Source organism: Paractinoplanes maris (assembly GCF_023544465.1).
Taxonomy (GTDB): Bacteria; Actinomycetota; Actinomycetes; order Mycobacteriales; family Micromonosporaceae; genus Actinoplanes; species Actinoplanes maris.
In genome coordinates, this window is the sequence record NZ_JALPVL010000009.1 from 396,998 (window position 1) to 453,344 (window position 56,347).

Genomic DNA, 56,347 nt, shown 5'->3' on the forward strand with positions numbered 1-56,347 from the left:
CTCCCCGGACCGGGCCGGGCTATCCAGGTACCGGCGCTCCCTGGCTCAGCCCGGCCGGCCCGGCCACTCTCGGGGCATGACAAATCTGCTGCAGGACAAGGTCGCCTTCGTCAGCGGTGCCGGTCGCGGCATCGGGGCCGCGGCGGCGCGGTTCTTCGCTCGCGAGGGCGCCCAGGTGCTCCTGACGGCGAGGAGCGAGGACCAGCTCGAGGCGGTGACCGAGGAGATCCGGGCGGCGGGTGGCCGCGCGGAGTTCGTGCCGGCCGACCTGGCCGACCCGGCGAGTGTGCGGGCGGCCGTCGACCGGGCGGTCGCGGCCTTCGGGCGGCTCGACGTGGCCTTCAACAACGGGGCCACCATCTCGCCGCCCGGGCCGCTGGGCGAGGTCGAGCTGGACGATTTCGACCGGCTCTACGAGGTCAACCTGAGGGGCGTCTGGCTGGCCATGTCGGCCCAGGTGGCGGCCATCCGGGCCACCGCCGGGCGCGGCGCGATCGTCAACAACTCCAGCGTGGGCAGTCTGCGCGGCAACCCCCAGCTGCCGGCGTACGGGGCGATGAAGCGCGCGGTCAACAGCCTCACCGAGTCGGCCGCCATCACCTACGGGCCCGAGGGCATCCGAGTCAACGCTGTCGCCCCCGGCAACACCCGCACCGAGATGATCGAGGCCTGGCAGGCGAGCTCACCCGGGCTGGTCGAGCGGCTGGTGGCGGCCACCCCACTGCGCAGGCAGGCCGAGCCGGACGAGATCGCCCAGGCCGCAGGGTGGCTGCTCAGCGATCGCGCGTCTTTTGTGACCGGCACGGTCCTGCGCGTGGACGGCGGCGCCGGCACCTGATTAGCTCGGAGGCATGGTGGATCCGCTGCCCCAGTTCCCGGACGGATTTCTCTTCGGCTGCTCGACGGCCTCTTATCAGATCGAGGGGGCGGTGCACGAGGACGGGCGCGGGCCCTCCATCTGGGACACGTTCTCGCACACCGGCGGCAAGACGCTCAACGGTGACACCGGCGACGTGGCGTGCGACCACTACCACCGCTATCCCGAGGACATCGCTCTGCTCGGCGACTTGGGCGTCGGGGCCTACCGGTTCTCGATCGCCTGGCCGCGGGTGCAGCCGACCGGGTCGGGGCGGCCCGACAAGGCGGGTCTGGACTTCTACGACCGGTTGGTCGACGCGCTGCTCGAGCGGGGCATCGTGCCCCTGCCGACGCTGTTCCACTGGGATCTGCCGCAGGCGCTGGAGGACAAGGGCGGCTGGCTGGCGCGGGACACCGCCTCCTACTTCGCGGACTACACGTCGCACGTGGTGACCCGGCTCGGTGACCGCGTCCGGCGGTGGATCACGCTGAACGAGCCCGTGGTGCACATGGCGCAGGGGTATGCCTACGGCACGCATGCCCCGGGCCGCACCCTGCTGCTCGACGCCCTGCCGGTCGCCCATCACCAGTTGCTGGCGCACGGCCTGGCCACCCGCGCGTTGCGGGCCGCGGGCGCGACCGAGGTGATGATCACCAACAACTGCACACCGGTCTGGCCGGCCGGCGAGGACGCGGGTGACGTCACCGCCGCCGCCGTCTACGACGCCTTCCACAACCGGCTCTTCAACGACCCGGTGCTGCTCGGCTCCTACCCCGACTTCCTGGCCGGAGCTCTGGGCGACGTGGTCCGTGACGGCGACCTCGAGACGATCAGCACGCCGCTCGACGCGCTGGGCATCAACTATTACAACCCCACGCAGGTCGGCGCCCCGTCCGGCGACTCGCCGCTGCCGTTCGAGCTGCGGGAGATCGAGGGCTACCCGACCACGTCCTTCGGCTGGCCCGTCGTCCCGGCCGGCCTGACCGACCTGCTGACCGGGCTGCGGGAGATCTACGGCGACGCGCTGCCGCCGGTCTACATCACCGAGAACGGCTGCTCCACCGAGGCCGGCATCCAGGATCAGTTCCGCATCGACTACCTCGACGCCCACCTGCGCGCGGTGCACGACGCCATCACCGCCGGCGTCGACGTGCGCGGGTATTTCGTCTGGTCCCTGCTCGACAACTTCGAGTGGGCCGAGGGTTACAGCCAGCGCTTCGGCCTGGTCCACGTCGATTTCCAAGACCTTTCCCGTACGCCGAGGGCGTCCTACCACTGGCTGCGCGCCGCCCTGACAGGTTCCTGACGTCGTGTCGTGAGGCTGACCGCTCGGCCCGGGACCGTCCTGGGGCGGGGAGGGAACCTCATGCGCGGAGAAGTGCTGGCGGCCACCGTGATCGCGTCGATCGCGCTGTCCGGATGCGGATCGCCGGCGAAACGGGAGGGCTCCAGGGTGGCCACGCTGGTCAGCACGGCACCCTCGTCCTCGCCGTCGAAGGTCTCGCAGCGACCGCGGGAACGCCTCGACACCACGCCCGAGGAGTTCGAGGCCATGCTCGAGCCGTACAACAAATGCATGGAAGACCAGGGCGGCTACACCAAGGGCGGCGCCGCGGGCAGCCGGCCCAAACCGGCGTCGAAGGCCGACAGCGCGAAGACCGAGGCGGCCAACCGGATCTGCGAGCCGCAGTTCATGCCGCTGCCGCCCTGGGAGAAGGACCCGGCCAACCCGGAGGCGCGGGACTTCGCCCGGGATGTGGTCGCCTGTCTCAAAAAACGCGGCATCAGGTTCGTGGCGGTCTCCGACGACGGCCTGAGCGTGGCCCTGGGCGGCGACCAGAACGACTCCCGGTCGATCACCCGGGGTATGGAACTGGCCCCCGAGTGCGAACGCGAGGTGGCCGCCCGCCGCTGACAGCCCGGTCTGACACGTTCCTGACGTCGGCTCGCCAGGCTGACCGCTCGGCCCGGGACAGTCCCGGGCCGGGACAGGAGGACGGGATCGTGCGCAGAAGCCACGTTCTATTGGCCACCACCATCGCCCTGACGGTGTTGCCGGGTTGCGGGTCACCGGCGAAGGAGGGCGCGAAAGTCGCCACTCTGGCCAGTGCTGCCGCGTCACCGTCGGCGAAAGCGAAGCCCGACCGTCCCCGCGAGCGGCTCGACACCACGCCCGAGGAGTTCGAAGCGTTGCTCACGGCGTACTACAAATGCATGGACGACAAGGGCGTCCTCGCCGTGCGGGTGGCCACCGGCGGCCGGAAGAAGGCCATGACGCCCGAGGACATCGCCCAGGGGGAGGCGGCCGACCGGATCTGCGAGCCGCTTCATTACCCGCTGCCGCCGTGGGAGAAGGACCCGGCCAACCCGGAGGCCGTCGACTTCACCCGCGCCGTCGTGAAATGCCTGAAGGGCAAGGGCATCAAGAACGCGACGGTCGGCGACGACGGCGTCAGCGTGTCGCTGGGCTCCGACGACCAGAACCTGCCGGTGGTCCGCAAGTTCCTCGACCTCACCCCGGACTGCGAGCGCGAGGCCGCAGCCGCGAAATAGCGGCGGTTCAGACGGCGGCCAGGGCTTGGGTGGGGGTCAGGCGGGCGGCCCGTACGCAGGGGTAGACGCCGGCCAGGACGCCGATGACCACGGCGCCGGCCACCCCGGCCAGGGCCGCCTCGGCCGGCACGACCAGCGGCCAGCTCTGCCAGCGGGCGTAGCCGACCGTGGCCAGCAGGCCCAGCGTCGTACCGCCCAGGCCGCCGATCGTCGCGAGCACGACCGACTCGGTGAGGAACTGGCCGCGGATCTGCCCGCGGGTGGCCCCCAGCGCACGGCGCAGGCCGATCTCCGAGCGGCGCTCCAGCACCGAGACGACCATCGTGTTGGCCACCCCGATGCCGCCGACCACCAGGGCCACCCCGGCCAGCGCCAGGAACAGCACCGAGAAGCTGCTCTCGGTGGCCCGCTTGGCCGCCAGCGCGTCCGAGGGCCGGGTCACCACCACCGCGCCCGGCCGTTCCGGGGACACCGTCTCGGCCAGGACCGCCCGCACCGCCTCGATCTGCGGCTCGTCGGCCCGGACATAGAGGACGGTGGGGCCGCCGTCGAAGCCCAGCTGAGCTTGGGCGACCGGCCAGCCGATCAGCACCGAACGGTCGACGTCGGGCGACAGCGGGGTGGTGGCCAGGATCCCGACCACGGCGAACCGCCGGTCGGCGATCATCACCTGCGGTGTCGGGCCGCCCGGCGGCAGGTCGGTCAGGCCCAGGCGGGTGGCGGCGACCGACCCGAGCACCACCGCCGGGAAGCGCTCGGTGGCCGGGGTCAGCCACCGGCCCGCCCGGACCCGGGCGTCGATCGTGGGCAGCAGGTCGAGGCGGCTGGCCAGGACGGTCAGGCCCAGGCCGTCGTCCGGGGCGGTGTGGTCGTTGCGGCGTACGAGGGCATGGGTGTTGCCCACCGCGCTGGCCGCCGTGACCGGGCCGATCCGGCGGGCCATGGCCGCCGCCGACTCGGGCAGCCGGGCCGGCGGCTCGACGTCCTGCCGGGCCACCGCCTGCAACGAGTTCGTGCCCAGCGCGCTCAGCTCGTCGACCAGCGCCGCCTGGCTGGACGCCGGAATGCCGGTCACCACCAGCATCGTGGCGATCCCGATGGCGATTCCCAGCCCGGACAGCGCCGCCCGCCCCGGCCGGGTCCGCAACCCGATCACGCCCAGCCCGAGCAGATCCAGCACCCTCACCGCCGCACCTCCGCGATCTCGTCCCGGACCAGGCGACCGTCGCGGATCTCGATCCGGCGCGGCATCGAGGCGGCGATGTCCCGGTCGTGGGTGATCAGCGCGATGGTGGTGCCCTCCTCGTTGAGGCGGCGCAGCAGATCCAGGACCGCGTGGCCGGTGGCGGTGTCGAGCGCGCCGGTGGGTTCGTCGGCCAGCACCAGGGACGGGCGGTTGACCAGCGCCCGGGCGATCGCCACCCGCTGGCGCTCGCCGCCGGAGAGCTGCTGCGGGCGGTGGGACGCGCGGTGGGCCAGGCCGACCCGGTCGAGCGCGTGCCGGGCCCGCTCCCGGCGGTGGCGGCGCGGGACCCCGGCGTACAGCAGGCCGGTGGCCACGTTGTCGGCGGCGCTCAGCCCGTCGGTCAGGTGGAACTGCTGGAACACGAAGCCGATCTCGCGGGCCCGCAGGGACGACAGGTGACGATCGCGCATCGTGGCGACGTCCCGGCCGGAGATCAGGACCGTGCCCGAGGTGGGCTTGTCGAGCGTGCCGACGATGTGCAGCAGCGTCGACTTGCCCGACCCGGACGGCCCGACGATGGCCACCAGCTCGCCCGCCGCGATGTCCAGGCTCACCCGGTCCAGCGCGGTCACCCCGCCCGGATAGACCATGCTCGCGTCCCGGACCGACAGCACCGGCGCCGTCACGAGACCACCCCGCCGCCGCAGCGCCGAAGCACACCGCCGCAGCGCCGAAGCACACCGCCGCAGCTCCGAAGCGCGCCGCCGCAGCTCCGAAGCCCGGCGCCGATCATGAGGCCACCACCACGTCCAGGCCCTCGGCCAGCCCGTCACCGGTGACCTGGACCCATCCCTCGGCGAACATTCCGGTCTTGACGGCGACCAGCCCGGCCGGCCCCTGCACGGCATAACCGCCCTCCGTCAGCGCGACCAGTGCCTCGATCGGCGCGGCGAGAACCTTTTTCACCGTACGGCCGGGGAAGTTGACCTTGACCTCGGCCGAGTCGAGCCGGGCGATGCTCGCCGGGTTGCCCACGGCCACCGAGACCGTCAGCCGCTGCTCCTCGCCCTCGCCCGCCGCGGCCAGGGTGCGGCCGACCGCGCTGACCCGGGCCGGGACGGTCTTGTCGCCGGGCAGCGTGACGGTCACCCGGAGCCCCTTCGTGATCTTCGCCGCGTCGGCCGGCTCGGCCGGCACGGTGATCACCTTGCGGGTCGAGGTGACCGACATCAGCGGCGCGTCGGCCGTCGCGCCGGGCTGCACGGCCAGCGACTCCACCCGCACCGCGCCCGGCAGCACCTCGAGGTCGCCCACGGCGATCCCCCCGGTGACCGGGCGGCCGAGGTCGCGCTGCCACCGCTTGATCGCCGCGACCAGGCCCGGGGTGAGCACGCTCTCGCCGGCCGGGGTGTTCGCGGGCCGGCGGCCGACCCGGTATCCCAGCGCCCGCAGGTTGTCGGCGACGATCCGCACGTCCCGCCCGGACAGGCCGGCCGTGGCGATCGGCCGGTAGAGCGGCATCCCGCCGTAGAACAGCACGACCGGCTCGTCGTCGGCCCGGAACAACTGACGCCCGCGCCGGACCGTGCTGCCCACCGCGGGCAGCCACGTCACCGTGGCCGTGGTGTGGCCGGCCAGGGGACGGGCCGAGCCGTAGCCGATCTGCCCCGGCAGCGAGGTCGTGGTCGACAGGTCCCGGCGCTCGAGCTTCACGGTGGCGGCCTGGGGCGTCTCCTCGACCGCCACCGGCTTCGCGGCGGGCCGCCACTCGTGGGTCAGGACGAGAGCCGCCGCGGCCGCCAGGACGACGACGAGCACGGCACCCATGGTGGTTTTGCGGGGCATGGTCGAGCAGCGTGTCCGTTGATCGTCAGGATCCTGTCAGGTCTGGCGGCATCGGAGCCCGGCCTTTCCCGGCCCGCCTATCATCGCCGCCATGTGTGCGAAGGTCCTGGTTGCCGAGGACGACCCCCGCCAGGCCGAGGTGGTGCGGCGCTACCTGGCCGCCGAGGGGCACGAGACGGTGGTCGTGCACGACGGGCGGACCGCGCTCGACGAGGCCCGGCGGTGGCAGCCCGGCCTGATCGTCCTCGACGTGATGATGCCGGGCCTGGACGGTCTGCGGGTGTGCCGGACGCTGCGGGAGGAGTCGGACGTGCTGGTGCTGATGCTGACCGCCCGGGCCACCGAGGACGACCTGCTGCTCGGGCTGGAGCTCGGCGCGGACGACTACCTGACCAAGCCGTACAGCCCGCGGGAGCTGATGGCCCGGGTCCGGACGCTGCTGCGGCGCTCCACCCGGGCCGCGCCCGAGCCCGGCCCCCGCCCGGTCGGCCGGCTGCTGATCGACCCGGTCCGTCACCGGCTGAGCGTCGACGGGGTGCCGGTCGAGTGCACCCGCGGCGAGTTCGCGATCCTGGCCGCCATGGCCGGTCAGCCGGAACGGGTGTTCACCCGGGCCCAGCTGCTGCACCACACCCGCGGCATCGACCGCAGCTCGACCGAGCGGACCATCGACATGCACGTGGTCAACCTGCGCCGCAAGATCGAGACCGACCCGCAGCGGCCGAGCCAGCTGGTCACCGTCTACGGGGTGGGCTACAAGCTCTCCGCCGGCACGCCGTGAGCGCGGCCCGGGTGCCGCTGCGGCACAGCCTGGTGACCCGGCTGCTGGTCACCTCGGTGCTGATCGCGGTGGCCGCCATCGCCGCGACCGCCTGGCTGGCCACCCGGACGGCCACCCGGGCGATCACCCAGGAGCAGGGCCGGTCGCTGACCGAGGAGAAGGGCGTCTACGACCTGCTGGTGGGCTACGCGGCCATGCACGGCGACTGGTCCGGCGCCACCACCCTGATCGACGCTCGAGCGGCCAAGCTGGGTCGCCGGATCACGCTGATGACCCAGGACCGGACGGTGATCGCCGACTCCGGGGGTGGGCCCTCCCTGCGTACGGCTCGCCCGTCCGCCCTGATCGACCCGCTCAACCTGGATCTCGGCCTGGTCGGGGGCGACGAACGGATCGACCCGCGGGCGGCCGGACCGTTCCGGGTGCCGGCGGCCGAACGCCCGCTGCTGCAGAGAGCGGCGGCCGATGTACTGTCCTGTGTCCGCAAGACCGGCGCGCAGGGCACCGTCGAGCAGTTGCCGAGCGGCCGGCCCACGGTCAGGCTCAGCAGCGCCGCCCCGGAGGCAGCCGGCTGCCTCTACCGCTTGAACGACCTGAGGACGGCCTCCGAGGCGAAAGCCCTGCGCACGTTGAGCCGGTCGACGACGCGCTGCCTCACGATGCCGTCGACCTTCGAGGTGCTGGTCGCCCCCGACTTCTCCTTCGTGCTGGGCAAGACCGGCGTCGCCGAGGAACGGGTCAGTGAGCAGGTCACCCCCATGCTGGCCCTGTTCGAGCCGACCAACGTCGCGGGGGCCGTCCGCGTCCGCGGCTGCGTCGAGAAGTCGCGCCGGGCCATGCTTCAGGAGTACGTCGCCCCGCCCGCCCTGCTCTTCGTCACCGACCCGAGGCTGGGGGCCGACGAGACCCGCTTCACGCTGTCCCGCGAGAACACGACCCGGATCGCGACCACCACGGGCGCGGTGCTGCTGGTCACCATCGTCGTCACCGTGCTCGTCGGGCGGCGCCTGGTCCGCCCGTTGCGCGCGCTCACCGAGGCGGCCGACCGGCAGACCCCGGCGCCGGTGTCGGGCCACGACGAGATCGGCCGCCTGGCCCGGGCCCTCAACGACTCGGCCGAGCGCCGCGAGCAAGCGGAGACCCAGCGGCGGGCGATGGTCAGCGACGTGGCGCACGAGCTGCGCACCCCACTGACCAATATCCGGAGCTGGCTGGAAGCGGCCCAGGACGACCTGGCTCCGACCGACGCCCAGCTGCTGTCCCTGCTGCACGAGGAGGCGGTGCTGCTCCAGCACATCATCGACGACCTGAGCGACCTGTCCGCGGCCGACGCCGGCACACTGCGGGTGCACCCTTCGCCAACCCCGCTGCCAGACCTGCTGACCCAGGTCGTGGACAGCCACCGGGCGGCCGCGGAGACCGCCGGGGTCCGGCTGACGATCGCGGTCGAGGGCGACCCGGTGGTCACCGCCGATCCCGTACGCCTGCGTCAGCTCATCGGCAACCTGGTGTCCAACGCGATCCGCTACACCCCGTCCGGCGGCACGGTGACGGTCGAGGCCCACGACACGACGGTCACCGTCCGCGACACCGGCGTCGGCATCGCCCCCGGCCACCTGCCCAAGATCTTCGACCGCTTCTGGCGAGCCGACGAGTCCCGCAGCCGGGCCACCGGTGGCAGCGGCCTCGGCCTGCCGATCGCCCGCAAACTGGCCGAGGCCCACGGCGGCACCCTGACCGCGCAGAGCACCCCCGGCGCCGGCACAGTCTTCACCCTCCACCTGCCGTGACCCGCCACGCCCGGTCGCAGCACTTCAGCGCGCGGAGGGCCGGTTCAGCGGCGGGCGGGCCGGTCAGCGCGCGGAGGGCCGGTTCAGCGGCGGGCGGGCCGGTCAGCGCGCGGAGGGCCGGTTCAGCGGCGGGCGGGCCGGTCAGCGCGCGGAGGGCCGGTTCAGCGGCGGGCGGGCCGGTCAGCGCGCGGAGGGCCGGTTCAGCGGCGGACGGGCGGTCAGCGCGTGGAGGGCGGCTCAGCGCGGGACGGGCTGGTCAGCGCGGACGAGCCGGCGGATCGAGGCGCGGCGCCCCCACGCGATGAAGGCGACCAGCGCGAACAGCAGCACGGGCGTGACCACCAGCGCGCCGCCGTCCAGGATGAACGCCTGGGTGATCGCGGCTCCCACCATCAGCAGCGCCAGACCCACCGCGGCCGCCCCGGCCAGGCGCGGCACGAGCAGCCCGATCCCACCGGCCAGCTCCACCACCCCGATGAAGTAGCGGAACCAGGGCGCGGCCCCCATGTCCTCGAAAATCTGCACCGCGTTCGCTTCACCGAACAGCTTCGGCGCCGCCGAGCCGACGATCAGGAAGACCCCGATCAGGATCTGGAGCACCCACAGTGTGCGGTTCAGCGCGGGCGCGACCGGTGCGGACGCGGTGTCGATGGCAGTCATGGCGTGTCCTTCGCTCGTCGAGTGCAGCCGCGGGAAACGAATGCCTTCACCAGACCAGCGAGCCCAGCCGAACTCATCGCCCCGCCGTCAGCGAACGCCAAAATGTCGATCACGCTGATATCGGGGGCGGGCCGCGGTCGGTCTTCGCCGCTGACCGGCCGCGGCCGGTGACGGAGGCTGCAACGGCCGTCACGGAGGCTTCTGCGGCCGGTCAGCGCGGGTCTTCGCGGGCGCTCACCCGGGCGCGGTGCGTAAGCGGCGTGTGACCGGGTAGAGAGAGCAGCCATGGATTCGCTGCGGGTTCCGTTCACCGACAGCACCGATCTCGGCTCCCTGCGCGGGGACGCTCGCCGGGCTCTGAGCCCACTGCACAGCCCCGACCTGGTCGAGGACGTCCTTCTGGTGATCACCGAGCTGGTCGAGAACGTCATGCAACACACCGGCGACGGCGGAGAACTGGTTCTCCGCCGTCGCGATGATGCCGTTCGTATCGAGGTGGCCGACTCCAGCCCGGTGCTGCCCCGGCAGTACGCGCCGGACCCGCGCCGCATCGGCGGCCGCGGGATGCTGCTGGTCGCCGCGATGACCCGTGCGTGGGGCAGCAGCCGGCTCGACGGCGGCAAGGTCGTCTGGGCCGAGGTGCCGCTGACCTGACGCGGCGCGAAGGCCGGCGCGGAGGCGGTGCCGAGCCGGTCTCAGTCCTCGCCGAGCTGCCCGCGCAGCTTGGCCAGCGCCTTGGTGAGCAGCCGCGAGACGTGCATCTGGGAGATCCCGACCTGCTCGGCGATCTGGCTCTGGGTCAGGTTGCCATAGAAGCGCAGGTGCACGATCCGCTGCTCACGCTCGTCGAGGGTGGCCAGGGCCGGGCTCAGCGAGGCCCGGAACTCGGCGATCTCGAACTCCCGGTCCTCGCCGCCCAGGGTCTCGCCGAGCTCGGTGTTGCCGTCCGCGCTGACCGGGGTGGACAGGCTCGTGGCGTTGTAGGCGCGGGCGCCCTCCAGGCCTTCCAGCACCTCTTCCTCGGTGATCCCGAGGTGGACGGCGATGTCGGCCACGGTCGCCGACCGGCCGAGCTGGTGGCTCAGCGCCGCGTTGGCGGCGGTGATGGCCAGGCGCAGCTCCTGCAGGCGGCGCGGCACCCGGATGGACCAGGTGCGGTCGCGGAAGTGGCGCTTGATCTCGCCGACGATGGTAGGGATGGCGTACCCGGCGAAGTCGACGCCGCGGTCGGCCTCGAACCGGTCGACCGACTTGATCAGGCCGACCACGGCCACCTGGAACAGGTCGTCGGCCGGTTCGCCGCGCCCGGCGTAGCGCTGGGCGAGGTGCCGGGCCATCGGCAGCCACGCCTCGATCGCACGGTCGCGCAGAGCCGGCCGCGACGGGTGCCCGGTGGGCAGCGCAGCCATCGCCGCGATCAGCTCACTGGCGGTGTCGGTGCTGGTCGAGTCGACCGTGCCGGTGCCGGCGGTGCGGGGCGATGCGGTGACGACGCTCATGTACGAGGCTCCTTCGGAACGGATGGCCCGCCTGTCATGCCCGCGGGCCACATATCCCCAAACTCACCCGAACAGGTGGGGAATGCCAACATTCAGCCAACTTAGATCATCCGAAAGGTTGATCAGGCGGCCGCTCGAACCAGTTTCGACAGCGCCGGCCACAGCTCCGGGGCGGCCCCGATGGTGAGCTCGGTGGTGAACTCGTCCGCCGGCCCGCCGAGGATCACCCCGGCCTCGCGGGCGACCAGGGCCCCGGCGGCGATGTCCCACAGGTTCGTGTCGAGGGCCAGGCCGCCGTCCAGCCGGCCGGCGGCCAGGTAGACCAGGGTGAGCGCCGCCGGGAGCCGCCGGATGTCGCCCGACACCGGGAGCAGCTCGCGGATCACCCGGCCCGCGCGCTCCTTGGTCCGCGGGTTGGGCTGGAAACTGACCCCGACCAGAGCTTTGTCCAGCGAGGGCCCGCCCGAAACGGTGAGCCGCTCACCGTTCAGAAAGGCCCCGCCGCCGTCGATCGCGCTGAACGTCTCGTCGGCCACCGGCTCGTGCACGACCGCCACCCGGGGCTGGTCACCTTGGTAGAGCGCGATGCAGACCGACCAGGGACCCGTACGGCTGATGTAGTTGCGGGTCCCGTCGAGCGGGTCGACGACCCACGTCCAGCCGCTCGTGCCGGCCCGGCCGCTGCCCTCCTCGGCCTGCATCGCGTCGTCGCCGTAGGCGGCGTGGACGGCGTCGGCGATGAGCCGCTCACTGGCGATGTCGACGTCGGAGACGACGTCGTTGGCGTGTGCCTTGGGGGCGCCGACGCGCAGGGTGTCGCGGCGCTCGATCTGCAGCCGGCCGGCCCGGACGGCCAGGTCGGAGGCGAGGTCGCGTACGGCAAGAAGGTCTCGATCCACCCCGGCCACGCTAGCCCAGAGCCGGTGACACAGTCGCGCCCGGCGGGTGCTCAACCGCCGGGCGCGCCCCCGATGTGGTGCGAGTTCGGCTTGTTACTTGGTGGTGCCCGGCGAGAGCGAGCCCGGGATCGCGGCGGTCTTGCCACCGTCCGGCTTGATGGCGAACCACTTGCCGTTCAGGCCCTGGCCGTTGAGGTCGCCCGCCTTGGCGTCGGCCACGAAGTAGTAGACCGGCCAGCCGTTGATCGTGACCTGGCAGTGGCCGTCGGCCCGCTCGACGTACCCGACGATCTTGGGGTCGATGCCCTGGGGGAAGATCTTGCCCGGGGACTTGATGAGCAGCGGCGGCCAGGCGGTCGCGCAGTCGCCGTTGCAGACCGACTTCGGCGGCTTGTTGGAGTCGTTGTCGAAGCGGTAGAGCGTGCGCCCGGCGCCGTCGGTGACGTACGTGCCGATCTGCTGGTTCTCGGTGGCGTTGAGCTCGACGACGTTGCTGCCGGTGAGGCGCGACTTCGGCGGGGTGATGTCCTTCTGCGACGGACCGCTGAAGATCTTGACCCACCGCTGCTTCTTGGCCACCGTCGGCGACGCGGCGGGTTCCGGAGCGGCCTGCTCCTCTTCCTGGACGTCGGCCTGGGCGTCGGCCGAGGCGGTCGGGGCCGCGGTGGCCGGCAGTTCGTCCACCGCCGGGGGCTCGTCCACCGCCGGAGGCTCGTCCGCGCCGGCCAGCTCCGGCAGCTCACCCGGGCCCTGCGGATTGACCGGGGCCTCGGACTCCTGCACGGCCACCGGCACCGGCAGGTCGGCCGCGGTGCCGGCCGGCGTCTCCTGGCTGCCACAGGCGGCCACACTGGCCAGACCGGCCAGCATGGCCGCGACGTAGATCGTCCTGCTCCGCTTGATCATGACTCGCTCCGTCTCGGTGCCCGTCCAATGGGGATGGCCTCCACACGCCGCGCCCCGGGCCGCGGTTCACCGGGATGTGCCACTTTCCCGAAAATCTTGATCCGCGCCGGTCATGGGGCACGTATTCCCGGTAGCCGCGGCGCAGTACTTTCATCGATGTCGTCACACGCCTGCAAAAGCAGACGGCACGGGTGAGAGTGCCGCGGGGAGAGAGACGGATGCCGTCGAGCAGACAGAGACCGCACCGGGAGGTGGCCGATGAGGCACTGGTCAGATCGTTGTTCTCCGAACACGGCCGGGCCATGCTCGCGTATGCCACGCAGCTGACCCGCGACCGGGCCGCCGCCGAGGACGTGGTCCAGGAGGCGCTGGTGCGGGCCTGGCGGCACCCCGACAGCCTCAACAACGGCAAGGGCTCCGTCCGCGGCTGGCTGCTCACGGTCTGCCGCAACATCGTGCTCGACCAGATCCGGGCGCGGAACAGGCGGCCTCCCGAGGTGGCCGAGAGCCCGCCCGACGCCGCGGTGGAGCAGGACCACTCCGACCGCGTGGTCACGTCGATGGTTGTCGTCGACGCGCTCAGCCGGCTCTCGCCCGAGCACCGTGAAGTGCTCGAACAGGTCTATCTGAAAGGCAACACGGTGGCCGAGGCGGCCGAGGTGCTCGGGATCCCGCCGGGCACAGTGAAATCGCGGTCCTTCTATGCGCTGCGGGCCTTGCGCGAGGCCGGCACGGAACGGTTGGCATCATGAGTACGCCGGAGAGCGCGCCGATCGACGACCACGTCGACCTGGCGGGCTACCTGCTGGAAATGCTCTCCGATCAGGAGAGGGCCGAGGCCGACGAGCACCTGGCGGGCTGCGCCGAGTGCCGGGCCGAGCGTGATTCGCTGCGCCAGTGGTCCGATCAGCTGGGCGAGGTGCCCGAGGAGATGCTTCTCGACGGGCCGCCCGACGACGCCGACCTCCTGCTGCAGCGCACGCTGCGCCAGGTGCGGCGCGAGTCTTCCGGTCACCGCTACCGCCGGTTGGCCGCGGTCACGTCGATCGCCGCCGCGGCCGCCGCCGTCGCGATCGCCGGCGGCGTGCTGGTCGGGCGGGGCACCGCCCCCGCGCCGGATCCGGTCGCACAACCCTCGGCGACGCTGTCGGTGCCCGCCGGGGCCCGGCTCGGGTCGGCCACCGACGCGTCCACCGGTGCGCGGATGGAAGTGGCGATGTCGCCGGCCGCGGGCTGGGTGCGGGTGACGGCCACCGTCGGGGGCATCCCGGCGGGGGAGAAGTGTGTGCTCGAGGTCGTCGCCGAGGACGGCTCGACGGCCTTCGCCGGCAGCTGGCTGGTGTCGGCCGCGGGCGAGTCGGGCGGCACGACGCTCAACGGCAGCGCCCTGATCGACCCCGAGCAGGTCCAAGCCGTCCGGGTGGTCAACACCAGCGGCCGGAAGTTCGTGACGGTCGACGTCTAGAAACGGCCGGTCAGGGCCTCGGCCAGGACGTCCTTGGCGTGGAAGACGTCGACCTCGGTCCGCTGGAGCGGGCCGCCGGGCTCGGTGAGACGGGCGGTCTCGGCGCCGCCGGCATAGAACGGCGCGAAGCCCATGTCGCGGATCAACGTCGACGCGGCCTGGCGGGCGTCGCGCAGGTCGGTGCAGACGAATTCGGCCAGCAGCGGGTCGTGACCGCGGCGGCGCTGGAGCACGTTGGCCGGCAGAGTGTTCAGTGCCTTGGCCCAGTGCGCCTGAGGGGCCAGGCTCATCAAGGTCTCGAACCCGCTGGTGGCGCCGCCGAGCAGCGGGCCGGTCGGGTTGGTGGCGTCGATGACGATCTTGCCGTCGAGCGTCGTGCCGGCCAGCTCGATCGCCTCGGGAGCCGATTCCCAGTTGGGTGCGAAGAGCACCACGTCGGCGAAGTCGACCGCCTCGGCCACCGGCAGCGCCGTACCATGCCCGCCGAGGTGAGTGACCACGTCGCCCAGCCGCTCCGGGTGGCGTGACGTGACGGCCACGTCGTGCCCGCCCTCCACACACCACTCGGCGAGAGTTGCGCCGAGTTGTCCTGCCCCGATCACGCCGATGTGCATGTCCTCAGCGTGCCCGCTCCCGGCCCCGGACGAGTGGCGAACTGTCATTTTCGCCGACCCGGATCCGGGGCCTGACCTGCGTCGTTTCGCGGAGTGCGGTGACTGCCGCGTCGATTCGGTCGCTTCTCAGCGGAGGATGCGGCGGATGCCGGCGCCCGCGCTGACGAGCACCGGCACGAGGACGGTGGGGTCGAGACGCGTACGCAGGGAGGGCGTCCAGCCGGCGTCGGGAGCCAGATCGGGATCGTGCGCGGCGTTGTAGGCCGCCACCAGGTCGACCGGCTGGGGCGCACGACCCGAGACCTGCACGAGAGAGCCGCGCGCGGTGATGCGGGTCCCCTTCCAGTACGCGATGACGTCCGAGGCCGGCACGTCGGCGCTCAGCCGGAAGTAGTTGTTCTCGGCGTAGATGCTGGACTCGACCCCCACGCCGAGCGAGTAGCCGTACTCCTCGTCCGTGGCCACGTAAAGGTTGTTGTAGACGTCGACCTGGCCGAACCGGACCCGTGGCGCGCGCTGGATGACATTGCCGAAACGGTTGTGGTGCACGGTCACCCGCAGTTTGCCCACGTCGACCCCGGGGGTGTCGGTCGAGCCGATCAGCATGGTCTTGTCGTGGTCGTAGTAGTCGTTCCAGGAGACCGTGATCAGGTCGGAGCCGCGGATGAAGTCGGTCGCGCCGTCGTGCACCTGGTAGGGCCGGCCGAAATACAGCGGCTGATCGGCGTCATGGTTGTTGCCGTCGCTGAAGGTGTTGTGGTCGAGCCACACCTTGGTCGCGCCGCTGAGCGAGACCAGATCGTAGAGGGAGTTCCAGTTGCCGGCCGAGCCGTCGGTCGGGTCCCAGGCCGGGAAGCAGTCGGCGGCGTCGGTCACCTCGAGGTTCCGCACGATCACGTTGCTCACGTTGGTGAGCACCAGACTGCCGTGCTCCAGGCGGCCGCCGTCGAGGCCGATGATCGTCGTGTTGCTGCCGACCGGCACCCGGATCTGGTCGGACTGGGCGCGGGCCGAGCGCACCCGGGCGTCCTCCAACGGGCCGGCCGGGCGGGTCGGGACACCCTCGTACGCGGTGAGGAAGGCGTCCAGCGAGTACTCCGGGTCGGCGAAGTCGTCGCAGCTCAGGCCCTCGCGCAGGTCGATGCGGCCCCGCACCAGGACGATCTTGGGCGTGTCCCCGGCGACCGCCTCGACGAGCTCGTCCCGGCTGCGGACCACCCGGATGTGCGCGTCGTCGGCGGCCGAGCCGCCGGTCGTGCCCGCGGCCCAGCCGTCATCAGGGGCGGCCACCTGCCGGGCGACCGCGAGTGCCACCGGTGACACCGGTGGCGCCGCCGGTGGGGGAGCGAAGGTGAGCAGCAAGGCGGCGACGAGCGGAGCGGCGACGGGCATGGCGGTTCCCCTTCTTGACGTGCAGGAAAGCGTTTGCCGCCACGGTCACACGCCGTTCGACCACCGTCAATGGATGCGGCAACGCAAGAAATTTGCAGACTGTCCGCTGAAATAAGCGTCTCGTGAACGAATATTTCACAACGGGGTAGATCGATGCAGTTCCGCCGTGATATCCACTGAGGACGTTGTTTCGAGACACCACGGGGGAAAGTCATGAAACGTTGGGTCGCCGCACTGTGGTGCGGCCTGTTGCTGGCGTCGGGGATGGCCGGCCCGGCCCACGCCGCCGACCCGGCACCGGCGGCTTCGGCCGACTGTGTGCCGCTGAAGGAGGGCCGCCTGGGCATTCTGGCCGACGACGAGAAGGCGACCGGCCGGGCCGTCACCGGCGCGCGGACCTGCCACGCTGTCCACCTGTCGGCCGGCACCCACTTCATCCAGATCGCGACGCCCAGCGTCGGCGGTTTCACCGGCTGGGTCACCTCGGTCGCCGACGGCCGGCGGGTCTGCCTCAAACCGGCGGGCACCTTCTGGTCGTGCTCGATCGCGACGGCCGGCGACTACACGATCGACGTCGACACCTATGCGAGCACCCCGCCCTTCGATTACCGGGTGGCCGCGGTCCTGGTCGACCCGATCGGCTGCACGCCTGTGACCGGCACGCGGTGGGACTCCCCGACGACCAAGGTGCCGCACAGCGACCCGCTCGAGTCGCACTGCGCCACCTTCCCCGGTGAGCCGGGCGGCAAGGTCTACGCCTACACCGACGACGGCCTGTCCCGGATCAGCGACGCCGCCGGTCAGGCCATCTGCTGGTTCCCCAACAAATACCAGAACCCGCCGTGCGTGCTGACCGGCGACGGGCCGTACACGGCTGTGTTCACCACCCGCAGCGTGCCGGCCGACGAGCCGGCCGGCATCCAGGTCGCCTCGGTGGCGCCGTTCGAGGGCTGCCCGGTCGTGACGCCCGCGCGCCGCTTCGGCGTCGCGCCGGCCGACCCGGCCAGTGGCATCCGCTGTCGCGAGCTGCATGTGCCAGCGGCCGGCACCTACGCTTTGCGGGCCCGGGCGGTGGCCAACGAACCGCGCGACTACTGGGTGGTCGACGCCGACGTGAACGTCCTCCGCGACTGCGGCGAGTTGCAGCTGCTGTGCACGTTCCCGGCCGCCGGCACCTATTACCTCTTCGCCGGCCAGCGATGGTCGGGCCTCGACGAGCGGCCGTACCGGACGACCTTCACCCCCGCCTCGGCCGCGGGCTGCCGGTCGATGGACGACCAGGGTGCGCACGGCCCGGCCCGGCGCGGTTCCTTCGCCACGATCGGCGAGATCGACTGCTACACGGTGGAGACCGATGCCGAATACCTCAGCATCCTGACGGCGCGCACCCAGCGTCCCGACGTCGCGCTGCTGACCAGTTCCGGCGAGCCCCGGTGTGGCCGTCCCGGTTACTGCATCGGTGAGGAGACCGGCGGCCCCTACCGGGTGCTGGCGTCCCCCAAGATCGGTCAGGCCGCGGGCGACTATGTGATCGGCCTGCAGCGCCAGGACCGGTTCGAGGGCTGCCGCCCGTGGCGCCCGGACGTGACCGTCTCGTTCGGCCCCCACCGCTTCACCGAGTGCTTCACCTTCACCAACCAGGCGGAGGGTGACATGGCCGTGGCCATCGAGCGCACGTCCGGCTCGGGTGCGGCCACCGGCGAGGTCAACACCGATGCCGGACGGGTGTGCGAGGTCATGGACGAGGCTAGCTTCACGTGCATGGCGTTCCCCGGAGCGCCCACCACGCTCACCGTGACGGCCGATCCGGAAGTCAGCACGTATCGCGTGACCCGCTCGTATGTGACACCGCCGGCCGGCTGAGAACCGGGGTGCGTCGGCCCGCCAGCCGGCGCACCCCCCGGCCTCTCCGTCGGGCCGGTGTCAGGGCCGGCGGTCGGGGGCCCAGCCGTCGGTGCCGCGCAAGAAGGCCGGGATCGTCCGGGTGGCCGCCTCGGCCGCGGTGAGCTGAGGGCGGTCCTGGGTGACCAGGGCGCCCGGTCCGAAGTTCCGGAACTCGCCGAAGCGCGCCGCACGCCACGGCCACGTGCCGAAGTCGCTCCAGGCCGTCGCTCCGATGTGGACGTCGATCCGGGAGTCGCGGATGATGGTCTGCCCGATCGCGTCCGGGTCCTGGCTGGGATGCCAGGGCCGGCCGAAGAAGACCGTCGCGGGCGGGGCGTCGGTGGTGAAGGCGCACCGGGTGAAGAGGAAGCCGTGCGGGTTGGCGATGTCGGTGCTGGGCGCGGTCACATAGCCGGCCGGCGTCGACTGCCGGTCGAGTGAGTGCACCCGGCAGCGGTCGAAGACGGCGGTCGCCCGGCCGAAGATGAAGTCGACGTCGCCCTCGATGTGACAGTCGCGGAAGTAGGCGCGGGCCACCGTCGCGGCCGAGGTGCTGTTGGCGTAGAGCGTGTCCTGGTTGCCGAGGAACCGTACGCGGGAGAAGGCCACCCGATCGGCCCGGGTCAGCACCGCGACGGCCTGCCGCCCGGTGATCTCGGGGTGGGCCGCCTCGTCGAAGAGGTTGGCGAACGTCAGGTTGTGCGCCCGGAACCCGGCCCCGTCGACGGTCACCGAGGCGCTGCCGCTCGTCCCCCAGGTGCCGCCGTCGGGGTGGGGCGTCCCGTTGGCCCGATCGTCCGCGATCACCACGTCCTGCGGCCGCCGCCCCAGCCCGGCCACCGTGACGAACGGCCGGTCAGCCGGGACGACCACCCGTCCCCGGTACGTGCCGGGCCGGACCCCGATGACGAACGGCGAGCCGTCCGCGGCGTCCACAGCCTCCTGTACGGACGTGAAGTCCCCACTGCCGTCGGCGGCGACGACGACATCCGCGCGATGGCCGGCCGGCGCCGCGGACGCGGCCCGCCCGCTGAGGGCCGACACCGACGCGACCGCGCCCGTGGTGATCCCGAGAAACGTCCGTCTGCGCATGCCGCCTCCTCGAACCGGCCAGGAAAGGCCTTTCCTGCGCAACTTAGAGTTCTTCATCGGCGTAAGTCAATGGATCAGGCGGGTCTGTCGTAGATCGAATCGATTGGCACACATCATTCCCCCTGAGGCCCCGGAAGCCACGTAACCTAGCGACGTTCGTCTATGCGGGGGCTGACGAACAGGCCGGCTCGGCGCAGGCAACGCCGCGCTCGCCGGCTGGTGACTGGTGCGCCTCCGATATCCGCACGCGATAACGGGAGGTCACGTGCACCACCACGAATCATCGCGAGACAGAAGGATCGCCGGCGCCGCGTTGTTGGCGCTGGCGGTCGGCTCGTTCGGGCTGCCGGCGCCGGTCGCCGCCGCCGAGGCCGTGCCCACCTCCGCCGACTGCACGTCGGTCGCCTCGGAGTGGGCCCGCTGCGCCACCGTGGCGGCGACGTTGAGCAAGGCCCCGGCCGTCGGGCAGCAGGCCCGGCTCAGCATCACCGTGGACACCCAGATACCCGTCGACGACCTCACGGTGCGGGTCGCCCTGCCGGCGCCGCTCACCTGGGCCACCGTCCCGACCGGCTTCACCAAGGCCGGCACGGCGTCGAAACGGCCGTCCGACCTGGGCTCGGTCAGCACCATCACCGCCAAGGTGGCCGCCGTTCCCGGCCGCACCCAGCGGTTCGAGGCCGACGTCACCGCCGTCGCGGCCGGAGCGACCGTGCTCCGCGCGCAGGCCACGTCGGCCCGGGGCCCGGAGTACGGCAGCACCGAGTTCCACCTGCCCCTCACGATCGGAGCCTCGGCGCAGCAGTCGCGGCTGGGGCTGAGCGAGAGCGACGTGGCGAAGGCGAGCCCGCCGGGCACCGTGGCGGTGCCGGCCTACCCCTCGGTGCCGTACCGGCCCGCGAGCACGGCTCACCTGCCCAAGCCGTTCAGTGACGACCCGCCGGCCGCACCGGGGGCGGCGATCGAACAGCCGACCTGTGTCACCGCGACGCTCATCTACGCCGACAACACCGGCGCTCCCCACCCGTCCAAGAACCTGCAATACCAGGTCTGGGACGAGGATCTGCTCGGTGACGACCTGCTCGCCTCCGGTCTGGCCGACGCCCAGGGCTCCTTCCGTGCCTGCTTCTCGAACAACGACGGTCTCGGTGGCGGCGGCCAGGACGTCTACCTCCGGGCGGTCACCGAGGGTTCGCAATACAAGGTCGAGAACGATGACGACGACCCGTACCAGTACGACACGGCCACCAGGAACAACGTCGGCACCGGCCGGACGATCGGGTTCGGCACCCTGCAGCCGACCAACGCCGCGCAGATGCCGGCCTACCACGCGTTCGACACGGCCGACACCGCCGCCGCCTGGACGCCGGGCGACTGCTGGGACGATCGCGACACCAACTGCCAGAACATCGACATCGAGTGGGAACCGGGCATCAACCGGGGCGCGTTCTACGACCCCGGCTCCGACGAGGTCCGGCTGGGCGCGCCCGACCCGGCCGAACCGTGGGTGGTCATCCACGAGCTCGGGCACGGCGTGATGGACGACGTCTACGAGGACAACATGCCGCCGAGCGAGCAGCCGGCCTGCCGCACCCACTTCGTCAACCAGCAGTCCGGGCCCATCTGTGCCTGGGTCGAGGGCTTCGCCGACTGGTACGGCACGGCCGTGCTCAACAACCCCGACATCCCCGGTAACCGCGGCAACATCGACACCGCCACCTGGGGCACCCCCGGCTGGAACGACGGCGACCAGGTCGAGGGTCGTGTGGCCGGCTCGCTGTGGGACCTGCTGGACACGACCGACGACGGCACCGACACCTACAACGACACCCTGGCCAACGTCTGGGACACCTTCCTCAACGGCCGGGTCACCACGTTCGCGGCCTACTGGGCGGCCCGCGGACGCGAGGGCAAGCAGGTCGGCGACCCCGCGCTGGGCTCGCTGTTCCAGAACACGATCGACTACGGCTTCCGTCAGCCGCTCACCAGCGGCGCGGCCGTCCAGGGCACCACCCCGCCCAACGATCACAACTACCGCTACGACACCCAGCACCAGGCGTGGTCGGTGGTGGCTGTGCGGCCGCCGACGGGTGCGGACGACGACCTGCGCCTCTACGACGACCGGGCACTGACCCAGCTGCTCGGCACCAGCGCGATCGGAACCGACACCGTCGACTTCCTCGCGGTCAACTCGTCACCGGGACACCGCCCGCTCGGCGACTACTACCCGCAGGTCCGCCGGCTGGCCGGCACCGGGGCCTACACCGTCCAGCTCTTCGACACCGGTGAGTTGCTGACCGGCACGGCGACCCGGCAGCTGGGCGCGGGCGACGTGGTCACGTCGTGGACCTCGTGCCTGACGGCGAACCAGCAGGTGACGTTCACGGTCACCCCGGGCGCTGCCACGCAGGACCCGGAGCTGTTCGTGGTCGAGTCCGGTGGCGCCGAGCCGGACGTCAAGTCGCGGGGCGCGGCCACCGCGGCCACCCCGGCCGGCCCGGGCCAGCCGGAGCAGGTCGGCTACACGGCACCGGCCGACGGCTGCGTCGGCGTGATCGTGGTCAACAAGGCGGGCGCGGGCACCTACACAGTGACCCGGTCCTGACCGGAGGGTTCCGGCGGGCCGACCGGCCCGCCGGAACCGCTCTGCCCCGAGGAGCGTCCGACCACGATGAGTCGCAGACTGCCGCTGTACGCCGTACTGATGCTGTCACTGCTGGTGGCGTGCGGCCCGGGCGAACCACCCGCTGCTCCGGCCGGCCCGGCCACCGTGATCGTGACGGTCGACCGGGGTGGTGGCCTGGCGCCGCCGGTCGAGCGGTGGACGCTCCCGGACCTGACCCTCTTCGGCGACGGAACCGCGGTGGTGCGGGGCGAGACCCGCGGCGCCGTGCTGACCGGCATCCGGCGTACCGTCCCGCCCGACCGGATCACCGAGCTGTACCGGCTCGCCGACCGGGCCGGCCTCTTCGAGGACCACGTCTACGACCGCGACATCCAGGACGGTGACGTGCTGACCGTCCGGATCGCTGACCAGGCCGGAATCCACGAGACCACGGTGGTGGGCCCGGGCGAGGACGACGGCGGCGATCGCGGCGAGGTCCGGGAGTTCGCCGACGCGGCCCTCGGCAGCGGCACCGACGCGGGCGACTACCAGCCCGAGCAGTACGCGGTGCTGGTCATGGCCGGTTCGGACGGCCGGGGCGAGGCTCGCCCGTGGCCCCTCGCCGTGCCGCTGTCCGCGCTGCCCGGCGCCCCGGCGCAACCCTGCCAGGTGCTCGGGCGCAGCGAAGCCGAGCCGCTGCTGCCCGCGCTGCGCGACGCCGGCCCGGACACCCGCTGGGACGCCGAAGGCCACCGCGTGACGCTGGTGGTCCGCCCGCTGCTACCCGGCGAACAGACCTGCGCCGACCTGTGAGCGGGTCGTGCTCCTTCGGCCGGTCCGTCCGCAATGGATGACTCCACGCCCGGAACGGGGGCTCCGGGCGGCATCGCGCGTGTGGAGTAGGACTCCCGCCGGGTTGGTGAAGCTCAGCCGTCCAGGTCGTGCAGCATGTTGGCGAGCTGGATGCGGGACGTGATGCTGAGCTTGGTGAAGGCGTGCCGCAGGTGGGTGCTGACCGTGTGCGGCGAGAGGCAGAGCCGGCGGGCTGCGTCCCGGTTCGTGGCACCGGAGGCGACCAGACGCACCACCTGCAGCTCGGCGTTGGTCAGGCTCGCCCAACCGGTGCTGGGCCGGGTGGTGGTGGTGACCCGGCGCGGCGTCCCGTTCGACCGCAGGAGCCGGCCGGTCCGCTGGGCGTCGGCGACGGCCCCGGTGGCGGAGAAGGCGTCGAAGGCGTCGTTGAGCAGATCCAGGCCCTCGGCGTACGGGCCTTCGCGCAGCATCATCTCGGCGGCGTCCTGTGCGGCCTGCGCGGCCAGCAAGGGACGTTCCGCGGTCGTGTGCATCCGGCCGGCCGCACGCAGCCGGGGGACGTCCTCGGTGAACAGGCCGAACAGGTGCTCCGCGGTGGCGGCATAGGCCGGGGCCTTGCCGGTCCCGGCAGCCAGCGTCATTGCCACGGCCGTGAGGCGCTCGACGAGGACGCGGTCCTGGCCGGCTATGGCGGCGCGGGCGACCGCGATGAGGAACGCCATGTCGGCCGGGAGCGGCATCGGGGCCGGCAGCAGCGGTTCGCCGGCGAGCAACCGGCAGGACTGCGCCGGGTCGCCCCGGCGGGCCGCGGTCATCGCCAGGACCCGGGTGGCCCAGCACCGTTCGACGGTGTTGCCGGTGGTGCGCAGTTGCCGGGCCACACCGGCGGCCGACTTGGCCAGGTCCTTGTCGCCCACGTGGGCGGCCAGCCCGGCCGCGGTGACCATCCGCAGGACCGCGACGACACCCCGGTCCCGGTCCGTCCCGGCGCCGTCGAGACCGGCCCGGGCCGCGGCCAGCCGGCCCGACGCCAGGTGGGCCTGAGCGCGGATCTGGGTGGCCAGGTCGGCCTGGGGTCCGTTCCGTTCCCGCCGGGCCTGACGCAGGCATTCGGTCGCCGCGGCGTCACCCTCCGGCCCCCGTCCGAGGCAGTGCCACAGGTCCGCGGCGAACGGGTCGAGCCCTGGCCGGGGATCCGCACAGCGGTCGAGCAGGGCCGCTGCCGCGTCGCCGTGACCCCGGGCGGCCTCCGCCCCGGCCAGGGCGAGCCGGGCGTACGTCGTGGTGTCGGTGTCGGTGTCGCCCAGCTCGGCTGCCTCGGCCAGCGCCTGACGAGCGGAGCGGCCGGCCGCCTCGTGGTCACCGCTCAGCATCAGGTGGCAGGCGAGCCGGCCGCGATGCCGGGCCCGGACGAGAGGGGGGAGATGCGGAAGATCAAGGCTGATCCGGTTGTCCCGCAGGCGCGCGACCAGTGGCCGGGCCGCCATGCCGGACAGGGCCAGTCGCAGCGCGGCCTCCTGCTCGGCCGGTGGCGGCCCGGCCAGGGCCCGCTCGGTGAGCTGCGTGGCCTCCGCCGTCCGGTGAGCGCGATGCAGCAGGTCGGCGGCGTCCGTCAGCGTCGGCAGGTGGGCCGGGTCGTCCGCGGCCAGCAGGTCGAGGGCCCGCAGGCACAAGTCGGCCGCGGCCGAGGCGTCGGAGCAGGCCAGCCTGCGGGCCAGGTCACGCAGGGTGGCGGCCGCGGCCCGATCGCCCGGTCCGGCTCCCTCGGTGAACGCCGCGGCGATGTCGGACGGGTCGGCCCCGGTGTCCACCAGCACGTCGGCTGCCGCCCGTTGCAGGGCCCGGCGCAGCGATCCCGGCAGGGCCTCGCGGGTGGCGTGGCGAAGCAGCTCCGGGCTGAACCGCATCGCACCGTGGTCGATGGCCAGAAGACCCGCGCGGATCGCCTCGTCGAGGGGCTCGATCAGGTCGGCCGGATGGATCCGCATCAGCCCGGCCAGTTGCTCCGCCGTGAACCGGGCGGGCAGGACGGCCGCGACCTGGATGAGCAGCCGGGTCTCGCGGCTCAGTGGCGTGAGTTGCTCGTCCACGGCCCGGGCGAGGCGGCGCGGCAGTCGTCCGCCGACCACGGTGGCGCACCCGTCGGCGACGAGCAGCCGGTCGTCCTCGCGGAGCCCGTGCACCAGCGCCAGGAGCCAGTAGGGATGCCCGTCGACCCGGCCCACCAGGTCGAGCAACGGGGGCGAGGCGACCGCGCGGGTGACGTCCTCGACCACGCTGACCACGGCCGGCGGCGGTAGGGAAGCGAGCCGGAGGGTCTCGGCACCGGCGCTGGACAGGTGCCCGAACAGATCGCCGACCTCCGGAGCGGCCTGGCCGAGCCGGGCGGCCAGCACCCAGAGGATCGCCGCCCGGGCGAGCTGGGCCGCCAGCACCCGGACAGCGGCGACCGTGCCGGCGTCGGCCCATTGCAGATCGTCCAGGACGACGACGAGCGGGGTGCCCGCCGCCTGCTTCTCCAGAGCGTGCCGCAGGTCGTGCACCATCCAGTAGGACAGATCGTCGCGACGGCTCAGGTCCCGGGCCGACCGGAGGTCGCCGATCGGTGGCTCGGCGTTCAGCATGGCGGTGAGCAGGGGAGCGAACGGCATCGCGGGCCGGCCGGGGATCGCCTGGGCGTGCAGGACCCGCAGTCCGGCCCGCCCGGCCCGGTGGCGCAACTCCTCCAGCAGCCGCGTCTTGCCCAGGCCCGGAGCGCCGTCGAGCAGCAGGACGCCGCCCCACCCGCCCCGCACGGCCGCCAGACGCTCGTCGACGACCTCCAGTTCCGCCTCCCGCCCGCGCAGTCCGGGGAGCCGGGCCGGTCGGGCCGGATCGGTCAGTGTCTGTTCGGTCATGGCGGCGCTCCTCGACTTCGATGAGGTGGGGCGACCGTCATCGTCGGACCGGGCCCGCCGTGCTCGCGTCCGCCAAGTGCACAGTCCAGGCCGTGCGTGACTCAGCGCACAAAGGCCCCGGCCGGCTCGCCGGGCAGACTCCGATGGAGCTGTCCGCGGGAGCTGATGCCGAGCTTGGTGAAGACCTTGCTCAGGTGATATTGGACGGTACGGGTGCTGAGGAAGAGCCGGGCGCCGATCTCGGGGTTGGACAGGCCGTCGCGGGCCAGACGCGCGACCTCGGTCTCCTGCGCGGTGAGGAGTCCGTCGGTCCGGACGGCCGGGGCGGTCCGTTTCCGGACGCTCTCGCCGGTGGCTCGGAGTTCGCGGCGGGCCCGTTCGGCGAAACCGGCCAGCCCCATCTCGTCCAGCATCCGGTGGGCGGTGCGAAGCTGATGCCGGGCGTCCACCCGGCGGCCCTGCCGGCGCAGCCACTCGCCGTGGAGCAGATGCGAGCGAGCCAGCTGGGTGCGGATCGGTGTCCGGCCCAGGCGCTCGATCGACTCGAGGTAGAGGGAGCCGGCGGCGTCACCGTCGGCGGCCAGGGCCCGGATGCGGGCGTCCAGCCCCAGCGCCCAGTCGGTCCGGGTCACCATGGTGCGCCCGGCCATCCACCGCAGCGCGGCTCGCAGGGACGCGGTGTCACCGGTCCGGGCGGCCGCCTCGGCCAGCTCGGGCAGGACCTGGGGGCCGTACCCGTAGTGATCGGCGCGGAAGGCCCGCGACGCGGCCTCCAATGCGGCGTCGTGCCGGCCCAGACCGTTGTTGAGGACGGCACGCGCGTACTCGGCCGATCCGCTCGACCGTCCACTGCCCGAAGCGGCCGCCTCGCGCGACTCGCGCGCGATCAGAGCCGAGGCCTCCTGGCCACGCCCCCGCCAGGCCAGCAGGATCGTCGTCGTGTAGGGATCGGGGCGATTGCCGGTGACCTCGGCCACCATCCGGTACTCGTCCATCAGCCGTTCCGCGGCGCTCAGCTCACCGGAGAGCAGACGAACCCCGGCGAGGTGGTTGAGTGCCCCCTGCAGTTGAATCAGCGCGCCCAACTCGCGGGCGGCCCGCACCTCCCGGTCGGCGAAGGCCCGCCACGACTCGAAGTCCCAGACCTCGAGGGCCATGGCGGACGGCCCGCGTTCGCTGGCTATCGCGAGCCAGCCGTGCGCGTCGGTGTCCAGCTCGTGGAGCAGCTCGATCGCCCGGATCATCGCCGGTGCGGCTCCGGCATGCCCCGATATCGGCCAGGCGGCATGCGCGTCGAGCATCAGATCGAGCAGACGTGGCGGTCCGGGCAGGCGCGGCGCGGCCTGAGCGGCCTCGGCGGCCCGGCGCACACCGTCGGGTGCGCCGAGATCGCCGGCTCCGACCGAGGCCAGAACGGCGTCCAGGTGGGTCTGCCGAGCCAGCTCGAGATCGAGGGGGGTCAGCATCCGGGCCGCTTTCATCAGCAACGGCACGGACTCGGTGAAGAGTTGCCGGTCCGCGGCCACCAGCCCCCGCAGGCGCTGGAGTTGTGCGGAGCGCAGAGGATCGGGCGGTCCGGTCTCGGCCACAGCCACCGCCTTCAGCGCCGACTCCAGATCACCGGCCTCCCGCAAGGCGTGGGCCGCGGCCAGGAATCGCTGGGCCCGGCGGCCCGGGTCGGGGGTCAGCAGGGCCGCCTGGTCGTGGAAGGCCGCGGCTGCGGCCAGCCCGCCGCGACCTTGCGCGCGGCCCGCCAGCCGGTCCAGGTCGGCCGCGACCTCCTCGTCCGGACCGGCGGCGGCCTGCGCCCGGTGCCAGGCGCGCCGGTCGGGGTCGAGGGACGCATCGGTGGCCCAGGCCAGCGCCGCGTGGGCCTGCCGCCTTTCCGCCAGGGGCGCCGATCGGTAGGCGGCCGACCGGACGAGCGGATGCCGGAACCGCACCCGGGCACCGAACTCCGCGTGGCCCGCCTCGATCGCCGGCGCCGCGGCCGTCGACGGTATGCCCCACCGGCCCGCGGCCCGCCACACGAGCAGCGGGTCGCCCGACGGGTCGGCGGCGGCCAGGGTGAGCAGACGCCGGGTCGGCGCCGGCAGGTCGCCGAGCCGGCGCTCGAAGGTCTCCTCGATCCGGGCCGGCAGCGGCATCGCCCCGAGCAGCCCGAAGCCGCCGGCCAGCTCGGCCGGCGTCAACCCGCGCGGCAATTCCAGCAGAGCCAGGGGGTTGCCCCGGGTCTCGGCGACGATCAGATCCCGGACCCGCTCGTCCACCGGCATGGCCAGAGCCGCGTCGAGCACCGCGCGGGCGTCCGCGTCGCGCAGCCCGGTCACGGTCAGCTGGGGGAGCGGGGCCAGATCGTCGCCCGCATCCCGGCCCCCGAAGACCAGGCCGATCGGGTCGGCCGACAGGCGGCGCGCCACGAAGGAGAGCACCCGCACCGACTCGCGGTCCAGCCACTGCACGTCATCGACCACGCACAGCAGGGGAGGGTCACCAGCCACCTCCGACAACAGCCCCAGCACCGCGAGACCGACCAGGAACTTGTCCGGTGCGGGGCCGGCGCCGAGACCGAACGCGACCCGGAGCGCGTCCTGCTGGGGGCCGGGCAGCCGATCCAGGCCGTCGAGCACCGGCGCCACCAGCTGGTGCACCCCGGCGAAGGCCAGCTCCATCTCGGACTGCACACCCGCCGCCCGCAGCACCCGGAAACCGGCGGCCCGCGTGATCAGCTGCTCGAGCAACGACGTCTTGCCCACGCCGGCCTCGCCGCGCACCATCAGCACCCGGCTCTCGCCGGTCCGCACGGCCGCGGTCAGTCGATCGAGCTCGGTCGATTCGCCGTCCCGCCCCGTCAAGCCGGCCATGTCCCCATCGCCTCCCGCCCGCGCCCACGCGCGCGGGACGTGGTCGCCGATCACCGCCATCAGCAGGGTAGGCCGCACTGAGTGATCGAGTTGCGACCGTGGGCGGACTTTTCTGACCGACGCCCGAAACGGGCGTTTCGCGGCGCCTGCCGGGGCGAAGTGGTGAGGTCGGGCACCGCGTCTGCCCGGGCCGCACTCTTGGGAGGCCGAGGGTGGCTCAGGTGGGCCGGGACAGCGGCCACGTGCTTTCGCGGCGGATCAGTTCGGCCGGGATGTGCTCGACCCGGGGGGACGAGCCGGTCGGGGGAGTGAGAGCCAGCTCCATGGCTCGCTCGCCGAGCTCGGTCAGCGGTAGCCGTACGGAGGTCAGCGCGGGTGTCACGTCGCGGGCCACGGGCATGTCGTCGAAGCCGACGACGCTCAGCGTGCGGCCGCAGGTGCGCATGGCGGAGAGGGCACCGACGGCCATCGAGTCGTTGAGGGCGGCCACCGCGGTCAGGGCCGGTTCGTCGGCGAGCAGCTTCAGGGTCGCGGCCTCGCCGCCGTCGCGGGTGAAGTCGGCGTGGACCACGGTGAGGGTGGCGCCGTGGGCGGCGGCGGCCCGGTGCAGGCCGGCCAGCCGGTCGGCCGTGGTGGTCAGGGCGGCCGGTCCGGCGATCACCCCGACCGCGGTGTGGCCCAGCGCGAAGAGGTGATCGCCGGCCAGGAAGCCGCCCTCCTCGTTGGCCGGCAGCACGGCGTCGGACGTGTGGGAGTGGCGGCCGATCACCGCGATGCGCCCGCCGGTCGTCTCGAAGGCGGCCATCCGCTCGTGCAGCTCGGTCTCGGCGTCCGACGACAGGTAGCCCGAGCCGGCCACCACGATCGCGGCGACCTGATGGGCGTGCAGCAGGTCGATGTATTCCAGCTCGCGGGCCGGCTCGCGGAACGTGTTGCAGATGATGACCAGGCGGCCGTGGGCCGTGGCCACCCGTTGCAGGCCGCGGGTGATCTCGGCGAAGTAGGGGTCGGACACGTCGTGCACGAGGACGCCGACCGCGTTGCGGTTGGAGCGGGCCAGCATCTGGGCGTGCGCGTTGGGCACGTAGCGCAGCTCGGCCACCGCCGCCAGCACCCGGGTCCGCAGCTCCTCGGTCACCGGCTTGGAGCTGCCATTGATGATCCGTGATGCCGTCGCGGTGGACACCCCGGCCCGGCGCGCCACGTCCGCCAAGGTAGCCACGCCCACCCCCGCCCCAGATCCAAAGAAGCCGAGGATACCGCCGTCGGTCTTGCCCGCCCGGCGGCACGCCCCGTACGGTATCAGGAAAGCGCTTACCTCAAGGTTTTCAGACCTGGCCGGAGGCAATGAAGTTATGGACCGCACCCCCCTCGGCATCGTCCTCAACGGCGTCACCGGCCGCATGGGCCTGCGACAACACCTGATCCGCTCGATCCTCGCCATCCGCGAGGACGGCGGTCTGCCGCTGCGTGACGGCACCGTCCTCTGGCCCGAACCGGTGCTCGTCGGCCGCAGCGAGAGCAAGCTCCGCGCGCTCGCCGACCAGCACGGTCTCACCGACTGGACCACCGATCTGCCCGGTGCGCTGGCCCGCCCCGACGTCCAGATCTACTTCGACGCCCAGGTCACCTCGGCCCGGGTCAAGGCGCTGCGGGCGGCGATCGAGGCCGGCAAGCACATCTACACCGAGAAGCCGGTGGCCGAGAGTCTGGCCGAGGCGGTCGACCTGGCCCGGACCGCGGACGAGGCCGGCATCAAGCACGGTGTGGTGCAGGACAAGCTCTTCCTGCCCGGCCTGCAGAAGCTGCACCGGCTGGTGCGGGGCGGCTTCTTCGGGCGCGTTCTCTCCGTACGCGGGGAATTCGGTTACTGGGTCTTCGAAGGCGACTGGCAGGGGGCGCAGCGCCCGTCGTGGAACTACCGGGCGGCCGACGGCGGCGGCATCACGCTCGACATGTTCCCGCACTGGCACTACGTGCTGGAGCAGATCTTCGGCTCGGTCAACGCGGTCACCGCCCGCTCGGTGACCCACATCGACCGCCGCTGGGACGAGTCCGGCGAGCCCTACCCGGCCACCGCCGACGACGCCGTCTACGGCCTGTTCGAGCTCGACGGCGGCGTCATCGCCCAGATCAACTCGTCCTGGGCGGTCCGGGTCAACCGCGACGAGCTGGTCGAGTTCCAGGTCGACGGCACCCACGGCAGCGCGGTCGCGGGCCTGCACCACTGCCGCATCCAGCCGCGGGCCGGCACTCCGAAGCCGGTGTGGGACCCGGACGTGCCGACCGCGCAGCGCTTCCGCGAGCAGTGGCAGGAGGTGCCCGACAACGAGGTCTTCGTCAACGGCTTCCGCGCCCAGTGGGAGCAGTTCCTGCGGTACGTGGCCGAGGACGGCCCCTACACCGGTGACCTGTGGGCCGGTGCCCGCGGCGTCCAGGTGGCCGAGCTGGGCCTGCAGTCGTCGCGCGAGGGCCGTCGCCTGGAGATCCCGGAGCTCGGGCGATGACCGTCGAGTTCAGTGGCCACGGCGCCCAATTCCAGCCGACCACCCCCTTCACGAGCCGGATCGCGTACGCGGCCGCGCCCGTCACGGCCGACCCGCGCGCCGAGAACATCCCGGGCGCACCGGCCACCCTCGACTGGGACACGACGCTGCGATTCCGGCATCACCTGTGGTCGTACGGCTTCGGGGTGGCCGAGGCGATGGACACCGCCCAGCGCGGTGCCGGGCTCGACTACCCGGCCACCCGCGAGCTGATCCGGCGCAGTGCCGGCGAGGCCCGGTCGGTCGGCGGGGCCATCGTGGCCGGCGTGGGCACCGATCAGCTGCCGCCCGGCCCGGCCACCATCGACGAGATCACCAAGGCCTATCTGGAGCAGCTGCACGACGTCCACGAGGCCGGCGCGACCCCCGTGCTGATGTGCAGCCGGCATCTGGCCGCGGCCGCCCGCGACGCCGACGACTACCGGCGGGTCTACGGCGAGTTGCTGACCCAGTCGGACAAGCCGGTGCTGCTGCACTGGCTGGGCGAGGCGTTCGACCCGGCGCTGGCTGGATACTGGGGCCGCCGCGAGACGGTGCTCGAGATCATCGAGCAGCACCGCGACCGGATCGACGGGATCAAGCTGTCGCTGCTCGACGCCGACTACGAGATCGAGATGCGGCGGCGGCTGCCCGCGGGTGTGCGCATGTATACCGGCGACGACTTCAACTACCCGTCGCTGATCCTCGGGGACGAGCAGGGGCACTCCGAGGCGTTGCTCGGCGTGCTGGCGGTCATCGCTCCGCCCGCGGCGGCGGCACTCCGGGCGCTCGACGAGGGCGACGTCGACACGTACGAGAAGATCTTGGGCCCGACGTTGCCGCTGGCCCGCCATCTCTTCGCGGCGCCGACCTACCACTACAAGACCGGCATCGTCTTCCTCAACTGGCTGGCCGGCCACCAGGATCACTTCACGATGGTCAACGGAGCCCAGTCCGGCCGGTCGCCGCAGCATCTGCTGACCCTCATGAAGCTGGCCGACGAAGCCGGGTTGCTGCCGGACGCCTCGCTCGCGGCGCACCGGGCCGGCGCGTGGCTGACGACGGTGGGACTGGCATGAAGGGCTTCGCGCTGAACCAGGCGACCACCAAACGATGGCCACTCGACGACCTGGTGGCGGGCTGCGTCTCGGCCGGCGTCGAAGCGGTCGGGCTGTGGCGCGAGGAGGTGTCGGAATACGGGACGGAGAAGGCAGCCGCGCTCGTCCGCGACGCCGGGCTCACCGTGTCGTCGCTGTGCCGCGGCGGTTTCTTCCACGAGGCCCACTGGTACGACGAGAACCGGCGCGCGATCGAGCAGGCTGCCACGCTCGGCACCGACACACTCGTCCTGGTCAGCGGCGGCCTCCCGGGCACGAGCCGCGACCTCGACGGAGCCCGCCGCCACGTCGGTGACGCCATCGGCGCGCTGGTGCCGGACGCGCTGGCCGCGGGCGTACGGCTGGCGATCGAACCGCTGCACCCGATGTTCTGCTCGGACCGCTGCGTGGTGGCCACCCTCGGCCAGGCGCTCCAGCTCGCGTCGCCCTACCCGGCCGAGGCCGTCGGCGTGGTCATCGACACCTACCACCTGTGGTGGGACGACACGGTCTGGGACGGGATCGCCACGGCCGGACGCGAGGGGCGGCTGGCCGCGTTCCAGCTCGCCGACTGGATCACGCCGCTCCCCTGGGGGGTCCTTCTCGGGCGCGGCCTGCCCGGCACCGGTTCGGTCGACATGCGACGGTTCGCGCGGGCCGTGCGCGAGACCGGCTACGACGGGTACGTCGAGGTGGAAGTCTTCCACGAGGACGTGTGGGCGCGGCCCGGAGCCGACGTGCTGGCCGAGGCGATCGCGGGCTACGAGGCGGCGGTCGCGTGACGTCGCTGCGCGTCGGCGGTGTCGACGTGGCCACCTACGTCGTCGACCCGCCGCTCGACATCCGGCTGGCGCCCCGGCCCTATCTGCATCCGGTGCGGACCCTCGGCGGCACGGTCGTCACGGACGAGTTGTGCTTCGACCACCCGTGGCACCTCGGCGCCTCGGTCACGCTGGCCGACGTCAACGGCTGGAACTTCTGGGGCGGCCGCACGTTCGTTCGCGATCAGGGCTACACCTGGCTGCCGGACCACGGCACCGTCCGGCACGACCGCTGGGAGGGCGACACCGAGGTCCTGCGCTGGTGCGACGGGCAGGAGCGCACGGTGCTGACCGAACGCCGGCTGCTCTCGGCGGCGGCGGCTCCCGGCGGGTGGGAGCTTTCCTTCCGGTACGCCCTGACGGCGCCCCCGGACCAGCCGGTGACGATCGGCAGCCCCGCCACCAACGGCCGCACCGGCGGAGCGGGTTACGGCGGCTTCTTCTGGCGCTGCCCCTCGGCCGCCGGAGCCGTCGCGTCGCCGGCCGGCCAGGTAGTCGCGTCGCCGGCCGGCCAGGCAGTCGCGTCGCCGGGCGGTCAGGCAGTCGCGTCGCCGGGCGGTCGCGCGGTCGCGTCGGAGGAGAACGGCAGCAGCGCCGAGTCGCTGACGCTGACGGTCGATGACCGCTACACGCTCGTTTTCCGGGGTCTGGCCGGTGACGACCGCTGGTTCACCCGGACCGACGACTACATCGGAGTGTGCGCCGCCCTGGCGTACGAGAAGCCGTTGCTCATCCCGCCCGGCGACACCCTTTCCCGGCACATCCGCGTGCTCGTCCTCGACCAGACCTAAGAGTCCAGAACGACCGGCAGCGCGTCGAGGCCGAAGACGATCGAGGCCCGGCGCAGCGGCAGGCTCGCCGGGTCGACCGCCGGGCGCATTGCCGGGAAGCGCCGGACCAGCGCCGGATAGGCCGTACGCAACTCCATCCGGGCCAGCTCGGCGCCGACACAGCGGTGCAACCCGTGCCCGAAGGCCAGGTGCGACCGGCTCGTCGCGCGGCCGGCGTCGATCCGGTCCATCCCCGGGCCCAGCACGGCATCCCGGTCGGCCCCGCTCAGCGAGCACATGACCAGGTCACCCGCCTTGATCGAGGCGCCGGCGAGCTCCAGGTCGCGGGCGGCGAACCGGGGGAACCCGACCTGCACCACGGTCAGGTAGCGCAGCAGCTCCTCGACCAGCGCGTCGGCCGGTTGACCGGACCGCAGCGGATCGGCCAGCTCGGGCTGGGTCATCAGCACCAGGGCGCCCAGCGCGAGCATGCTGGCGCTGGTCTCCAGCCCGCCGGTCAGCACCCCGTCGGCCAGCCCGGCCAGCTCCTGGTCGCCGAGCTCGTCGCCGTGGGCCCGGATCAGCGACCCGATCAGCCCGTCACCCGGGTGCCGGCGCTGGTCGGCGACCAGGCCGCGCAGATAGGCCCGGGACTCGTTGATGGCCTCGAGCGGAGCGTAGGCACCGTCGCCGAGGTCGAAGCGGGCGGTGCTGAACCGCTGCACGAGCGCGCGGTCGGCGTACGGGATCCCGAGCAGCTCGCAGATGGTGAGCGCGGGCACCGGCAGGGCGAACTCCTGCAACAGGTCGACCGGGCCGTCGATCCCGGCCATCGCCTCGAGCCGGTCGGCCACAATGGACTCGATCCGTGGCTGCAGGCGGGCCAGCCGGTGCATGGTGAACTCGGGCATGATCATGCGGCGCAGCCGGGTGTGCATCGGCGGGTCGGTCATGCCGAGGCCGCCGGGCTCGACGGCCGCCGTCAGCCCGACCCGCGCGGCGAACCGGCCGAAGTCGTTGCTGAACCCGTCCGGACTGCCCAGCACGGCCCGCACCGGCTCGTATCCCGTCACCAGCCAGGCCCGGACGCCCAACGGCAACGGCAGCCGGCTGACCGGTGCCCGCTCGCGCCAGGCGGCCACCTGATCGACCGGGTCGAGGCCGTCCCGGAAGAGCGGGAACAGGGACTGGTCGGGCAGCCGCGACAGGCTGCCGCCGAAGGACACCGGGCCGGCCCCGGCGAACCGGCGGGCCACCCATCCGAGCAGTCGGAGGCGGACGGACGAAACCGTCGTACCGGCACTGGCGATGGGCACGTCGCCCTCCAGACAGCCGTTGTCCCCGTGTGGAACGGCTCGTCTGATAGTGGTCGCAAGATCTGGCCCGCGCAGTGAGGCCGATCACGACCGGTCTCAGAACCGGATCCGCGCGGCGATCGGCCGGTGGTCACTTCCGGTGCGGGGCAACGACCACAGCGACGTGACGGTCAGGCCGCGGGCCAGGATCTGGTCGATGCGGGCCACCGGCGCCCGGGCGGGCCAGCTGAAGGCGAACGCCGGGTGGGTGCGGAGCTGCTCGGTGACCGGCCGCAGGCCCCGATCCTGGACGGTGCCGTTGAGGTCGCCCAGCAGCAGCACCCGCTCGGTCGGCTCGGTTGTCAGGGCGGAACCGAGCCGGGCCGCGCTCTCGTCCCGGGGCCCGGTGGCAAAACCTTGCAACCCCATGCGTACGGAGGGAAGGTGCGCCACAAAGACGGCGACATCACCACCCGGGGTGCGAACCACCGCCCGCAGCCCCCGGTTCCAGTCGTCCCCGAAGGCCCGCGGCCGGATGTCGAGCGCTCCCTCCGCGACGAGGGGATAACGCGACCACAACGCCACCGTGCCGTACGCGGCGCGATAGGGGTAGGCCGCACCGAACGCCGCCGCATACGTGGGAAGGACTTCCGGGAGCACCTCGCCCAGCGCCACCAGATCGGGCGACACCCGCAGCAGCTCCCGCACCGTGCCGGCCGGATCGGGATTCTCGTCGCTCGCGTTGTGCTGCACCGCGATCAGGTCGTGCCGGTCATCGTCGGGCAGCAGCACCGGCCCGAAGACGACCATCCAGGCGACCAGCGGCAGCAACACCGCCGGCAGCGCCACCGCGGGCCGCCGCCACCAGCCCAGCACCGCCAGCACCGGAATGCTCAAACCCGACCACGGTAGGAACGTCTCCACGATGCTGCCCGGGTTCCCGCTCACCTCCGGGATGAGCCGATGCCCCACCACCACCCCGGCCACCAGCACAGCTGCCGCCGCCACCCCGTATCCCCGCCCGCGCACCGATGGATCGTCGCAGCACCGCACAACCCGGGCGTTTGCTGTGGCGCGCCGGCTCTTGGCAGGATCGACCGAATGACATGGACAGCCCCGGATGTGGAACGCCCCCTTCCTCCTCGGCCGGCGAAGGAGAGGGAGAGCCTGGACGGCTTCCTCGAGCTGCACCGCGCGACTCTGCTGCACAAGTGCGCCGGCCTGGACGGCGAGCAGTTGACCCGTCGCCCGGTCCCGTCGTCCCGGCTGTCGTTGCTGGGCCTGGTGCGGCACCTGACCGAGGTGGAGCGCATCTGGTTCCGCTTCCGCTTCGCGGGCGAGCCGTTGGGGCCGCTCTACGAGGGCGTGCCGGACGCCGACTTCGAGCTGGTCGACGCCGCGCGGGCGGAGCAGGACCTCGCCACGTATCTCGAGCAGGTCGAGATCGTCCGCCGGACCGTCCGCGACCGGCCGTTGGACGAGACGTTCGTCTTCGGGAAGGAGCGGAAGACGTGCGACCTGCGATGGGTGTATGTGCACATGATCGAGGAGTACGCGCGGCACAACGGCCATGCCGACCTCATCCGGGAGCTCATCGACGGAACGACCGGCAGCTGAGTCCCGGCCGCTCGGCTACGCCGTCTGTGGCACCCGGATGACGCCGTTGCGGGGGGTCCGGGTGACCCAGGCCAGGATCGGGCCGGTGGCCGCGGCGGCGAGGGCGAAGATACCGGCGATCACCCACCAGCCCCAGCCGCCGGTGTGGATGGCCAGGAAGGTCAGCGAGGCGGGGCCGAGCATCTTGGAGACGCCGCCCACCGATTTGCTGGCTCCCATATAGGCGCCTCGCTGCTCGGGAGGCGGGATCTCGGTCTGCAGATACCACTGGGCGCCCGACATCCACAGCTCGGTCGCGGTGACCAGCACGATCGAGAGGGCCAGCAGGCCGATCGTGACCCAGCCGTGGGTGGAGCCGCTGAGGGCGAGCACCGGGCAGGCGACCACGCTGGCCAGGGCGGCCCAGCGCAGCATCCGGGTCGAGCCGGCGATGCTGTCGGCGCCGCGGGTGGCCCGCACCTGCAACGCCACGGCCATCACCGTGTTGAGGGCGAACAGCGCGCCCAGCAACGGCTTCGGGGCGTCGGTCATCGTGATCGCCCACAACGGGATCACCTCGCCGAACAACGTCGCGTTCAGCCACAGCACGCCGAAGAGCCCGGCCAGGGCCGTGTACGGGTGGTCACGCAGCACACCCCACGGGCTGGGCCGCGACCCGGCGGCGACCGGATCGGCGTGGACCGCGGGCATCCGGGCCACAAAGATCGCGTTCAGCACGAGCCCGACCGCGTTGGCCAGCACCAGGGTCAGCAGGCCGGCCCGCGAGTCGAGGGCGAGCGCGGCCGCGCCGAGCCCCGAGCCGACGGTGAAGCCGACGTTGAGGTACGCCCGGTTGAATGCCATCGCCCGCACCCGGTCCTCCCGCGGCAGCGCGGCCGCCGTGTAGACCATCCGTCCCGAGTTGGCCAGCGTGTCGGCCACCGCTTCGGCCGCGATGACCAGCAGGAACGTCCAGAATCCGCCCGCGAACGGGTACGCCGCGAACGCCGCCGCCCCGGCCAGCGCGCCGATCACCCAGGCCCGCTGCCCGCCGACCCGGTCGGCCAGGTGACCCAGCGGCAGCGAGCCGAGCAACCCGATCAGCCCGGCCAATGAGAAACCGAGCCCCACCTGCACCGGCGTCAGTCCCACATAGAGCGTGAAGAACACCACGCTGCCGGTCAGGTAGGTGCCGCTGCCGACCCCGAGCACCGCCGACTGGGTGGCCAGCCGTCTCGGCAGCCCGGGCGGCGGCAGGACTTTCTCGATCGACCTTCGTAAGTCCCCCATGCCTCGATCGCAACATGATCATCGATGGGCGCGCAACTCGATTCAGCCGCCGAGGACGCCGGCGAAGGCGGCGCGTACTTGGTCGCGCAGCCAGGTGTGGGCCGGGTCGGTGTCGTGGCGCTGATGCCAGCCGCAGATGATCGGCGGGGCCGGCAGGGAGAACGGCAGTGGCAGGGTGACCAGCCCGAACGCCTCGGCCAGCGGGCGCCAGGTCAGTTCGGGAGCGGTCAGCACGGCGTCGGAGCGGGCGATGAGGTGCGCCGCGGTGGCGATCGTGCCGACCGTGGCCAGGACGCGCCGCCGCCGGTCGTGCGCCTCGAGAATGGCATCGACTGGGTCGGTGAGCCGGCCGCGACGGGACACCAGCACGTGCGGCTGGGCCGCGTAGGCGTCCAGATCAAGCCCGCCGGCGTACGGGTGATCCCGGCGCACCAGCACGGCGAACCGGTCGTGGCCGACGGTCTCGTGGCGGATCTCGGGCCGCGCCGGCACGTCGGCCCCGATCTCCAGGTCGACCCGGCCGTGCCGCAGCTCGTCGGTGTCGACCGCCGCCTCGGCCAGGAACCGCAGGCGTACGCCGGGAGCGTGCTCGGCCACGTCGGCCATCAGTGGCGGCGCGAGCGCGGTGGCCAGCGCGTCGTGGCACTGCAGGGTGAAGACCCGGTCGAGTCCGCCCAGGTCCAGCTCCCGGCTCGGCGCCAGCACGTCGTGGGCCTGACGCAGCAGCTCACCGACCTGGTCGCGCACGGCCAAGGCGTACGGGGTCGGGGTCATCGTCCGCCCGGTGCGCACCAGGATGTCGTCGCCGGTCAGCTTGCGGAGCCGGCCGAGGTTGCGGCTCACCGCGGGCGACGACAGCCGCAGCCGCTGGGCCGCCCCGGCCACGCTGCCCTCCTCGAGCAGCGCGTCCAGCGCCGTGAGCAGGTTCAAATCCAGTTGCATGGTGGTAAATCGTAACCTAACAACGTTGCACTGGACTTAATCCAGGCCCGCGGTGACAGTGGACGCATGCAGGAACTCCTGGCAACAGTCATCGCCACCGTCCACACCGCCGCCGAAAAGATCAACCGCGCCGGCCCGCCGCCCCTCGATCGCGAGGAGCTGTTCGCGGCGTTGCGCGCCAACGACGAAGCCGTGGCCGGCGTGCTCCAGCCCATCCTGACCGAGGCGCTGCCCGGCTCCCGCTGGACCACCGACGAGCACGGCTCCGGCCCGATGCCCGACGGTGACTGGTGGGTCGTCGACCCGGTCGGCGGCAACATGAACGCGGTGCAGGGGATGCCCGACCACAACATCGGGGTGAGCCTGGTGCGCGACGGCCGGCCCGAGCTCGCCGTCCTGCACGCGCCGGCCACCGGGGAGACGTTCAGTGCGATCGCCGGGGGCGGCGCGTTCCTCGACGACGTACCCGTGCGGGTCTCGGCCAAGACCGACCTGAGCCTGGCCCTGACCGGGACCGGCCAGGCGAAACCGCGCCAGGAGCGGGCCTACGCCGAGCGGGCCGGCGCGGCCATCGCCGCGATGATGCAACAGGCCTTGTACGTGCGAGCCTCGGTGCCCGTCGGTCAGCAGCTCGCCCAGGTCGCGGCCGGCCGCATGGACGCGCACTGGCAGTTCGACAACCTGCGCTCGCACATCGCCCCCGTCCTGCTCGTCCAGGAGGCCGGCGGCACCGTCACCGACCTCGACGGCAAACCCTGGCAGATCACGAGCGACGGCTACCTGGCCGCCGCACCCGGCGTGCACGCCGCCGCCCTCGACGTCCTCCGGCCGCTGCGATGACCGGCCCGGAAGCGACCGGCCCGGAAGCGACCGGCCTGGAGATCACCGTGCTGGCCGCCTCGGGTGGGACCGGCCTCGAGCTGACCCGCCAGGCGCTCGCGCGCGGGCACCGGGTCGTGGCCATCGCCCGCACACCGGGGCGCATCGCCGTCCCCGACTCGCCCCACCTGCTCAAGGTGGCCGCCGACGTGCGCGATGCGGACGGCATCGCCGCCGCCCTGCGCGGGCGCGCGATCGTGGTGTCCGGGCTCGGCGTGGCCCGCCGCGAGAAGGCGGGCGCGCTCACCGCCGGGGCCCGAGCCGTCACCCAGGCCCGCCCGGACCGGGTCGTCTGGCTCGGTGCCTTCGGCACCGGTGCGTCCGCCCCGGCCACCAGCCGGCTCAACCGGGCGCTGCTGCGGCTGCTCGGCGACCAGATCGCCGACAAGGTCACCGCGGACACGGCCGTGCTCGACGCGGGCGGCACCGTCTTCCACGCGGGCATGCTGTCGGACGGCCCGCTCAGCCCGGCCCGCCGCACGACCGGCCTGCGGGACGCCCCGAAAACGCTGCTACCGGCTCGGATCAGCCGGGCCACGGTCGCCGCGGCCATGCTCGACGAGGCCGAGAACCCGGCCCACGCCGGCGCCATCGCCGTCCCCCTGCCGCGCTAATCGGCCAGCGTCTCCAGCGGCTGCAGCGTGTCACCCCGGCGGACGAAAGTCCGGAGCGCGACCACCTCGCCCGCGTCGAACCCCCGTACGCGAACCAGCCCGGCCCCTCCGCAGTCGACCACCTCGACCGGCCCCGGGTTGCCGCCCAGGTCGGCGCTGTAGCGGGGTCGTCCGTCCACCTCGAAGTCGGCCCGTTCGACGCCGAGAACCGCGAAGACCGCGGTGATCGACCCCTCGGCCTCCGACAGCGTCACGTCGAAGCGGCGGGCCGGCGACTTCTCGAGCAGCTCGACGGCCGCCACCATCAGGTCGGCGTCGTCGTGCAGGATGTCGCGCCGGGTGCTGTGGTGGACCTCGTCGGGCACCACGCCGTAGTCCTCCAGCGGCGTGCCGGCGTTGGCCCCGACCCGCAGCACCCGCCGGATGACCAGCGACAACCCGGCGCCCAGAGGCAGCGGCTGGAACGGCACGTCGGCCTGGCCGGCCAGCGCGCCGATCAGGTCGCCCAGCTGCCAGACGTTGCCGCCGCCGGCGCCGGTGTTGCCGTCGGTGCCCAGCACCCGGCCGAGGGCGTTGTCCTGGAAGCCCGCGGCGAAGATGTCGGTGGCCGAGTAGCAGCGGGCGTCGGTCAGCAGCACGACCGGGCCGAAATAGGACTGCGGGACCGCCTCGAACCACTCCCGCTCGGTGAACGGGAGACCGGCCGAGTAGGGCGCGCCGGACTCCAGCGACTGCTCCATCGACCGCAGCCACGGGCGCAGGCTCTCGTTGGTGCGGCACAGCCGCAGGTTGAGCGCGGTCGCCGCGAACTGGGCGGGCTCCGGCTCGACCGGACGCGCGCTGAGCGCCTGGAGGCAGAGCTCGGCGGCCACCACCGCGCCGCCGCCGTTGCCGCGCACGTCGAGCACGAGGCCGTCCGGTGGCAGCGCGGTCAGCAGCCGGGCGAACTCGCGCACGAAGCCGACGATCCCGCTCGCGGTCGGCATGAACGTGCGCACCCGCAGGTGCCCGATCGTCCGGCCGCCCACGGTCACCCGGCGGGCCTCGAAGACCGTCGTCAGCTCGGGGACGACCGGCACGGCGGCGGGGTCCGCGGTGGCGGCCAGCCCGGCCAGCGCGTCGGGAGCGAACAGCGCGGCGCGCAGGCGGGCGAGCTGGGCCGCTTCGACGTCCACGCCGAGCGGTGTGCCGGCCGGCGGCGACACCGCGGACTCGATCGGCGTCGCGCTCCACCGCAGCCGGATCTGCCGGCTCTGCTGCTGGGCGTCCAGATAACACAGATCGATCCATTCCTCGTCCGGCGGGGCGGCGAAGGCCAGCGACCGTACGGTGAACATCTGCACCGCCCGGGCATGCCGCGCGTCGGCGTTGGCCCCCGGCAGCCGCTCGGCGAAGCGGTCGACGGCGCGGGCGATCGGCACCCCGTTCCAGTGCGTCACCTCGACGCCGAAGCGGAACGCCTGATCGTCCAGCTCGGGCAGGTCGGCCTGGCGGCGGCTGACCAGGTAGCGCCGGCGGCCGTCCTCGGCGAACTCCTTGAGCAGGAACGGCAGGAACACCGCGACACCGTTGAACGGCTGCGGCAACGTGTAGCGGGTGTGCAGGTCGCGCAGCGAGTTGAAGACATCGAGCACTTCGAGGTGAGTCTGCCATTCCCGCTCCGGGTCGCCGTCGCGGCCGAGGCGCTGCCGGAGCAACCGCAGGCGCTGCAACGGGTTGATGCCGTAACGGGCCACCTTGAACGGCAGCAGCGCGTAGTTCTGCTCGAGCAGCAGCAGTGCCTGGTCGACGATCAGCCGCCGCTGGACCGGGGTGAGCCGGCCGGCCTCGGTCGTGCCGAGAAAGTCGGTGAGCGACGTCGCCTGTGTCATCTCCGCAGCGTAGGACCGTTCCCACGCGCTGCGGCTGTCCGATCGGCGACGCCCCCGACTGCGTGCTCGCCCAGGCCAACAACAGCCTGGTCCGGACACGCGCAAGAACCAGGGTTGATCGCACGCGGGCCGGGCGGCCTCACAGCCGCCCGGCCCGCGTCTGATCAGAGACGCGGTGACACGTGATAGTGGGCGATCCGCCAGCCGCCGGCAGTCCGCCGCACGACAACCGTGAGGTTCACGGCGATCGGGGCGCGACCGGGAACGGCCCGGGTGAAGTCGAAGTCGGCCGTCACCCAGCCGAGCACGACATCGTCGCCCATGCGGCGCGACTCGAGGATCCGGTACGCGACGGTCATGCCCTCCGGCTGGGCCGCGTAATACGACTCGACCCCGGTTCGTCCGACGCTGTAGGGGCGCAGGCCCTGGAAGATCGCGTCCTCGGTGAACACTTCCGCGACCGACGACGGGTGATGGTCGCCGATCGCCTTCCGCCAGGCGTCGAGCACCTCGCCGAGCACGGTTTCAGCCTCAGTGTCCGGCACTTTGACCACCGTCGACGTGCAGGATCTCGCCGGTCACGAAGGGCGCGCCCTCCAGATAGACGATCGCGTCGGTGATGTCGCTGATGGCGCCCATCCGGCCGACCGGATGCAGCGCCTCGAGAAACGCATGCGTCTCGGCCGGGTGCATCGGCGTGCTGATGATGCCGGGGGAGACCGCGTTGAAGCGGACGCCCCGGGTCGCGTACTCGATCGCCAGGGCCTTGGTGACCGAGTTGAGCCCGCCCTTGGTCAGCGAGGCCAGCGCCGACGCGAGGGCGCTGTTGGCGTGATCGGTCAGCGAGGTGGTGACGGTGACGACGTGGCCGCCACCGGCGGAGAGCATCGCCTCGACCGCCGGCTGGGTGATCGCGACGAAGCCGCGCAGGTTGACGCCGGCGACCGCGTCGAAGTCGTCCACGGTGTACTCGGTGAACGGCTTCGCGATGAAGATGCCGGCGTTGTTGATCAGCGTGTCGATGCGGCCGAACTCGGCCAGACCGGCCGCGATCACCCGGGGACCCACGGCCGGGTCGGCGATATCGCCGGCCACAGCCAGTACGCCCGGATCATCGGAGCGCTCGATGGTGCGGGAGTTGGCGACGACCGACCAGCCGAGCTTGCGGTAGGCGGCGACGGTGGCGGCCCCGATGCCCTGTGACGCTCCGGTGACCACGGCGACCTGGGAAGAGTTGTTCGTCATGACCAGAGACTCCGTCGCGGCCGCCGAACCGGCACGACCGGCTTCCTCCCGACTGAGAGGCCGGGCCTATCAGCGGCCTAAGCTGGGCCGATGGAGCTACGCCAGCTGCGCTACTTCGTCGCGGTCGCCGAGGAGCTCAACTACGCCCGGGCCGCCCGGCGCCTGCGCATCGCCGGCCCGTCGCTCTCGCAGCAGATCAAGGCGCTGGAGCGTGATCTGGGCAACCGCCTGTTCGACCGCGACCGCCGCTCGGTCGCCCTGACCGCGGCCGGTGTCCTGCTGCTTCCCCGGGCCCGGGCGCTGCTCGACCAGGCCGACGACCTCCGGCGTACGGTGGCCGGCCTGTCCGCCTCCGAGCCGGTGCGCCTGGGCTACGTCAACTGGCGGCCTCCCGGTCTCGAGGAGCGCGCAGCCGGCGTGGCCCAGCTGGTGGTGGACGCCTGGGTGCTGCCCTCGCACGCACAGGCCGCCCGGGTCGCCGACGGCAGCCTCGATCTGGCGATCTGCTGGGTGCCGGACAGCACGCTGATCGACGACCGCCTGGAGGCGCGGCTGCTCGGCTCGGACCGCCTCTACACCCTCAGCACGGGCACCGCCACGACGCCGATCCGGCCGCGCGACGCCACCGTACTGATCGACGCCGACGAGACGTCCTGGTCGTCGTGGAACCGCTGGGCCAAGTCCATGGCCGTCGAGACCGGCGCTCACGCGCTCGACGTCGAGGAGGGCGGGGTGACCGGGCAGGCGTTCTTCAACCACGTCCGCCGCCTGCGCCGCCCCGTGGTCAACAACCCCAAGAGCCAGACCGCGCCGGTGCCGCCCGATCTGGTGGCCCGTCCGATCCACCATCCGGCCGTCTATTGGACGTGGTCGCTGGTGTCCCGCCGCGACGAGCCCCGCGCGGCCGTCCGGGCTGTGGCCGAGGCACTGACCACCTCGGTCGACCGGCTCTGCCTGGAGGACCCGGCCGCCTGGCTGCCGGCCGACGACCCGCACCGCGTCAAGTCACGGGCAGGCGCCGGCGACAAGGCTTGACCGCCCACGGCACATCCAGCTCCGACGGCAGGGCCAGGCTCTCCGCGGCCTGCCGCAGCAACGCGTTGATCCCGGGGATCGTCCGGTTCGCGCCCTCCACTTTCGCTTCGACCAGGTGCGGCTCGGGCGCTTCGGGCAGGGTCAGAGCTTCCAGTACGGCGGTGAAATCGGCCGTCGCCTCCAGCGGCACCAGCAGCGGCGTACCCTCGGCGCGGTGCCGCAGCAGGTCGCTGAGCAGATCGGTGCGGCCCGGCACGTCGGCCAGGCCGGCCCCGGGCAACGCCAGCCGGTCGGTCGGATATTCGAGCAACGCCCGCCCGTCCGGCCCCCGCGCCTCGATCTCGCCCGCGATGAAGTCCTCACCGGCCAGCGTCACCGCCACCATCAGCGGCAGCCCGCTCTCGAAGGTGATGCGCGCGAAAGCCGTGTCCTCCACGTCGATCGGCCGCACCCGGTAACGCTCGACCTCCAGCTGCCGCGGCCGTCCCGCCCCGGCCGCCGTGCCCGCGGCCAGGGCCTGCATGACCGCGTGGGCGAGCGGGTTGACGAGGGCCCCGTCGACCACCGGCCGCCCGCCGACGATCCGGCGACCGGCCCACGGCGAGCGCGCGTAGTAGGCGTCGTCGCGCTGCCAGGACGCCACCGCCGACAGGCCGGTGACCGCCGGCGACAGCGAGTCGCGGAACCGTTGCCAGGCCACGGATCCGAGCGCCTGGAAGCCGACCTGGCAGGACCGCCCGGTCGAGCGCAGGGCGGCCAGCAGCGTCTCGTGCGCGGCCGACGAGGTGACCGGCGGCTTCTCCAGCAGCAGGTCGCAGCCGGCGGCCAGGGCGTCCAGCGCGATCGGCAGGTGGGTGTGCGGTGGCGTGCAGATCACCACGACGTCCGGCCGGGCCGTCGCCAGCAGCGCGCGGTGATCGGTGAAGGCCGCGACGTCCGGCTCGGGGTCGATCGGCTGCACATCGGCCAGCGCGACCAGCGACACCAGACCACCGGCGGCCAGCTCGGCGATCCGCCGTCGATGCCACCGCCCATGGCCGTTGGCACCGACCAGAGCCACCCGCGGCGTCACCGGACCCCGCCGATCAAAGCAGCGGCGGCGCTCATCGGACCCGCCGATCAGGCGTACGGGCCGTCATCACGCACCGGCCAGCGTGGCCGCGACGCCGTGCTTCTCCAGCGAGGTCAGCCACCCCACGAGAACAGCCCGGAATTCGGCGTCGTCCGCGAGCTGCGGGTTGAAGACGGTGTCGAGGCCCAGCAAGGCCTCCACGACACCCTCCGGCGTGGCCGGGGCCGCCGCCAGCCGCGCCCGGATCCGGTCGGCCAGCGGGTCGTCGAGCGGCAGCGGCTGCCCGTCGTCGGTCACCCCTTGGACGAAGCGCATCCACGCCGCCACCACCAGCGCACCCCACCGGGGCATCTCGCCCGCCGCCCGCCGGTCCTGGATCGTGTGCAGCACCCGCGGCGGCAGTTTCTGCGTGCCGTCGCCGGCCACCTGCGTGGTCCGGTACGCGATGGCCGGGTTCTCGAACCGGACGAGCACCTCATCCCCGTACGCGATGGTGTCGACCCCGTCCGGCGGCTCCAGACTCGGGGCGATGTCCTCGGCGATGAACAGCCGCACCGCGGTCTCGAGCCCGGGCATCGTCAGCGCGGCGGCGATGGTCTCGTGCCCGGCCACCGCGCCCAGGTAGGCGATCGCCGAGTGCACCCCGTTGAGCGTGCGCAGTTTCAGCGTCTCCCAGGGGCGGGGGTCACCGGTCATCACCGCCCCGGCCAGATCCCAGGCGGGCCGCCCGGCCGGGAAGTCGTCCTCGATCACCCAGGCCCGGTAGGGCTCGCCGTTGACCGCGGCCCGATCCCGGACGCCGAGGGTCTCTGCCGCCAGGGTCAGGGTCTCGGCCGTGGTGGCGGGCACGATCCGGTCGACCATCGTGCCGGGGCAGGTCACGTTCTCCCGCACCCAGTCGCTGATCCCCTTGGCCACCGCCAGCGTGTCGATCAGGCCCCGCATCCGATGCCCGTTGGCCGGCAGGTTGTCGCAGCTGACCAGCGCGATCGGCCCGGCACCGGCCCGCCGCCGCGCGCACAGCCCCCGGATGAGCAGGCCCGGCACCGTACGCGGGGCCCGGTCGGTCTCGAGGTCGGCCCGCAACTCGTCGTCGAGCAGCATCCGCCCGGTCGCCCCGTCGAGCCGGTAGCCCTTCTCGGTCACGGTCAGCGTCACGATCCGGACAGCCGGATCGGCCAGCAGTGCCACCACCGCGTCCGGGTCGGCCGCGGCCAGCAGTTGCCCGGCCGACGAGCCGACCACCCGGGTGCTGGTGCCCTCCGGCCCGAGCGCGGTCACGCTGAACAGCCCGTCCTGCGCCCGCATCGCCCCGACGATCTGCGGTGAGTGGGGCGCGACGTGCACGATGCCCCAGTCGCCGCCGCCCGCGGCCATCGCCTCCTCGGTGAAGACGGCCTGGTGGGCCCGATGGAAGGCGCTGACACCCAGATGGACGATCCCCGGGGCCGGCGCGGAGATGCGCGGCCGGCACCCGGCCGGCACCCTCGGCAGGGCGGCGCGGCTCAGCTCCATGCCGGGCCGTCCGGGAAGGAGAACTCGGCGATCGAGGCGGCCAGCATGTCCGAGCTGTAGCCCGGCCGGTCGGGCACCAGATAGCGGCCGTCGCGGGTGCGCACCGGATCGGCGAAGTGCTCGTGCAGGTGGTCGACGTATTCGACCATCCGGCCGTCCAGGGACGTGCCGACCCGCAGGTAGTCGAAGATGGCCAGGTGCTGCACCAGCTCGCACAGGCCGACCCCACCGGCGTGCGGGCACACCGGTACGCCGAACTTCGCGGCCAGCAGCAGCTCGGCCAGCACCTCGGGGATGCCCGCGACCCGGCACGCGTCGACCTGCATCACGCCGATCGCCCCGGCCTGCAGCAGTTGCTTGAAGATGACCCGGTTGGCCGCGACCTCACCGGTGGCGACCCGGATCGGGGCGACCGCCTGCTGGATGCGGGCGTGTCCGAGCACGTCGTCGGGGTGGGTGGGTTCCTCGATCCAGTAGGGGTCGAACGGGGCCAGCCGGGCCATGTTGGCCACCGCCTCGTCGACGCCCCAGATCTGGTTGGCGTCCATCATCAGCAGCGCGTCCGGGCCGATCTCGGAGCGGATGATCCCGGCCCGCCGCACGTCGTCCTCGATCGGGCCGCCGACCTTCATCTTCACGGCCCGCCAGCCCTCGGCGTAGGCGGTCCTGGTCAGCTCGCGCACCTTGTCGTCGGGGTAGCCCAGCCAGCCGACACTGGTCGTGTAGGACGGGAAGCCGTCGCTGCGCAGCAGAGCCAGCCGGTCCTCCAGACCCACCCGGCCCTTGTCGAGGATCGCGGCCGCCTCGGCCGGGGTGAGCGCGTCGTCGATGTGCCGGAAGTCCACACACGACAGCAGCTCGTCGGTGGGCAGGGTGGCCAGCAACTCCCACATCGGCCGGCCGGCCAGCTTGGCCCGCAGGTCCCAGACCGCGTTGATCAGCGCGCCGGTGGCCATGTGCAGCGCGCCCTTCTCGGGCCCGAGCCAGCGCAGCTGCGGGTGGGCGGTGAGTGCCCGCGGCGGTTCGGCGGTCAGCTCGGCGACCGTCCGCCCGACCACCTGCGGGGCCAGGGCCCGCACGCAGGCGCAGGTGATCTCGTTGCCCTGCCCGTTGGTGAAGGTGAAACCGGTGCCGGTGACCCCCTCGGCGGTGGTCAGCTCGACGTAGGTGGCCGAGTAGTCGCCCCGGTTGATCGAGTCGGACCCGTCCCCGGCGGCCGCGGTCGGAAAGCGGACGTCGTGCACCGCGAACCCGGTGATCGTGGTCATCTGGCTGCGCCCTTCTCGAGCTTGAAGATCCGCTTGGGCAGGTGGTAGGCGAGGTCGGCCATCGTCTCGGCCGCCTCGTCGAACGGTAGGCGGTCCTGCTCGACCAGCGAGGCCAGATAGGCCGCGTCGACCCGGCGGGCCACGTCGTGCCGGACCGGGATCGAGCAGAACGCCCGGGTGTCGTCGACGAAGCCGGCGGTGTTGTAGAACCCGGCCGAATCGGTGACCGCCTCGCGGAAGCGGCGCATCGCGTCCGGGGTGTCGAGGAACCACCAGGGCGCGCCCAGGAACAGCGCCGGGTAGCCGCCGGCCAGCGGGGCCAGCTCGCGGCTGAACGCCGTCTCGTCGAGCGTGTAGAGCACCACCCGCAGCCGGGGATCCATCCCGTACGCCTCCAGGAGCGGCCGCAGTGCGTGCACGTAATCCGTGGCCTGCGGGATGTCACCGCCCACATCGCGCCCGTGGGCCGTGAAGAGCGCCCGGTTGTAGTCCCGGGAGGCCCCCGGGTGCAGCTGCATGACCAGGCCGTCGTCGATCGACATGCGAGCGAACTCGAGGATCATGTGCCCGCGGAACGTCTCGGCGTCCGCCGCCGACGCCTCCCCGCGCAGCCCCAGTTCGTAGAGCTTGGCCGCGTCGGCGGGGGAGAGGGCGACCGTACGGGCGGTCGGGTGGCCGTGGTCCGACGACGTGGTCCCGACGTCGATGAAGTCCTGGCGTCGCCGGCGCAGGGCGCTCAGATACCCCGCGTACGTGCCGGTGTCCTCCCCGGCCAGCTCGCCCATCCGCCCGACGTTGGTCGCCCAGTCCTCCCGTTCCAGGTCGACCACGTCGTCCGGGCGGAACGTGCTGATGACCCGGCCCGCCCAGCCGTCGGCCGCCAGTTTCGCGTGCCGGGCGAGGTCGTCGGTGGGGGACTCGGTGGTCGCGAGCACCTCGATGCCGAAGCGTTCGAACAGCGCCCGGGGGCGGAACTCCGGCTCGGCCAGGCGGGCGGCGATCGCGTCGTACACGTCGTCGGCGGTGTCCCGGCTCAGCGGCGTCTCGACCTGGAACACCGTACGGAAGGTCTGTTCGAGCCAGAGCCGCGAGGGCGTGCCACGGAACAGGTGCCAGTTGGCCGCGAGCAGCCGCCAGATCGTCCGCGGATCGGTCTCGACCGGGCCGCCGTCGCGGCGCGGCACCCCCAGCCGGTCGGGCGGGATGCCCTGGCTGAGCAGCATGCGCGTCACGTAGTGGTCGGGCACGATCAGCAGCCGGGCCGGGTCGCCGAACGGCTCGTCGTCGGCCAGCAGCGCCGGGTCGACGTGCCCGTGCGGGCTGATCAGCGGCAGGTCCCGCGCGACGGCGTAGAGCTCGCGGGCGGTCCCGCCGGTCAGGATGGGATCGGGCACTATCTCGTCTCCTTCACGCGCACCGGCCGGCCCGTACTCAGACTCTCGTTGGCCGCCAGCCCGGTCAGCAGGGCCAGCATGCCGTCGCGGGCGGTCGCCGAGCGCCGCATCGGGTCGGTCTCGCCGCCGAGCAGCACGGCGGTCATCCGCTTGTCGGCGCCGCCATGGCCTTCCCGGTCGGCCGGGGGCAGTTCCACCGCGTACGGGGGTGACCAGAACGGCCGGATCGTCAGCGTCACCGACCCGGCCTCGGGGCTGGCCCCCTGCTTGACCATCCCGGCCGCGCCCGGGCTGACGTGGTCGCTCTCGACGACCTCGAGCTCCAGCCGGCCCTTGCTGCCGTTGACCATCAGCCGGTAGCCCTCCCAGGGCGCGTACGCGGTGAGGTGGTAGCTCATCGTGGCGCCGGTGTCGTAGCGGACAAGCACCGCCAGGTCGTCCTCGATGGTCACGCCGGGCGCGAACACGTCCTGGTCACGGTGGTATCCGTCCTCGGCCGCCGCGTCGAGGTAGAGCGCCTTGAGCCGGGGGTCGGCCGCCAGGTCGAGCGCGAACCGGTCGTCGGCCTGGCCGCGTCCGCGCCCCTGGTCGCCGTAGAAGAACAGCCGCCCCGACGCGTACACCTCGGCCGGCGCGGCCCCCAGCCACCAGTTCACCAGGTCGAAGTGGTGCCCCGACTTGTGCACGAGCAGGCCGCCCGAATTCGCCTTGTCGCGGTGCCAGCGGCGGAAGTAGTCGGCGCCGTGCCGCACGTCGAGCAACCACTCGAAGTGCACCGACCCGATCTCGCCGATCTCCCCGCCGGCCAGCAGCGTGCGCACCACCTCGTGCACCGGGTTGAACCGGTAGTTGAAGGCCACCTGCACGCGGTGGCCGGTGCGCTCGGTGGCCTCCAGGATGCGCTCGCAGCTCGGCGCGTCGACGGTCATCGGCTTCTCGGTGATGACGTCGCAGCCGGCTTCGAGCGCGGTGACGATGTGCCCGGCGTGGGTGCTGTCCACGCTGGTCACGATCAGCTCGTCGACCCGCTGTTTCGCGAGCATGGTGGCGAGCTCGGCCGCCTGGTAGGTGGGCACGGGTGCGCTCAGCCAGCCGTTGTGGGTGTCCATCCGGGACTGGTTGGTGTCGGCCAGAGCGACCAGCTCGGCGGTGTCCGCGTGGTCGTCGGTGACCGCACGGATGAACATCCCGGCTCGTGAGCCGGCGCCTATGACGGCGATTCTGCGTCTAGCCATGATCACTCCGGCTCCGCGGCAGCAAAGGTTTGCAGCGAAGTTAGGACGATCGATCCCCTGACGTCAATGACCACGGGTGGTAAATACAGCTACGTCCCTATAGGACCTAGTTCGAGGATGGTGTTCGCAACCCGGACGCAACAAAACGGCATTGACAGTTGTGCAACCGCTTGCATTAATTGCTGTCATCAGTGACCGGGGCCACAAGGGAGGTCGGCAATGGCTGTCACGATTCGCGACGTCGCCCGGGCTTCCGGCGTGCACATCTCCACGGTGTCCCGCACGTTCTCGGCGCCGCATCTGGTCAACCCCAACACCCGCAGCCGGGTGCTGGCCCACGCCGAGCAGCTGGGCTACCGCCCCAACCGGGCCGCCCGCGCACTCATCACCGGCCGCACCTACAACATCGGCCTGATCGTGGCCGACATCGCCAACCCGTTCTTCCCGCCGCTGATCAAGGCGGCCGAGAGCCAGGCCCGCAAGCACGACCACCACATCTTCGTCGCCGACACCAATGAGGACCCGGCGCTCGAGGAGGAGGTGGTGCGGGCCCTGGCCAAGCAGGTCGACGGCGTGCTGCTGGTCAGCCCGCGGATGAGCAACGCGCTGATCGAGCAGCTCAGCCGCGAGGTGCCGCTGGTCGTGGTCAACCGGCAGATCGCCGGCATCCCGGCCGTGGTGATGGACGTCGCCCGTGGCGCCCGCACCGCGATCGAGCACCTGACCGCGCTCGGCCACCGCCGGGTCGCGCTGCTCGGCGGTCCGCGCGGTTCGTGGACCAGCCGGGAGATCCGGCGGTCGGCGAGCACCACCGCCCGGGCGGGCGGGGCCGAACTCATCATCATCGGCCCCAACCCGCCGACCGAGGTCGGCGGGCTCACGGTCGCCGAGGACGTGCTGCGGGCCGGCGCCACCGCCGTGCTGGCCTACAACGACCTCATGGCGATCGGTCTCATCGAGGGTCTGCTGGCCGCCGGAGCACGCGTGCCGACCGACGTCAGCGTCGTCGGCATCGACGACATCATGCTCAGCCGGCTCACCCGCCCCAAGCTGACCACGGTGGCGACCCCCACCGCCGCCGCTGGTCGGGCGGCCGTCGACATGCTGCTAGCGCATGGCGACGACCGCCGCACCAATGCACACATCCATCTGCAGACCGAATTGGTCATCCGCGACTCGACGGGGCGGGGCCCGGGTCCGCACAGCCCTGCGGACCCGGGCGACGCAATCGCCCACGGAGGTGTCGCTTCCTAGAGGAGAAGCGTCATGGAGCCCATCACGCAGGCGGTCACGCCTGCTCAAGGTACTACCCGCCGACGGCTGCTGGCCGCCGCCCTGACCGTGCCGCTGCTCCTGGGCGCCGCGGCCTGCGGCGGTGACGACGCCGGCGGCGACAGCGGCAAGACCGAGTTGTCGATCTTCTGGTGGGGCGCCGAGAAGCGTGCCGAACTGACCGACCAGGCGCTCGCGCTCTACAGCCAGAAGCACCCGGACGTCACGTTCAAGAAGACCTGGCAGGGAAACCAGGGTTACTTCGACAAGCTGGCCACGCTCACCGCCGGTGGCAACCCGCCCGACCTCTTCCAGATCGACGACAACTACATCTCCGAGTACGCCGGCCGGGGCGTCACGCTCGACCTGACCGAGTACACCGGCAACGGCAAGCTCGACGTCAGCAAGTTCCCGGAGAGCCTGCTCAAATACGGCGAGGTCGACGGCAAGCTGGCCGGCGTCGCGCTGGGCGAGAACACGCAGGGCCTGGTCTACGACAAGACCCTGCTCACCAAGAACAAACTGCCCGAGCCCAAGACCGGCATGAGCTGGGAGGAGTTCGTCGACTGGGCGGCCAACGTCACCAAGGTCTCCAAGCTGCCCGGCACGCAGGACGCCAGCGCGGTCTACCAGGCGCTCTGGGTCTATCTGCGGCAGAACGGCAAGGACCTGTACGCCGGTAAGCAGCTGGGCTTCGACGAGGCCGACATCACCAAGTGGTTCGCGCTCTGGAAGGGCGCCCGCGACAAGGGTGCGACGCCGACGCCGGACGTGATCCACGAGGGCAACGCCAGCGACGTGAGCAAGCAGCTGGTCGCCACCGGCAAGGCCGGCACCTCGTGGGTCTGGGCCAACCAGATGCCCGAGCTCAAGAAGAGCACCGACAACGAGCTGGGCCTGATCGCCTACCCGGGTGACCCCAGCGCGCAGTGGGCCCGCGCCTCGATGTACATGTCGGCCTTCCGCGGCGGCAAGCACAAGGACGTCGCGGTCGACGTGATCAACTTCCTGGCCAACGACCCCGAGGCCGGCAAGATCCTCGGAACCGACCGGGGCCTGCCGCCCAACCTCGACGTCCGCAAGCAGGTCGCCGCGACGGTGGAGGACCCCAACATGAAGCAGACCATCGCGGTGATGGACGAGCTGGGCAAGAAGTACGGCCCGACCGCCCCCACCGTGCCGCCGCAGGGTCACAGCAAGGTCCGCTCCGAGCTGATCCGGGTGGCCGAAGAGGTCATCTACAGCCGGCAGACCCCGGAGCAGGGCGCGGCGGCGTTCGTCACCGCCGCCAAGGCGGCGATCGGCGCCTCGTGACCGCCCCCACCCTGACCCCCGCACCCGTCGCCCCGGCTGCCCCGCAGCCGGGGCGGCGGGTCCGCCGCCGACAGGAGAACCTGGCCGGCTACGTGTTCCTGTCGCCGTGGCTGCTGGGTCTGCTCGGCATCACGGCGATCCCGATGCTGATCTCGCTGTATCTCAGCTTCACCGACTACAGCCCGCTGATCCCGCTGACCGAGGCGAACTGGATCGGCCTCGAGAACTACCGGCGCATGTTCACCGCCGACCAGTCCTACTGGCACGCGGTGCAGGTGACGATCACCTTCGCCCTGGTGGCGGTGCCCCTCAAGCTGGCTTCCGCGCTGGCCGTGGCGCTGTTGCTCAACCGTACGATGCGCGGCATCTCGGTCTTCCGGGGCCTGTTCTATCTGCCGTCGCTGCTGGGCGGCAGCGTCGCGCTGGCCATCGTCTGGGTCAGCATGTTCAACCGCGACGGCGCCTTCAACTCGTTCCTGGCGATCTTCGGCATCGAGGGGCTGCCCTGGGTCAACGACCCCGACTGGGCGCTGTCGACGCTGATCCTGCTGGCCGTGTGGCAGTTCGGCGCCCCGATGGTGATCTTCCTGGCCGGGCTGAAGCAGGTGCCGGTCGAGCTCTACGAGGCGGCGTCGGTCGACGGCGCCAGCCCGTGGCGCAAGTTCGTGCACATCACGCTGCCGATGCTGTCGCCGGTCATCTTCTTCAACCTGGTGCTCGAGACCATCAACGGCTTCCAGGGCTTCACGTCGGCTTTTGTGCTCTCCAACGGCACCGGCGGCCCGGTCGACTCCACGCTGATGTATTCGCTCAACCTCTACATCGCCGGGTTCGTCGACCTCAACATGGGCTACGCGTCGGCGATGGCCTGGGTCTTCCTGCTCGTGATCGGCGCGATCACGGTGCTGCTGTTCAACACGGGCCGCTTCTGGGTCCATTACTCCGACAACGAGGAGCGGTGATGCGGTTTCCGTTCCGCCTCGTGGCCCTGCTGCTGATCCTGGCCGTCGTGCTCTACCCGCTGGTGTGGATGGTGGGCACCTCGTTCAAGTCGCCGCAGGAGATCGTCAACAACATCGGGCTGATCCCGCGCGAGTTCACCCCGGGCAACTTCGCCGACGGCTGGACCAAATTCGACATCAACTTCGGCCGGTTCTTCCTCAACAGCGCGCTCGTCTCACTGCTGACGGTGGCCGGCAACACGATCTCGTGCCTGCTCGCCGCGTACGCGTTCGGCCGTCTGCGCTTCCGGCTGCGTGGCATCTGGTTCGGCCTCATGATCGGCACGCTGCTGCTGCCCGGCCACGTGCTGATCATCCCGCAGTACATCCTGTTCCGCAGCCTCGGCTGGGTCGGCGGCGACTGGCCCTACCTGCCGCTGCTGCTGCCCCAGTTCCTGGCCACCGAGGCGTTCTTCGTGTTCCTCATGGTCCAGTTCATGCGGGGCATCCCGCGCGAGCTCGACGAGGCCGCGGTCATCGACGGCGCCTCGTCCTACAGCATCTTCCGGCACGTGATCCTGCCGCTGTCCCGGCCCGCCCTGGTCACCACGGCGATCTTCTCGTTCATCTGGACCTGGAACGACTTCTTCCGCCAGCTGGTCTTCCTGTCCGACCTCAAGGACTACACGGCACCGGTCGCGCTGACCCTGTTCATCGACTCCGGCAGCGAGAACGCGGTCGGCCCGATGTTCGCGATGTCGTTGCTCTCGCTGGTCCCGGTCTTCCTGTTCTTCGTGGCCTTCCAGCGCCTGCTGGTCGAGGGCATCAACACCAGCGGCCTGAAGGGCTGATCACGATGCCCCACGACTGGCGCGACTCGGTGCGGCTGGGAGCCGACCTGGCCCTGCTGGGCGTCCTGATGACGTTGGCCTGCCTGCCGATCGTCACCGCCGGGGCCGCGCTGAGTGCCGGGAGCGCGGCCCTGGACAAGCTGCTGACGATCGGACGGTGGCCCACGGCGGCCGAGGGCTGGGCCAGTTTCCGCGACCGGCTGGTGCCGGGCCTGCTCGCCGGCCCGCTGGCGCTGGCGGTCGTCTGGCTGATCGCCGTGGACGTGGCCGCGCTGCGCCGGGGCGCGGTGCCGGGCGGCTCCCTCATGGTCGCCGCGGTGCTGCTGGCAGCCGCGATCGCCGCCGGCTTCGCCGCCCTGGTGGTCGGCCTGGCCGGCCCGTCCCGTCCCCATTCCGTACGCCGGGCAGCCGCACTCGTGGCGGCCCGCCCACCCGCCTTGGCCGCCACCACCGGCGTGGTCCTGCTGGCGGCGGCACTCGCGGCTTTCCTGCACCCGGCGCTGCTGCCCGTGCTGGCCGGCTATGCGCTCTTCGCCGTGCACGCCGTCCTGGCCCGGGTCGCGCCGGTCGGACCCGGCTCCTACTCGGCGGCGTCGACGAAGCCCACGGCAGCGGCGGCGAAGAGCGGCGACATGAACACGTTGTAGTGGGTCACGCCGGGCAGGATGGCCAGCGCGTGGCCGCCCTTGGGCCGGCCCTCGCCCATCCAGCCGCCGTCGCGCTGCCCGCCGTCGAGCAGGCCGAACACCTCGACGAAGTGCGCGGGCGGGCACATGTCGGCGTCGGCCGCCAGGATCAGCGTCGGCACCTGCAGGTTGCGGACCTCGTCGGTGTAGTCGAAGTCGTGGGACATCGCCTCACCGATCTTGCCGAGCAGGCGGGGGAAGTCCTCCGGCCGGGG

51 protein-coding genes (1 of these 51 only partly in view) are annotated in these 56,347 nt (G+C 72.3%); 25 read left to right on the plus strand and 26 right to left on the minus strand.

Features of this window, described 5'->3' with window-relative positions; translation table 11 throughout:
- Window positions 1-76 precede the first annotated feature (76 nt).
- The 4 genes from NAG42_RS27175 (at window position 77) to NAG42_RS27190 (ending at window position 3,412) form a co-directional block, all read left to right on the plus strand.
- Window positions 77-838 (plus strand): SDR family NAD(P)-dependent oxidoreductase, encoded by a 762-nt coding sequence (locus NAG42_RS27175; RefSeq protein ID WP_250034408.1) that lies wholly within the window; start codon window positions 77-79, stop codon window positions 836-838.
- Window positions 839-851: 13 nt separating this feature from the next.
- Window positions 852-2,165: a GH1 family beta-glucosidase gene (locus NAG42_RS27180; RefSeq protein ID WP_250034409.1), complete on the plus strand. Its 1,314-nt coding sequence runs from the start codon at window positions 852-854 to the stop codon at window positions 2,163-2,165.
- 60 nt (window positions 2,166-2,225) lie between these two features.
- Window positions 2,226-2,774, plus strand: coding sequence for a hypothetical protein (locus NAG42_RS27185; protein WP_250034411.1), 549 nt, complete (start codon window positions 2,226-2,228; stop codon window positions 2,772-2,774).
- A gap of 89 nt (window positions 2,775-2,863) precedes the next feature.
- On the plus strand, window positions 2,864-3,412 hold the full coding sequence (locus NAG42_RS27190; RefSeq protein WP_250034413.1) for a hypothetical protein: 549 nt from the start codon (window positions 2,864-2,866) through the stop codon (window positions 3,410-3,412).
- A gap of 7 nt (window positions 3,413-3,419) precedes the next feature.
- Here the strand turns inward: NAG42_RS27190 and NAG42_RS27195 are convergent, their stop codons facing one another.
- From NAG42_RS27195 to NAG42_RS27205, 3 genes are all read right to left on the minus strand, one after another.
- Window positions 3,420-4,598 (minus strand): ABC transporter permease, encoded by a 1,179-nt coding sequence (locus NAG42_RS27195; protein ID WP_250034415.1) that lies wholly within the window; start codon window positions 4,596-4,598, stop codon window positions 3,420-3,422.
- Window positions 4,595-5,248 (minus strand): ABC transporter ATP-binding protein, encoded by a 654-nt coding sequence (locus tag NAG42_RS27200; RefSeq protein ID WP_284045982.1) that lies wholly within the window; start codon window positions 5,246-5,248, stop codon window positions 4,595-4,597. Before NAG42_RS27200 ends, NAG42_RS27195 begins: the two co-directional genes overlap by 4 nt.
- A gap of 139 nt (window positions 5,249-5,387) precedes the next feature.
- Complete coding sequence (locus NAG42_RS27205) at window positions 5,388-6,443, minus strand: efflux RND transporter periplasmic adaptor subunit (protein ID WP_250034417.1); 1,056 nt, start codon at window positions 6,441-6,443, stop codon at window positions 5,388-5,390.
- A 91-nt stretch (window positions 6,444-6,534) separates the two neighbouring features.
- Between NAG42_RS27205 and NAG42_RS27210 the strand changes: the two genes are divergently transcribed.
- Window positions 6,535-7,224: a response regulator transcription factor gene (locus NAG42_RS27210; protein ID WP_250034418.1), complete on the plus strand. Its 690-nt coding sequence runs from the start codon at window positions 6,535-6,537 to the stop codon at window positions 7,222-7,224.
- Window positions 7,221-9,014, plus strand: coding sequence for a sensor histidine kinase (locus NAG42_RS27215; protein WP_250034420.1), 1,794 nt, complete (start codon window positions 7,221-7,223; stop codon window positions 9,012-9,014). Before NAG42_RS27210 ends, NAG42_RS27215 begins: the two co-directional genes overlap by 4 nt.
- Before the next feature lie 237 nt (window positions 9,015-9,251).
- On the opposite strand, the gene NAG42_RS27220 is transcribed toward NAG42_RS27215, so the two are convergent.
- Window positions 9,252-9,674 (minus strand): DoxX family protein, encoded by a 423-nt coding sequence (locus tag NAG42_RS27220; protein WP_250034422.1) that lies wholly within the window; start codon window positions 9,672-9,674, stop codon window positions 9,252-9,254.
- Between the two features lie 285 nt (window positions 9,675-9,959).
- Here NAG42_RS27220 and NAG42_RS27225 point away from each other — a divergent pair, with 285 nt between their 5' ends.
- A complete protein-coding gene (locus NAG42_RS27225) occupies window positions 9,960-10,328 on the plus strand; it encodes an ATP-binding protein (RefSeq protein ID WP_250034424.1) in 369 nt (122 codons plus the stop codon).
- 41 nt (window positions 10,329-10,369) lie between these two features.
- Here NAG42_RS27225 and NAG42_RS27230 read toward each other — a convergent pair whose 3' ends face one another.
- From NAG42_RS27230 to NAG42_RS44405, 3 genes are all read right to left on the minus strand, one after another.
- Complete coding sequence (locus NAG42_RS27230) at window positions 10,370-11,173, minus strand: SigB/SigF/SigG family RNA polymerase sigma factor (protein ID WP_250034426.1); 804 nt, start codon at window positions 11,171-11,173, stop codon at window positions 10,370-10,372.
- Between the two features lie 122 nt (window positions 11,174-11,295).
- Window positions 11,296-12,072 carry an inositol monophosphatase family protein gene (locus tag NAG42_RS27235; RefSeq protein WP_250034428.1) on the minus strand — a complete coding sequence of 259 codons (777 nt, stop codon included), beginning with the start codon at window positions 12,070-12,072 and terminating at the stop codon, window positions 11,296-11,298.
- A 93-nt stretch (window positions 12,073-12,165) separates the two neighbouring features.
- Window positions 12,166-12,978 carry a COG4315 family predicted lipoprotein gene (locus NAG42_RS44405; RefSeq protein WP_284045907.1) on the minus strand — a complete coding sequence of 271 codons (813 nt, stop codon included), beginning with the start codon at window positions 12,976-12,978 and terminating at the stop codon, window positions 12,166-12,168.
- Window positions 12,979-13,196: 218 nt separating this feature from the next.
- Here NAG42_RS44405 and NAG42_RS27245 point away from each other — a divergent pair, with 218 nt between their 5' ends.
- Both NAG42_RS27245 and NAG42_RS27250 read left to right on the plus strand, forming a co-directional pair.
- Window positions 13,197-13,730 carry a sigma-70 family RNA polymerase sigma factor gene (locus NAG42_RS27245; protein WP_250034430.1) on the plus strand — a complete coding sequence of 178 codons (534 nt, stop codon included), beginning with the start codon at window positions 13,197-13,199 and terminating at the stop codon, window positions 13,728-13,730.
- Complete coding sequence (locus NAG42_RS27250) at window positions 13,727-14,443, plus strand: zf-HC2 domain-containing protein (RefSeq protein WP_250034432.1); 717 nt, start codon at window positions 13,727-13,729, stop codon at window positions 14,441-14,443. The genes NAG42_RS27245 and NAG42_RS27250 overlap by 4 nt, the downstream gene beginning before the upstream one ends.
- Here the strand turns inward: NAG42_RS27250 and NAG42_RS27255 are convergent.
- Window positions 14,440-15,057: an NADPH-dependent F420 reductase gene (locus NAG42_RS27255; protein ID WP_250034436.1), complete on the minus strand. Its 618-nt coding sequence runs from the start codon at window positions 15,055-15,057 to the stop codon at window positions 14,440-14,442. The genes NAG42_RS27250 and NAG42_RS27255 overlap by 4 nt on opposite strands.
- Window positions 15,058-15,183: 126 nt before the next feature.
- Window positions 15,184-16,449, minus strand: coding sequence for a pectate lyase family protein (locus NAG42_RS27260; RefSeq protein WP_250034438.1), 1,266 nt, complete (start codon window positions 16,447-16,449; stop codon window positions 15,184-15,186).
- Window positions 16,450-16,662: 213 nt separating this feature from the next.
- Here NAG42_RS27260 and NAG42_RS27265 point away from each other — a divergent pair, with 213 nt between their 5' ends.
- Entirely contained in the window at window positions 16,663-18,312 is a 1,650-nt protein-coding gene (locus tag NAG42_RS27265; protein ID WP_250034440.1) for a hypothetical protein, read from the plus strand.
- A gap of 60 nt (window positions 18,313-18,372) precedes the next feature.
- On the opposite strand, the gene NAG42_RS27270 is transcribed toward NAG42_RS27265, so the two are convergent.
- A complete protein-coding gene (locus NAG42_RS27270) occupies window positions 18,373-19,425 on the minus strand; it encodes a pectinesterase family protein (RefSeq protein WP_250034442.1) in 1,053 nt (350 codons plus the stop codon).
- Window positions 19,426-19,690: 265 nt separating this feature from the next.
- Between NAG42_RS27270 and NAG42_RS27275 the strand changes: the two genes are divergently transcribed.
- Window positions 19,691-22,030: a hypothetical protein gene (locus NAG42_RS27275; RefSeq protein ID WP_250034444.1), complete on the plus strand. Its 2,340-nt coding sequence runs from the start codon at window positions 19,691-19,693 to the stop codon at window positions 22,028-22,030.
- A 66-nt stretch (window positions 22,031-22,096) separates the two neighbouring features.
- Complete coding sequence (locus NAG42_RS27280; protein ID WP_250034446.1) at window positions 22,097-22,843, plus strand: hypothetical protein; 747 nt, start codon at window positions 22,097-22,099, stop codon at window positions 22,841-22,843.
- Window positions 22,844-22,956: 113 nt separating this feature from the next.
- Here the strand turns inward: NAG42_RS27280 and NAG42_RS27285 are convergent, their stop codons facing one another.
- From NAG42_RS27285 to NAG42_RS27295, 3 genes are all read right to left on the minus strand, one after another.
- A complete protein-coding gene (locus NAG42_RS27285) occupies window positions 22,957-25,740 on the minus strand; it encodes a helix-turn-helix transcriptional regulator (RefSeq protein WP_250034448.1) in 2,784 nt (927 codons plus the stop codon).
- A gap of 101 nt (window positions 25,741-25,841) precedes the next feature.
- A complete protein-coding gene (locus NAG42_RS27290; protein ID WP_250034450.1) occupies window positions 25,842-28,604 on the minus strand; it encodes a helix-turn-helix transcriptional regulator in 2,763 nt (920 codons plus the stop codon).
- 217 nt (window positions 28,605-28,821) lie between these two features.
- A complete protein-coding gene (locus tag NAG42_RS27295) occupies window positions 28,822-29,826 on the minus strand; it encodes a LacI family DNA-binding transcriptional regulator (RefSeq protein ID WP_250034452.1) in 1,005 nt (334 codons plus the stop codon).
- Between the two features lie 133 nt (window positions 29,827-29,959).
- On the opposite strand from NAG42_RS27295, the gene NAG42_RS27300 reads away from it, so the two are divergent.
- The 4 genes from NAG42_RS27300 to NAG42_RS27315 are packed head-to-tail and all read left to right on the plus strand — an operon-like array spanning window position 29,960 to window position 33,838.
- On the plus strand, window positions 29,960-31,111 hold the full coding sequence (locus tag NAG42_RS27300) for a Gfo/Idh/MocA family protein (protein WP_250034454.1): 1,152 nt from the start codon (window positions 29,960-29,962) through the stop codon (window positions 31,109-31,111).
- Complete coding sequence (locus NAG42_RS27305; RefSeq protein WP_250034455.1) at window positions 31,108-32,208, plus strand: dihydrodipicolinate synthase family protein; 1,101 nt, start codon at window positions 31,108-31,110, stop codon at window positions 32,206-32,208. The genes NAG42_RS27300 and NAG42_RS27305 overlap by 4 nt, the downstream gene beginning before the upstream one ends.
- A complete protein-coding gene (locus NAG42_RS27310; protein WP_250034463.1) occupies window positions 32,205-33,008 on the plus strand; it encodes a sugar phosphate isomerase/epimerase family protein in 804 nt (267 codons plus the stop codon). The genes NAG42_RS27305 and NAG42_RS27310 overlap by 4 nt, the downstream gene beginning before the upstream one ends.
- The gene (locus NAG42_RS27315) at window positions 33,005-33,838 is read left to right on the plus strand and encodes a DUF6807 domain-containing protein (protein WP_250034465.1); all 834 of its coding nucleotides are present in this window, start codon (window positions 33,005-33,007) and stop codon (window positions 33,836-33,838) included. The genes NAG42_RS27310 and NAG42_RS27315 overlap by 4 nt, the downstream gene beginning before the upstream one ends.
- Here NAG42_RS27315 and NAG42_RS27320 read toward each other — a convergent pair.
- Together NAG42_RS27320 and NAG42_RS27325 are read right to left on the minus strand one after the other, a co-directional pair.
- On the minus strand, window positions 33,835-35,133 hold the full coding sequence (locus tag NAG42_RS27320) for a cytochrome P450 (protein WP_250034473.1): 1,299 nt from the start codon (window positions 35,131-35,133) through the stop codon (window positions 33,835-33,837). The genes NAG42_RS27315 and NAG42_RS27320 overlap by 4 nt on opposite strands.
- A 96-nt stretch (window positions 35,134-35,229) precedes the next feature.
- Complete coding sequence (locus NAG42_RS27325; RefSeq protein WP_250034475.1) at window positions 35,230-36,141, minus strand: endonuclease/exonuclease/phosphatase family protein; 912 nt, start codon at window positions 36,139-36,141, stop codon at window positions 35,230-35,232.
- 72 nt (window positions 36,142-36,213) lie between these two features.
- Here NAG42_RS27325 and NAG42_RS27330 point away from each other — a divergent pair, with 72 nt between their 5' ends.
- Entirely contained in the window at window positions 36,214-36,729 is a 516-nt protein-coding gene (locus tag NAG42_RS27330) for a DinB family protein (protein ID WP_250034477.1), read from the plus strand.
- A gap of 15 nt (window positions 36,730-36,744) precedes the next feature.
- Here the strand turns inward: NAG42_RS27330 and NAG42_RS27335 are convergent, their stop codons facing one another.
- Both NAG42_RS27335 and NAG42_RS27340 read right to left on the minus strand, forming a co-directional pair.
- On the minus strand, window positions 36,745-37,998 hold the full coding sequence (locus tag NAG42_RS27335) for an MFS transporter (protein WP_250034485.1): 1,254 nt from the start codon (window positions 37,996-37,998) through the stop codon (window positions 36,745-36,747).
- A 42-nt stretch (window positions 37,999-38,040) separates the two neighbouring features.
- Entirely contained in the window at window positions 38,041-38,940 is a 900-nt protein-coding gene (locus NAG42_RS27340) for a LysR family transcriptional regulator (protein ID WP_250034486.1), read from the minus strand.
- Between the two features lie 66 nt (window positions 38,941-39,006).
- Between NAG42_RS27340 and NAG42_RS27345 the strand changes: the two genes are divergently transcribed.
- Together NAG42_RS27345 and NAG42_RS27350 are read left to right on the plus strand one after the other, a co-directional pair.
- Window positions 39,007-39,780, plus strand: coding sequence for an inositol monophosphatase family protein (locus NAG42_RS27345; protein ID WP_250034490.1), 774 nt, complete (start codon window positions 39,007-39,009; stop codon window positions 39,778-39,780).
- On the plus strand, window positions 39,777-40,433 hold the full coding sequence (locus NAG42_RS27350; protein WP_250034491.1) for an NAD(P)-dependent oxidoreductase: 657 nt from the start codon (window positions 39,777-39,779) through the stop codon (window positions 40,431-40,433). The genes NAG42_RS27345 and NAG42_RS27350 overlap by 4 nt, the downstream gene beginning before the upstream one ends.
- Here the strand turns inward: NAG42_RS27350 and NAG42_RS27355 are convergent.
- From NAG42_RS27355 to NAG42_RS27365, 3 genes are all read right to left on the minus strand, one after another.
- Window positions 40,430-42,304 (minus strand): S41 family peptidase, encoded by a 1,875-nt coding sequence (locus NAG42_RS27355; protein ID WP_250034492.1) that lies wholly within the window; start codon window positions 42,302-42,304, stop codon window positions 40,430-40,432. The genes NAG42_RS27350 and NAG42_RS27355 overlap by 4 nt on opposite strands.
- 164 nt (window positions 42,305-42,468) lie before the next feature.
- Window positions 42,469-42,849 carry an SgcJ/EcaC family oxidoreductase gene (locus tag NAG42_RS27360; RefSeq protein ID WP_250034493.1) on the minus strand — a complete coding sequence of 127 codons (381 nt, stop codon included), beginning with the start codon at window positions 42,847-42,849 and terminating at the stop codon, window positions 42,469-42,471.
- A complete protein-coding gene (locus NAG42_RS27365; protein ID WP_250034494.1) occupies window positions 42,836-43,549 on the minus strand; it encodes an SDR family NAD(P)-dependent oxidoreductase in 714 nt (237 codons plus the stop codon). Before NAG42_RS27365 ends, NAG42_RS27360 begins: the two co-directional genes overlap by 14 nt.
- A 90-nt stretch (window positions 43,550-43,639) precedes the next feature.
- On the opposite strand from NAG42_RS27365, the gene NAG42_RS44410 reads away from it, so the two are divergent.
- Complete coding sequence (locus NAG42_RS44410; protein ID WP_284045908.1) at window positions 43,640-44,584, plus strand: LysR family transcriptional regulator; 945 nt, start codon at window positions 43,640-43,642, stop codon at window positions 44,582-44,584.
- Here NAG42_RS44410 and NAG42_RS27375 read toward each other — a convergent pair.
- The 5 genes from NAG42_RS27375 to NAG42_RS27395 form a co-directional block, all read right to left on the minus strand.
- Window positions 44,550-45,656 (minus strand): Gfo/Idh/MocA family protein, encoded by a 1,107-nt coding sequence (locus NAG42_RS27375; RefSeq protein WP_250034495.1) that lies wholly within the window; start codon window positions 45,654-45,656, stop codon window positions 44,550-44,552. The genes NAG42_RS44410 and NAG42_RS27375 overlap by 35 nt on opposite strands.
- A 66-nt stretch (window positions 45,657-45,722) precedes the next feature.
- Complete coding sequence (locus NAG42_RS27380; RefSeq protein WP_250034496.1) at window positions 45,723-47,171, minus strand: mannitol dehydrogenase family protein; 1,449 nt, start codon at window positions 47,169-47,171, stop codon at window positions 45,723-45,725.
- Window positions 47,162-48,439, minus strand: coding sequence for an enolase C-terminal domain-like protein (locus NAG42_RS27385; protein ID WP_250034497.1), 1,278 nt, complete (start codon window positions 48,437-48,439; stop codon window positions 47,162-47,164). The genes NAG42_RS27380 and NAG42_RS27385 overlap by 10 nt, the downstream gene beginning before the upstream one ends.
- Entirely contained in the window at window positions 48,436-49,833 is a 1,398-nt protein-coding gene (gene uxaC / locus NAG42_RS27390) for a glucuronate isomerase (RefSeq protein ID WP_250034498.1), read from the minus strand. Before uxaC ends, NAG42_RS27385 begins: the two co-directional genes overlap by 4 nt.
- Window positions 49,833-51,068 carry a Gfo/Idh/MocA family protein gene (locus tag NAG42_RS27395; RefSeq protein ID WP_250034499.1) on the minus strand — a complete coding sequence of 412 codons (1,236 nt, stop codon included), beginning with the start codon at window positions 51,066-51,068 and terminating at the stop codon, window positions 49,833-49,835. The genes uxaC and NAG42_RS27395 overlap by 1 nt, the downstream gene beginning before the upstream one ends.
- 219 nt (window positions 51,069-51,287) lie before the next feature.
- Between NAG42_RS27395 and NAG42_RS27400 the strand changes: the two genes are divergently transcribed.
- The 5 genes from NAG42_RS27400 to NAG42_RS27420 are packed head-to-tail and all read left to right on the plus strand — an operon-like array spanning window position 51,288 to window position 56,093.
- The gene (locus NAG42_RS27400) at window positions 51,288-52,322 is read left to right on the plus strand and encodes a LacI family DNA-binding transcriptional regulator (RefSeq protein ID WP_250034500.1); all 1,035 of its coding nucleotides are present in this window, start codon (window positions 51,288-51,290) and stop codon (window positions 52,320-52,322) included.
- Between the two features lie 12 nt (window positions 52,323-52,334).
- Window positions 52,335-53,654: an ABC transporter substrate-binding protein gene (locus NAG42_RS27405; RefSeq protein WP_250034502.1), complete on the plus strand. Its 1,320-nt coding sequence runs from the start codon at window positions 52,335-52,337 to the stop codon at window positions 53,652-53,654.
- The gene (locus NAG42_RS27410) at window positions 53,651-54,616 is read left to right on the plus strand and encodes a carbohydrate ABC transporter permease (protein ID WP_438872451.1); all 966 of its coding nucleotides are present in this window, start codon (window positions 53,651-53,653) and stop codon (window positions 54,614-54,616) included. Before NAG42_RS27405 ends, NAG42_RS27410 begins: the two co-directional genes overlap by 4 nt.
- Window positions 54,616-55,446, plus strand: a complete 831-nt coding sequence (locus NAG42_RS27415) for a carbohydrate ABC transporter permease (protein WP_250034507.1) — start codon at window positions 54,616-54,618, stop codon at window positions 55,444-55,446. The genes NAG42_RS27410 and NAG42_RS27415 overlap by 1 nt, the downstream gene beginning before the upstream one ends.
- A gap of 5 nt (window positions 55,447-55,451) precedes the next feature.
- The gene (locus tag NAG42_RS27420) at window positions 55,452-56,093 is read left to right on the plus strand and encodes a DUF624 domain-containing protein (protein ID WP_250034509.1); all 642 of its coding nucleotides are present in this window, start codon (window positions 55,452-55,454) and stop codon (window positions 56,091-56,093) included.
- On the opposite strand, the gene NAG42_RS27425 is transcribed toward NAG42_RS27420, so the two are convergent.
- Window positions 56,027-56,347 carry the 3' end of an alpha/beta fold hydrolase gene (locus NAG42_RS27425; RefSeq protein ID WP_250034511.1) on the minus strand. Its footprint extends 504 nt past the window's final position, so only the last 321 of its 825 coding nucleotides appear in the window; its start codon lies beyond the right edge, outside the window — the gene reads right to left on this strand; the stop codon is at window positions 56,027-56,029. The genes NAG42_RS27420 and NAG42_RS27425 overlap by 67 nt on opposite strands.

Excerpts from the sequence above, each read along its gene's own strand:
- NAG42_RS27175 (WP_250034408.1), top strand. The coding sequence starts at position 77 with ATGACAAATCTGCTGCAGGACAAGGTCGCCTTCGTCAGCGGTGCCGGT.
- NAG42_RS27180 (WP_250034409.1), top strand. The coding sequence starts at position 852 with ATGGTGGATCCGCTGCCCCAGTTCCCGGACGGATTTCTCTTCGGCTGC.
- NAG42_RS27185 (WP_250034411.1), top strand. The coding sequence starts at position 2,226 with ATGCGCGGAGAAGTGCTGGCGGCCACCGTGATCGCGTCGATCGCGCTG.
- NAG42_RS27200 (WP_284045982.1), bottom strand. The coding sequence starts at position 5,248 with ATGGTCTATCCGGGCGGGGTGACCGCGCTGGACCGGGTGAGCCTGGAC.
- NAG42_RS27205 (WP_250034417.1), bottom strand. The coding sequence starts at position 6,443 with ATGCCCCGCAAAACCACCATGGGTGCCGTGCTCGTCGTCGTCCTGGCG.
- NAG42_RS27210 (WP_250034418.1), top strand. The coding sequence starts at position 6,535 with ATGTGTGCGAAGGTCCTGGTTGCCGAGGACGACCCCCGCCAGGCCGAG.
- NAG42_RS27220 (WP_250034422.1), bottom strand. The coding sequence starts at position 9,674 with ATGACTGCCATCGACACCGCGTCCGCACCGGTCGCGCCCGCGCTGAAC.
- NAG42_RS27225 (WP_250034424.1), top strand. The coding sequence starts at position 9,960 with ATGGATTCGCTGCGGGTTCCGTTCACCGACAGCACCGATCTCGGCTCC.
- NAG42_RS27230 (WP_250034426.1), bottom strand. The coding sequence starts at position 11,173 with ATGAGCGTCGTCACCGCATCGCCCCGCACCGCCGGCACCGGCACGGTC.
- NAG42_RS44405 (WP_284045907.1), bottom strand. The coding sequence starts at position 12,978 with ATGATCAAGCGGAGCAGGACGATCTACGTCGCGGCCATGCTGGCCGGT.
- NAG42_RS27245 (WP_250034430.1), top strand. The coding sequence starts at position 13,197 with ATGCCGTCGAGCAGACAGAGACCGCACCGGGAGGTGGCCGATGAGGCA.
- NAG42_RS27250 (WP_250034432.1), top strand. The coding sequence starts at position 13,727 with ATGAGTACGCCGGAGAGCGCGCCGATCGACGACCACGTCGACCTGGCG.
- NAG42_RS27255 (WP_250034436.1), bottom strand. The coding sequence starts at position 15,057 with ATGCACATCGGCGTGATCGGGGCAGGACAACTCGGCGCAACTCTCGCC.
- NAG42_RS27260 (WP_250034438.1), bottom strand. The coding sequence starts at position 16,449 with ATGCCCGTCGCCGCTCCGCTCGTCGCCGCCTTGCTGCTCACCTTCGCT.
- NAG42_RS27265 (WP_250034440.1), top strand. The coding sequence starts at position 16,663 with ATGAAACGTTGGGTCGCCGCACTGTGGTGCGGCCTGTTGCTGGCGTCG.
- NAG42_RS27270 (WP_250034442.1), bottom strand. The coding sequence starts at position 19,425 with ATGCGCAGACGGACGTTTCTCGGGATCACCACGGGCGCGGTCGCGTCG.
- NAG42_RS27280 (WP_250034446.1), top strand. The coding sequence starts at position 22,097 with ATGAGTCGCAGACTGCCGCTGTACGCCGTACTGATGCTGTCACTGCTG.
- NAG42_RS27285 (WP_250034448.1), bottom strand. The coding sequence starts at position 25,740 with ATGACCGAACAGACACTGACCGATCCGGCCCGACCGGCCCGGCTCCCC.
- NAG42_RS27290 (WP_250034450.1), bottom strand. The coding sequence starts at position 28,604 with ATGGCCGGCTTGACGGGGCGGGACGGCGAATCGACCGAGCTCGATCGA.
- NAG42_RS27300 (WP_250034454.1), top strand. The coding sequence starts at position 29,960 with ATGGACCGCACCCCCCTCGGCATCGTCCTCAACGGCGTCACCGGCCGC.
- NAG42_RS27305 (WP_250034455.1), top strand. The coding sequence starts at position 31,108 with ATGACCGTCGAGTTCAGTGGCCACGGCGCCCAATTCCAGCCGACCACC.
- NAG42_RS27310 (WP_250034463.1), top strand. The coding sequence starts at position 32,205 with ATGAAGGGCTTCGCGCTGAACCAGGCGACCACCAAACGATGGCCACTC.
- NAG42_RS27330 (WP_250034477.1), top strand. The coding sequence starts at position 36,214 with ATGACATGGACAGCCCCGGATGTGGAACGCCCCCTTCCTCCTCGGCCG.
- NAG42_RS27335 (WP_250034485.1), bottom strand. The coding sequence starts at position 37,998 with ATGGGGGACTTACGAAGGTCGATCGAGAAAGTCCTGCCGCCGCCCGGG.
- NAG42_RS27340 (WP_250034486.1), bottom strand. The coding sequence starts at position 38,940 with ATGCAACTGGATTTGAACCTGCTCACGGCGCTGGACGCGCTGCTCGAG.
- NAG42_RS27345 (WP_250034490.1), top strand. The coding sequence starts at position 39,007 with ATGCAGGAACTCCTGGCAACAGTCATCGCCACCGTCCACACCGCCGCC.
- NAG42_RS27350 (WP_250034491.1), top strand. The coding sequence starts at position 39,777 with ATGACCGGCCCGGAAGCGACCGGCCCGGAAGCGACCGGCCTGGAGATC.
- NAG42_RS27355 (WP_250034492.1), bottom strand. The coding sequence starts at position 42,304 with ATGACACAGGCGACGTCGCTCACCGACTTTCTCGGCACGACCGAGGCC.
- NAG42_RS27365 (WP_250034494.1), bottom strand. The coding sequence starts at position 43,549 with ATGACGAACAACTCTTCCCAGGTCGCCGTGGTCACCGGAGCGTCACAG.
- NAG42_RS44410 (WP_284045908.1), top strand. The coding sequence starts at position 43,640 with ATGGAGCTACGCCAGCTGCGCTACTTCGTCGCGGTCGCCGAGGAGCTC.
- NAG42_RS27380 (WP_250034496.1), bottom strand. The coding sequence starts at position 47,171 with ATGGAGCTGAGCCGCGCCGCCCTGCCGAGGGTGCCGGCCGGGTGCCGG.
- NAG42_RS27385 (WP_250034497.1), bottom strand. The coding sequence starts at position 48,439 with ATGACCACGATCACCGGGTTCGCGGTGCACGACGTCCGCTTTCCGACC.
- NAG42_RS27395 (WP_250034499.1), bottom strand. The coding sequence starts at position 51,068 with ATGGCTAGACGCAGAATCGCCGTCATAGGCGCCGGCTCACGAGCCGGG.
- NAG42_RS27400 (WP_250034500.1), top strand. The coding sequence starts at position 51,288 with ATGGCTGTCACGATTCGCGACGTCGCCCGGGCTTCCGGCGTGCACATC.
- NAG42_RS27405 (WP_250034502.1), top strand. The coding sequence starts at position 52,335 with ATGGAGCCCATCACGCAGGCGGTCACGCCTGCTCAAGGTACTACCCGC.
- NAG42_RS27415 (WP_250034507.1), top strand. The coding sequence starts at position 54,616 with ATGCGGTTTCCGTTCCGCCTCGTGGCCCTGCTGCTGATCCTGGCCGTC.
- NAG42_RS27420 (WP_250034509.1), top strand. The coding sequence starts at position 55,452 with ATGCCCCACGACTGGCGCGACTCGGTGCGGCTGGGAGCCGACCTGGCC.